Genomic DNA, 43,587 nt, shown 5'->3' with positions numbered 1-43,587 from the left:
GGGGATCGAGCACAGGCACGTAGCGGGAGAACGTATCGACGACCGTCAGCACGCGGATCTTCTTGCCCGTAGCGAGCTGATCGTGGACGAAGTCCATCGCCCAGACGTCGTTCGGGCGGACGGCTTCCTGGCGGTCGTCCCGGAGCTTCGCCTTCACCCGTCGCTTCGGCGTCTTGTTTCTCAGCTGAAGGCCCAAATCCCTGTAAATCCGGTAGGTTCGCTTCATGTTGATGTCCCAGCCTTCGCGCGTGAGCATCACGTGCACGCGCCGATATCCATAGCGGACCCGCGTCGCGCAGATGTCCCTGATCCGAGCTTCGATGCCGGCCTGATCGCGGCGGCGGGACTTGTAGTGATAGGTCGAGGTGTCGAACTCCAGAACCCGGCATGCCCGCCGGATCGACACGTTCCAATCAGCGCACGTCTCCGCCACCAGCTCGCGTTTGCGACCAGGCCTCACAGTTTTCGGCGGATGACGTCCTGCAGCATCTCCTTGTCCAGGGAGAGATCAGCGACCAGCTTCCTGAGCTTGCCGTTCTCATCCTCAAGCTGCTTCAGCCGCTTCATCTCCGTCGGCAGCAGCCCGTCATATTTCTTCTTCCAGTTGAACTAGGTCGCCTGGCTGATCCCCGCCCGACGGCAGATCTCCGCGACCGGAATCCCGTCCGCGCCCTGCTTCAGAATGAACTGCGCGTCCGAAAACTTCGATGCCTTCATCGTCTTCCGCTCCTCCCAGCCAAGGGATGTTACCGCGGAAAACTCCAGTTCCGAACGGCCCAGTTTTCGGGGTTCAGGTCACGGCAGGTCAAGCCGGTTCCAGGTGCCCGACGCCACCGATGGGGAAACCCCGCCGTGGTGAGAACTTGAAGCTTGAATAGTCAATAGTCGCATTGTGGGCGGGGAGCGGCAACTCTCCCCGTTTGCAATAGGTTTACAGAACGCATTTAGTGGGCTGATCACGCCCCCAGCTTTCAGTGCTTTGGGTTAGGTTTACAGATCAAACCCCCCTGATCAGGCGTTGAGCATATACGCTAGGGGTACCCCCGGCATGGCTCCCGCCCCATCCGTGCCTTGGGTTTACAAATTCTCCGGTAGGGAATGGGGGAGCTTTCGCCCACACCCAGTGCTAACTATTCTGATCTGGTACCGATGAGGCAAACGACGGCTGCCACCAAGATGACAACCCAAACAGTCGCGGACCACGCCATCACGCCGCCATCGAGCATTTCTGGAACACTCTTTCACCGTCTGCCGGCAAGCGCCCCATGCTGATCTCACAGAGGAATCGTCGCCGGGCCATTCTACCGCGTAGCTTGTCTTTGCTGTACCCTTGCACGACATGCAGGACTTAGCTCGGTCAGCATTTTTCGAAGATTGCAGTCACCGCGTGAGCCTCCTGCGCACAACCGCTTCCTATCAGCAGCGCAAGCGCCGCTTCCCGTGGATGCTTCCTGCCGGGGCGACTTGCCCTTCCTTTTCATCTCAGGTTCTATCGTGGCGCGACACATCGTCGAAAGCTGACCAACGTATTTGCCCAGTTTGCATTCATGCCGGGACAATCCGGGACATAGTCGTGCCCGGTCGCTCTTGCAGCTGTCGAGCTTTTTTTCAGCGTTGGCACCGTTGGGAATAACCAGAAGCATCAGTGCAAAAAGGGACATGGATAGCCAAATTCGCGCGTACGTCATGCCATTCCTCCTGCCCACCCACTGGATGAGCCTATCGTGCGCCCCTACCGCCTGCCAGCAAGCCAATGAGCAGGCAATTGCTGAGGCCGAGCCATTTTCATGCCAGCTTCAACGGCGTCTTCCAGGCTTTCAGTATAGCAAGCCGTGCCTTCGGAGCCGCCCAGGTGGTTCACTCGGATCGTCGATCCCCGCTTGCTGATCATTACACCAACAAGCCGAAGCTGCTCCTGCACTTCCCGATACGTCAAGCTCATTGCCCCAGCTCCGCCATGTGACGTAGCGTCATCAAACGGTATTTTGGTAACTAGATGATGTCTCGCGGTGATCATAGATGGAGGATGAAGGGATCGCGCTTCATGCTGGGTTTACAACATCGCCAATGCATGAGGGGCCAGCCAGGGGTGCACACCTACAACAAAGGCAACCAGATGATCTTCCCTCGCGCATGAGTGAATTGGTTATTGGGTATCTTCAGGTAATCTTTCTATGCAAGCGTAGACCTCTCTTAGCTAAAGGCTTACAACATTCCAATCGATAGTAAGGTTCGCCATCTGTGGACATGTTATGATAGTATCTCGGATTTAAAGTAAAACTCTAGCATAGAAGTTTACTATGTCGCCAGGAAACACAAATGATCTTCTAAACAAAAATATTTCTGAAGTTGAATTCACTTTCAAATTTATAGATAGCTTCAAGTTAAGTCAGCGCTATAATTACAAAAGATTTATGAATGACCGCTTTATATAAATTGGAATTGATGCCATCAGCTGCTCATTTTGGGAGCGTGACACCGGGATTGATTACCTTAGCGGTCGTGATTTTGATTTCTCTTTACTGTACAATGTTGTTGATGAGAATATCGATGAAATTCATCTTACAACGTTTGACGTTGGCAAATACGCAAATAAAGCGATACCATTGGTAAATATAACGAGCGCCGTGAGAACCGGTATTTTCGATGGGTTGCGTGTAGCCAAGAAAGGTCGTTGACTGCGTCAAGCAGTTGAATTCATTCAGCCTTTCACCGGAGCGACAGCGCCGATAATCGGGAGAGCACTGCATTGACATTGCAGGGGTCACAGGTTCAATCCCTGTCACGCCCACCATCCGAACTCCCTGATATCGCAAAAGAAAATCCATCGACGCTCGGTCAGCACACCCAGGCACGCAACGGTCCTTTCGCCGTTCGGCTCACGCCGCGCGATAGTCCGGTGCGCTGTTGAGGTAGCCCGCATAGGCATCGGCGTTCGGCGGCGCAAAATTCTCGGCTAAGGGATTGCGTCGCCGTTTCGTTGCGCCGATGTCGGCAAGCAACTCGTCGAAATGCTTGAAATGATAAGGCGCGACGCACAGGCCGCCATAGACGCTGGCGGCGGGGCGTTCGTCGCGCTTCCAGCGCAACATCATCTCGATGTTGTCGGTCATCTCGTGGTGCGTCGGTTGACGCCCGAGCTTGCCGTCGGCATAGCGCACCAGCCAGTTGGCGGCGAGTTCGGCGCTCAGCACCGTACAAAATGACGAGTTGAAGCCGACAAAACCCATGTCGGGCAAATCAGGGTTGGCGATGACGCGATAGAGCCGGTACTGCCCGTCCGGCTCGACCAGCTTGCGCTGGTATTCTTCCGGCAGGAACGGCACGCCGGATTTCCAGCCGACCGCCAGAATGGCCATGTCGGCGTCCACCCGCTCGCCACCCGACAGAATGACCGAGCCCTGCTCGTAGGCAGCGATGGTGCCCTGGATCGCCTTGATGCGCCCGTCGGCAACCATGTCGAAGAAGCCGGGCGTAACAATCGGCACCGAGCAGTTGATGCTGGTTTCGATTGGCACCTTTGGCCTGAGGCCGGTCTTCTTGAGCTTGAGCTGGAGCGAGAGCAGGCTTTCAAGCGCCCGCCAGTTGGCCCAGACGAACGGCTTGGCCAGCGCATGGCCAAGCCGCGCCAGCAAGGGCTGATCCCAGTTCGGGAACATCACCTCCTGGGCGCGGACATAGAGGATGCGCTTGAAGTTGATCAGGCCGCCGATGAAGTAGGGAATGCGCCATACCGGCTCGAGATAGACGATGGTGACGGCGGTCGCGCCCGATTTGACGGCGTTGACCGCAATGTCGGTCGCCGACTTGGAGAAGCCGAGCACCACGACGCGCTTGCCGCGCACTGTTGCCGGATCGGTGTATTCGGACGAATGCAGCACCTCGCCACCAGCGGCGACAAACTCGTCCTGGCCCGGATGCACCAGTTCGCGTTTCGCGCTGAAGTTTCCGGTGCAGACGGCAACGAAGTCAAAATCCTGGCTGGCCGTCTTGCCGCCGCTGGCGAGTTCCACCCGCCAGCCCTTGGCCCCGTCGCGCCGCTGCATTGAGACGACCTTGGTGCCGTAGCGGATGAGTGATGCGAGCCCGTTCCGCTCGGCATAGCCTTTGAGATAGGCATGGACCTGCGTGCCTTTCGGCCATTCCGGATAGTCGTCCGGCATCGGCATCGAGGTGTAGCGATAAAGATCCTTCGGGCTTTGCGTCTGCACGTCGGGATAGGACCGCGCCGGCTCCCAGACCCCGCCCAGATCGTTGCTGCGCTCGACGATTTCCACCTCGTGGCCACGCTGCTTGAAGGCATGTGCTGCCGCAAGCCCGCTCACGCCGGCGCCAATGACGCAGACTTTCTTCTTGTCGACCATCTTGCTGTTCCTTGTTGGCCAGGATGCAGGCTTTGCCGGGACGCGGGCCAGCCTTCGCACGCGACCGATGTCGCGCGCGTCAGGCAGATTCCCCGGTGGAAGCTGGCAGCCTAGGCGTTGGCTTCCGGCGGCAGGAAGTTGACCTCGTGCTGGGCCGAGACCTTCACCACCTCGGCCGGGTCGGCGAGGTTGTCGAGCTTGTTGAACAGCTCTTCGAGCATGCCTGCCGGCGACACCCAGAACAGCGCCTTGGTCGGCTTGTCCGACTTGTTGAAATAGCCATGCGGAATGCCTCGGGGCATGCGCACCAGGTCGCCGGCCTTCGCCTTGACCCATTCGCCGTCGAGCTTGAGATCGAGCTCGCCTTCCTGCACCAGGATGAATTCTTCCTGGTTGGGGTGGATGTGCACGGGCACGAACTGCCCCGGCTCGCTGTTGGTCTCGAAGGCAAAGGTGGCGTCGCACACCGCCTTGGGGAAATAGACCTGGCCAAGGATGTTCCAGGTCTTGCCGGCATAGCCGGTGCCCTGGCGTGTGATGCCCTTGGCGAGTTCATTGCTCATGTGATGCTCCCTTTGTTCGAAGGGCCTGCCCGAGGCGACCCTTTCATTTGTTCCACAGCAAACATTGCTGCAGACATTGTCAATGCACTAGCCGGAATGCGCGATGACTATCCAGAAAGCGCAAAAATGCTGCCGACAAGACATAGCGTCGCTCATTTTCGTTGGCTGCAGGTAGAACGGTGCTAGTCTGCGAAAATGCTGATGGAAGAGGCGTCCGTTCGAAGGGTACCGCTTTCAGACCATGTCTTGTTTCAGTCGAACGATCTCGACTGCGCCAGGGAGCGGGTCGCCCAGAAATTTTGCAATCACCGACTGGACATCATCGGTGACCGGAAAGCTTTTCGCGTCACGCATAATCATGCGCCGGGCGAGATGATCTCGCTGAACTACATCAGCTACGGCGCCGACGTGATGATCGATCCGGGCGAACTCGGCGACTTCTACCTGATCCAGATGCCGGTCTCGGGCGCGGCCACCATCCGCAACGGCACGCGCGAATTCCTGACTAACCGCAGCATCGCCTCCGTCCTCAATGCCGACCTGGCGACGAAGATGAAATGGTGGCAGGGCTGCGCCCAGTTGCTGGTCCAGGTCCGCAAGGCACCGCTGCATGCCTTCGCCATGCGTCTGCTCGACCGTGACATTTCGGGGCCGCTGATCTTCGACCCGCTGATCGATTTTTCCAGACCCGAGATGCTGGCGTGGCGGCGTCTCGCCAACTCGCTGTTCCGGGCCGCCGAAATCAGCACGCCCATGCCCGGTTCGGGCCTCCACAACGTGCTGCACGAGCAGCATTTGCTGGAACTGTTCCTGCGCTGCCAACCCAACAATATGAGCCTGTTCTTCAACGAGCAGCGGCCGGGCGCGGCCCCCCGCCATCTGAAGCGCGCCGAGGAGTTCATCCGCGCCAATGTCGCAGCCCCCATCGGGCTGCATGAGATCGCCGAAGCTGCCGGCGTCGCTCCAAGGACGCTGCAATTGGCCTACAGGAACGCCTTTGGCATATCGCCCATCCGTGCACTGACCCGCGAGCGCATGCGGCGGGCCCGCTTCGATCTCGTGGCCGGCGAAGCCAGCGTCACCGATGTCGCGCTGAAATGGGGCTTCACCCATTTCGGCCGCTTCGCCGCCGAGTACAGGCACGAGTTTGGCGAGCTTCCGCGCGAGACGAAGAGAAGCGGCACGCTACGACAGTAGAGTGGCCGGCAATAGATTGGGCGCCAGCAGCTTGAAGGCGCCTGCCGGGCATGCTCTGAATCACGCGTGTCCGCTGTTCGACAGCTCTCAGCGGCCCGGCCGGCCTCCACCACCCGTGACACCCCAGGAGCGCAACGATGCCTGAATTGCCCAGGATGGCGCCGCCATTGCAGGCGATCCTGATGTCGGAGCTATCACGGGGAAACAGCATTCTCTCGGTCGGCGACTGGCCGCCGGACTGCCGCCTGTTCATCATGCTGGCGCGCCCGTTCAGGAAGAAATACGCCACGGTGGCCGAGGTCGAATACGCCGCGGTCAACGACCCGCACTACTGGAAAGCCGAATATCGCTACAGGAACGGCCTCGAATGCCTGGCCTGCGGTTTCTGAGCTATTCTCGGCAGGAGCTAGGAAATCCAGACATGTATACAATTATCGCGACTTCTTGATGCGCTAGCAGCGCCGAAAAGCCCTGCATTGCTTGGCTTTGAGCCATAGGCCACTGCGACGAGGCAAATCCCAAATCCTTCAAATGCTTGTCCCGGCAATCGCGGCAATCCGTCGAGCGGCGCGAAAACTGCAGCCATCCGTTCTGCCAACAGCCGGCGTTCGATATCGCCTGTCCCGCAAAATCGCTTGGCGCCGTGTTGACAACAGCAAATTACATCCAATACGAATACATGATAGTATACAATTTAAGGCTGGGGATTGCCCACGCCACGGTGGGCCACCGGCTTCAGAGGATCGCATGAGAATCAAGCTCATCAATCCCAACACCACGCAGTCGATGACCGACATCATCGGCGACGCGGCGCGGACGGTTGCTGCACCTGGAACCGAAATCCTGGCCGTCACCTCGCGCTCGGGCGCGGCCTCGATCGAAGGCCACTACGACGAGGCGATGAGCATCATTGGCCTTGTCGACGAGATCATGGATGGTCCGGCAGCCGACGCCTACATCATCGCCTGCTTCGGCGATCCCGGCCTGCTTGCGGCACGTGAGATATCAGGCGCGCCGGTGTTCGGCATCGCCGAAGCGGCGATGCACGCAGCAACCTTTGTCGCCACCGGCTTTTCGGTGGTGACGACGCTCGAACGCACCCGCATCATCGCCGAGCAACTCGTGCGCAACTACGGCATGCAAAACCACTGCCGCCGCGTGCGCGCCACCGACGTTCCGGTGCTGGAGCTTGAGAAGCCGGAATCGAACGCGCGCGCGATCATCCTTGCCGAGTGCGAAAGGGCGCTGTCCGAAGATCGTTCGGAGGCCATCGTCCTTGGCTGCGCCGGCATGGCCGATCTCGCGCACTACCTGGAAGACCGGCTGCAGGTACCTGTCATCGACGGCGTCGTTGCCGGCGTCAAATTCGCCGAGGCGATCGTCGGCATGGGCTTGAAGACGTCCAAGCGCGGCGACCTCGCCTATCCGCTGCCCAAGACCTATCGCGGCAAGCTCGCCGGCTATGCACCCGATACGCGCCTCGCAAGCACCGAAGTGACGAGAAAGGTCAGTTAGCCCAGGGGTTTGAACAGCGTCTTGAAGTCGACGCGCACGGGGTGGTCGGACAGGTCGATCTGAGCCTCGATATGACGGAGATGGTGGTCCATGTACTGCGCAGCTTTCTTGCCGTCCCGCCGCTTCAAGGCGTCCACGATCTCCTTGTGCTCGCTGTACGAACACGGCACCGCACCTGGCGACTCATACAGCGCAATGATCAGCGACGTCCGCGACACCAGTTCGTGGACGAAATCGCGCAGCACCTCGTTTCCGGCAAGCGAGGCGAGTTCACGATGAAAATCCCCGGAGAGCTGCAGCCGCCTTTGTTTGCTGTCTTGCTCGACTGCCTCCGCCTCGGCGCTCACCATGGCCGTCAGCCGATCGACGTCTTCTTTGGTGATCGTCGAGGCGAGCTTTTCCGCAAGGATGCACTCGACGCCGCGCCGCGCCTCGAACACCTGCCGCGCCTCCTCGATCGAGGGTTTGGCGACGAAGGCGCCCTTGTTGGGGATCAGGTCGACAAGCTTCTCATGCGACAGCCGCTGCAGTACCTTGCGGATGATCGTGCGGCTGACGCCAAAGGCGGTCGCCAGCGCGTCTTCCTGCAAGGGTGTCGCCGGCCGGATCTGGTGATTGATGATCGCCGAATAGATTTCGCCGTGAATATGCTCGTCGGTCGGGCCGCCGCGCTTCTTGGTCTTGCCGTCCTGGCTCGGCGAAACGGCGGTCTTCGAAGCGCGGGGCTCGCGTAGCATGTCACGATCCTGGTGAATTGGGCATAAGGAGGACTTGGTATGTATTCTATCCTCTACCGTTCCCGCTTGGAACATGCCTTTTCCCTTGGCACAACCCTTGTACGAACGGCGGTGTTGCAATGACTGGACTGGCTCTTGAACCCAGGCCGACGGCGCTATCAGGAGCCGTTCTGGATGTACACAATCTGCGCATCGAGTTTCCGCTGCGCCAACATTCGCTTGTCGCTGTCGACGACGTCTCCTTCAGCATCGGCCAGGGCGAAATTCTTGGCGTCGTCGGCGAATCCGGCGCCGGCAAGTCGCTCACCGGCAGCGCTCTGATCGGGCTGTTGCAGCCGCCCGGCCGGATATCGGGCGGCACTGTCCATCTGTCGGGCCAGCGCATCGATGACCTGCCGCAGGCCGAACAGCGCAAGCTGCGCGGCCGCCATATCGGCGCGATCTTCCAGGACCCGCTGACCAGCCTCGACCCGCTGTTCACTGTCGGGCGCCAGCTCACCGAAACCATCCGCGCGCATCATCCCGGCAATGCCGAGACCGCACGCGCCAGGGCCCTGCAGCTGCTGCGCGAAGTCGGCATCGCCGACCCTGAGAACCGTTTCAGCCAGTATCCGCACCAGTTCTCCGGCGGCATGCGCCAGCGCATCGTCATCGCACTGGCGCTCGCAGGCGAGCCCGAGCTGATCATCGCCGACGAGCCGACGACAGCACTGGACGTCTCGGTCCAGGCTCAGATCATCGGCCTGTTGAAACGGCTTGCGGCGACACGCGGCACCGCCATCATGCTCGTCACCCATGACATGGGTGTCATCGCCGAGACCGCCGACCGGGTGGCGGTGATGTATGCCGGACGCGTCGTCGAGATCGGACCGGTCGACGAAGTCATCCACCGGCCGCGCCATCCCTATACAGCAGGGCTGATGGCCTCGATCCCCTCGCTCAACCGCAAGGCCGATCGTCTTGCCCAGATCGATGGCTCGATGCCGCGCCTCGGCAGCTGGCCCGCTGGCTGCGCCTTCAATCCGCGCTGCCCCAAGGCCGGCGACCGCTGCCGCAGCGAATTGCCGAGGCTTGCCGATGCCGGCGGCACCTCCGCCGCCTGCTTTATCCACCAGGGCGGCACGGCGATTTAGCCGCCACGATGGCCTGGTTGCCGTCGTTACGCAGCAAGGCCATCGTGGCGGCTAGATCGCCTTGCTGGAGAACCCCTTGGACCGGTTTCGCCGTTGCGAATGCCGTTCGTCCTGTCTCGTCCGCGCTCCCGACCAACTGCCCATTTTGCAGGCACTATTTGTATACAATTGATGCCATTTTACGCATACAACACTGTAGACGAAGCGTATTCGATGTGAAATCATCCCTCCTGTCGGCTCTCAACAGGCTGGGTTCCAGTGACAAGCGCTCGAGATCAGAACGGATCGAAATGGGCATTCCCCGAGGCTCAGGGGATGAGAGGATCGCGGTCTCGAAACCGTCACGCAAGCCACGCAAGCCTGTTGAACCAGCTCACGACCCCGATGGGAGCGGCGCCTTTCGGCACGCTTGACGCCCTCGCCATCGGCCGGCCGACGCCCGACCGAGACAACGAACGTCCAACAATCAAGAACTGTGTGGGAACAGCCGATGAACCGTTATCTGAAACTACTTCTCCTCGCTTCCTGCGCTGGCTTCGCCGCCGGCGCGGCTGACGCCAAGACGCTGCGGTTCGCTGAATCGCAGGAAATCAGTTCGATGGATCCTCATGCGGCGCGTGAGGATTTCACCCTCAGCCTGATCGGCAATGTCTATGAAGGCCTTGTCCGCTGGAACAAGGAACTCAAGATCGAGCCGGCGCTGGCCGAAAGCTGGGAAACGCTGTCCGACACCAAATGGCGCTTCCACCTGCGCAAGGGCGTCGAGTTCCACAACGGCAACCCGTTCACCGCCGACGACGTGATCTTTTCCTTCGAACGCGCCGGCTCGCCGGGCTCGCCCTTTGCCGGCCTGCTCGAGCCCATCGCCGAGGTGGTCAAGGTCGACGACCACACCATCGACATGACGCTGAAGCGCAAATACGCGCTCCTGCTCAACGATTTCGCCGGCTGGTACATCCTCGACAAGGAGTTCCAGGAATCGATCGGCGCCCAGAAGCCGCTCGACCTGTCGACCAACACCGGCGGCGCCATGATCACGCAAGGGATCGGCACCGGACCGTTCAAGGTCGCCAGCCGCGAGCCCGACGTGAAGACCGTTTTTGTCGCCAACGACAAATGGTGGGACAAGCGCGAGCACAACATCGACGAGATCGTCTATACGCCGATCGCCAACAACGCGACGCGCGTCGCGGCCCTGCTCTCAGGCGAGGTCGACTTCATCCGCAACGCGCCGCCGCAGGACGTCGCGCGCATCGAGGCGACATCGGGCATGCAGATCATGCGCGCGCCTCACCTGCGCAACATCTTCTACGGCATGGACCAGCAGTCGAAGACCTTGCCCGGCCTCGATTCCAACCCGCTCGCCGACGTCCGCGTCCGCAAGGCGATCTACCAGGCCATCGACATCGAAGGCATCAAGCGCTCGATCATGCGCGACAACAGCCGCCCGTCGGCGATCATGATGGCGCCGCAACTGCCGTTCTACGACGCCAGCCTCGACGTGCGTTTCCCCTATGATGTCGAGGCATCGAAGGCGCTGCTGAAGGAGGCTGGTTACGCCGACGGCTTCACCTTGCCGATGGACTGCCCGGCCGGTTCGTTCATCAATGACGAGCAGATCTGCCAGGCAACGGTCGGCATGCTTGCCAAGGTCGGCATCAAGGCGCAGCTGACGATGCACCCACCCGTGCAGTTCGACACCGAACTGCCGGCCGGCAAATACTCCTTCTACATGCTCGGCTGGGCCGGCCTGCCGACGCTCGATGCCTACAACATCATCTCGGCGACCTTCCATACGCCAACCGGCGACCTCGGCGCCTGGAACCCGAAGGGTTACTCCAACGCCCGGGTCGACGAGCTGACCCCGCAGATCGGCACCGAATACGATGCGGAAAAGCGCCAGGAGATGATCTCGGAGGTCATGAAGCTGCACCGCGACGAGGTCGGCAAGATCATGCTGCACCAGCAGTTCCTGACCTGGGGCATGAGCGACAAGGTCCACGCCATCGTGCCGGCCGACGAATATACGCGGTTCTGGTACTACACGATGGACTGACGATTGATCGGAGGCTGGGCGCTTGCTGCGCCCGGCCTCCCTCCGTTTCAGAGGCTGAGATGATTTCCTTGCTCGCCACGCGACTGACCAGCGTCATCCTCGTGATGCTGGTGGTGTCGGCCCTTTCGTTTTCGATCTTCAATTTCCTCGGCGACCCGGTGAACAACATTCTCGGCGTCAACGCCACGCTTGCCCAGCGTGACGAGCTACGGGTCGCGCTTGGTCTCGACCAGTCGACATTCGTCCAGTTCTGGCGCTTCGTCGAACGCGCGGTGGTCGGCGATTTCGGCGTCTCCTACCGCAACCGTCAGCCCGTCGTCGACCTGATCCTGGCCCGCCTGCCGGCGACGCTGGAGCTGGTCTTTTGCGCCACCGTCATCGCCCTTGCCGTCGGCATCCCGATGGGCGTCTACACTGCGCTCAAGCCGCGCGGTCTCGTCAGCCGCAGCCTGCAGTTCGGCTCGCTGCTCGGCATTTCGATGCCGCAGTTCCTGATCGGCATGCTTTTGATCCTGGTCTTCTCCGTCGAACTGCGCTGGCTCTCGGCCTTCGGCCGTGGCGAGGTCGTCAAGCTCGGATGGTGGACGACGGGCATGCTCACCACATCGGGACTCAAGGCGCTGATTATGCCGACCATCACGCTTGCCGTGTTCCAGGTGTCGATGATCATGCGACTGGTGCGCGGCGAGATGCTTGAGGTGGTGCGCACCGATTTCGTCAAGTTCGCCCGCGCCCGCGGCCTCTCCGACCGCGCCGTCTACCTGACGCATGCCCTGCGCAACTCCCTGCTGCCTGTCATCACCATCACCGGGCTGCAGATCGGCTCGCTGATCGCCTTCGCCATCGTCGTCGAGGCGGTGTTCCAGTGGCCCGGCATGGGCATGCTGATCCTGCAGGCCATCGAATTCGCCGACTTCCCCGTCATGGCGGCCTATCTCGCCTTCGTCGGTTTCAGCTTCGTCACGATCAACCTGATCGTCGACCTGATCTATCTCGCCGTTGATCCAAGGTTGCGCGCAAAATGAGCCAGCTCGTCCTCAGACTCAAAGCCTTCGGCAACAGCGAACTGGCCTGGCGCTTCAGGAACTCGCCGCCGGTCATCTTCGCCGCTGTCGTGCTCATCGTGCTGGTGTTTTGCGCCGCCGCCGCAAACCTGATCGCCCCGCACAATCCGTTCGACCCGGCGACGCTGAACATCATGGACGCACGCCTGCCACCGGCATGGATCGACGGTGGCTCCTCGACCTATCTGCTGGGTACCGACGAGCAGGGTCGCGACATCCTCTCCACCATATTCTACGGCATGCGCGTGTCGATCCTTGTCGGCATCGCCGCCGTCGCCTTCTCGATGACCATCGGCGTGGCGCTCGGCCTGATCGCCGGTTATCTCGGCGGCTGGGTCGACACCGTCATCATGCGGCTCGGCGATATCCAGCTCAGCTTCCCCACCATCATGATCGCCTTCTTCATCGATGGCGTCGCCAAGATCGTCATGCCGATCGGCATGCGCGAGGAGATGCGCTTCTATGTCGTCATCCTGGCGATCGGCGTCGCCGACTGGGTGCAGTTCGCCCGCACCGTGCGCGCCGCCACCATGATCGAGCGCCGCAAGGACTATGTCGCGGCTGCCCGCATCAGCGAGGTCAGCGGTGTCCGCATCCTGCTCGCCCACATCCTGCCCAACACCATTGGCCCGGTGCTGGTGCTGGCCACACTGGGTCTCGGCGTCGCAATCCTCACCGAGGCGATCCTGTCGTTCCTCGGCCTCGGCATGCCGCCGTCGCAGCCCTCGCTCGGAACCTTGATCCGCGCCGGCAACGACCTGCTGCTGTCGGGCGAATGGTGGATCTCGCTGTTCCCCGGCGCCGCACTCGTGTTGCTGGTGCTGGCCGTCAACATCGTCGGCGACTGGCTTCGCGACGTCCTCAACCCTCGCCTCCGCTAAGACCACGGAACCGCATCATGACCGACCTTCTGCTCACCAATGTCCGCCCCGATGCCGGGAGCGCGGGCAACATCCTGATCGAGAACGGCCGCATCGCGGCGATTGGCAGCAATGTGACGGGCCCTGACGGCATCACGGTCGTCGACGGCAAGGGCGCGATCGCCATCGCCCCTTTCGTCGAGGCTCATGTCCATCTCGACAAGATTCTCTGGGGCCTGCCCTGGCACGGCATCGACGTGCCGGACTCGCTCCGCGCCATGATCGACAACGAGGTCGAGATCCGCCGCAGCCTGCCCTGGTCGGTCGCTGAGCGTGCCGGCAATCTGATGCGCCAATGCGTCGCCAACGGCTCGACCCATATCCGCAGCCATGTCGACATCTCGCCCGAATACAAGCTCGACAATCTGCATGGCGTACTCGCCGCCTGGGAAAAGACCAAGCACGCCGTCGACCTCGAAATCGTCGCCTTCCCGCAGCTCGGCATGCTTATCGAGCCGGGCACGGCAGAGCTTATGGAAGCAGCCCTTGACGAAGGCGCCTCTGTTATCGGCGGTATCGACCCGGCCAGCGTCGATGGCGACGCCAAGGGCCATCTCGACACCATTTTCGGCATCGCCCACCGCAAGCAGGCCAAGATCGACATTCACCTGCACGAGCGCGGCGAGCTCGGCCTCTACGAGCTCGGCCTGATCGCCGAACGCGCCAAGGCGCTGGGCATGCAGGACAAGGTCATCGTCAGCCATGCCTTCTGCCTCGGCACCGCATCGCGCGACGAGCTTGCCCGCATGATGGACCTGCTCGCCGAAGCCGGCATCGGCATCATCTCTGCGGTTCCGGGCGACATCCCGTTCCCGCCAATGTTCGAGCTCGCCGAGTATGGCGTCCGCTGTGCGGTCGCCTCCGACTCCTTGCGCGACACCTGGAACCCGCACGGCAATGGCGACATGCTCGAACGCTGCTGGCTATTGTCTTGGCGCAGCAACTGTCGCACCGACGCCGAGCTGATCGCCGCCCTCGACATGGGCACCAGGCGCGGCGCCGACCTGCTCGATCTCAACGGCCACGGGCTGGACGTCGGCTGCGATGGCAGTTTGGTTCTGATCGAAGGCGAGAACCTGGCCCAGATCGTCGTCGACCGGCCCAAGCGCGCGCTGGTCGTCAAGCGCGGCCGTATCGTTGCCCGGGACGGCACCTGGATCGACGGTGGCGGCGCATGAACGCAATCGTCACCGAACTGCCCCTGCTCAAGGTCGCCAATCTTGGCCGCACCTTCGACGTCTCGGCACCATTCTTGCAGCGGCTGGTGACCCGAGTCCCGCGCCGCACTGTCAAGGCAGTCGACGACGTCAGTTTCACGATCCGCCCTGGGACCACCTTCTCGCTGGTCGGCGAATCCGGCTGCGGCAAGTCGACGGTGGCGCGCCTGATCGCCGGGCTGGAAAAGCCGACAAACGGTTCGGTCGAGATCTGCAAGCCAGGCGGCGAGCGCGTCCGGCTGCAGATGGTGTTCCAGGATCCCGTCGGCAGCCTCAACCCGCGCTGGCGCATCGGCCAGAGCATCGCCGAGCCGATGGCGCAGAAGCTTGGCCGTGCTGAACGCCGCAAGCGCATCGGCGAGCTGCTTGTAACAGTCGGCCTGGCGCCCAGCGACGCCGACAAGTACCCGCACGAATTCTCCGGCGGCCAGCGCCAGCGCATCTCGATTGCCCGCGCGCTCGCCGCCGAAGCCGAACTGCTCTTGCTCGACGAGCCGACCTCAGCACTCGACGTATCGGTGCAGGCGCAGGTGCTCAACCTGCTCAAGGATTTGCAACAGAAGCTGGGCCTGACCTATTTGTTCATCAGCCACAATCTGTCGGTGGTGCGCTTCCTGACCGACCGCATCGGCGTGATGTATCTCGGCCGCCTCGTCGAGGAAGGACCGGGCGAAGTCATCCTCGAAAACCCGCAGCACCCCTACACCAGGCTGCTGCTCGAAACCGTGCCCGACCTCGAGGCGCCCAAGCGCGACCGCGCGCCGCTGGGCGGTGACATCCCGAGCCCGCTCAACCCGCCGAGCGGCTGCACCTTCCACCCACGCTGCCCGCTGGCGATGGACATCTGCAAGAAAGAACGGCCGGAACTGAAGCGCACCGCCATCGGCGCCAACGTCGCCTGCCACGCCGTTCAGGGATAGGCAACCACGAACGCCGGCCAATTGCCTTTCGAAGCTTTGCTAACGCGCTCGGTCGGAGGCTAGCTCACTTCGGCGCGCGCCCGTGGCCTGATATCGTTGCGCTCGTGCGCGAAGATCGCCGGCGGCAGGGGCTCGCGGTTGCGGATGATGTCGGCGCCCTTTTCGCCCATCATGATCGTCGGGCCATTGGTGTTGCAGGAGGGCACGCGCGGCATCACCGAGCTGTCGCAGACGCGCAGGCCTTCGATGCCGTGCACCTTGAGGTCGAGTCCAACCACCGCCATCTCGTCGCTGCCCATCTTGCAGGTGCCGACAGGGTGATGATCGGTCTTGGCATTGGTGCAGCCATAGTCGAACAGGTCCTCGTCCGAGACCTTGCCCGGCCCGGGCAGACGCTCGGCCAGCACGAAGGGCTTGAGGGCTGCCTGCTGCATGATCTCGCGGGCAAGCCGTAAGCCCTCGATCGACATCTTGCGGTCGTGCGGATCGGCCCAGTAGTTGGGGTCGATCAGCGGAGCCGCGGCAGGATCGCTGGAGGCAAGCCGCACCGTGCCGCGCGAGCGCGGATGCAGGTAGGCCGAGTTCAGGGTCACGCCGGCATTCTTCAGCCTGGCGACGCCGGCCTCGATACCCGACCCCAAGCCGAGATGAAACTGGATGTCGGGCGAGCGCGCATCGGGGTCGGCATACCAGAAGCCGCCGGTCTCAAACAGGCTCGACGTCACCGGCCCGGTGCGAAACAGCACATATTGCAGACCGGCCCACAATGTCCGGTGCAGCTTGGCGACATTGTCGTAGGTGTGATCGCCAATGCATTCGGAAATCACGAACAGGTCGAGATGATCCTGCATGTTCTCGCCGACGCCCTTGAGGTCGTGGACGACCGATACACCGACGCTCTTCAGGTGATCGGCCGGCCCGATGCCCGACTGGAGCAAAAGCTTGGGCGAGCCTATGGCGCCTGAGGATACAACAACCTCACGCTCGGCGCGGATGATCTCGGTGCCATTGCCCCCAGCGATCTCCACGCCGACCGCCCTGCCCTTTTCGACCACGATACGGGTCACCCGCGCGCCCATGCGGACGGTCAGGTTGCGCCGGTCCTTGATCGGCGCGAGATAGGCCATCGAAGCCGACGAACGACGCTTGTTGCGCTGGGTCAGCTGGTAGAAACCGACACCGGCCTGCTGCTTGCCGTTGAAGTCGTGGTTGTAGGGAATGCCAAGCTCCTGGCCGGCACGGATATAGGCGTCGCAGATCGGCAGCGCTGCCGACGGCATCGACACGCCCAGCGGTCCGCCATAGCCATGGTAGTCGTCGGCGAAGCGCTGGTTGTCTTCCGAGCGCTTGAAATAGGGCAGCACCGAACGGAAGTCCCAGCCGGTGCAGCCGTCTTCGCTCGCCCACAGATCGTAGTCGGCGGCGTTGCCGCGCGTGTAGAGCTGGGCGTTGATGCTCGAGCCGCCGCCGATGACCTTGGCCTGGGTGTAGCGCAGCACGCGGTTTTTCATGTGCTTCTGCGGCACGGTCTCCCAGCCCCAGCTCGCCACGCCCTTGGTCATCTTGGCAAAGCCGGCCGGCATGTGGAACAGCGGGTTCCAGTCGCTGCCGCCCGCTTCGAGCAAAAGCACGCGCACGTCGGGATCTTCGCTCAGCCGGTTGGCAAGCACGCAACCGGCGGGACCCGCACCTGTGATGATGTAGTCGTAGGTCATCTCTGATCTCAAAGTCGCGCGACCGACAGCGCACCGTCGGCCCTGATGATGGAACCGGTGGCGAAGCCGAAGCCGCCGCCGGCAAGTGCTGCCGCGATGCGGCCGATGTCGTCGGGCTCGCCCCAGCGTTTGATCGGAACGAGCCCATCGGCGATCAGCCGGTCGTATTTTTCCGAAACCTTGGCCGTCATGTCGGAGCGGATGATGCCGGGCCTGATCTCGAACACGTCGATGCCGGTGCCGGCGAGCCGCAGCGTCAACCCTTGCGTGAAGGCGGCGAGCCCGGCTTTCGACATGCAATAGTCGAGCCGATCGGGCGAGCTCATCTCGGCCGAGATCGAGGTGATGTTGATCACCGAGCGCGGATGCAATGTAGGTGGGGCGACGAGCATGGCCCGCAGCACCGCCTGGGTGAAGAACACCGTGCCGCGCAGATTAACCGCCATGATGGCATTGAAATTCTCGGGCGTGAGCTCGAGGAAGTCGCCGCGCACCTTGGCCGCGACGCCGGCGTTGTTGACCAGGCAATCGATCCGCCCGTAGTGCCCGACGATCGTCTCGACAGTTCCGGCATGGCCGTCGAGATCGGCGAGGTCGGAGGCGACGAACAGCACGCGCGCGCCATGTTTTTCCAGGGCCGAGACCGCCTCGTCCGAGGACGCATCTGCTTCTCGGTCAGTAATCGCAAGGTCGAAGCCGGCCCTGGCCAGCGCCTCGGCGACCGCAAGGCCGATGCCGCGGCGCGCGCCCGTTACCAGCGCCACAGGTTTTGCCTGCCCTTTCATGCCGCCAGATCCTTTTCAGCGATGTGGTCGGCGACCCGCAACGCCTGGGCGGCGATGGTCAGTGCCGGATTGACCGCCGCCGAGGTCGGCAGGAAGCTCGCGTCGACGACGAACAGGTTGGGATGATCGAAGGCGCGACAGAAGACGTCGAGCGGCGCGTCCTTGGGGTCAGTGCCCATCCGCACCGTGCCGCACTGATGCGAGGGCGTGCGCTTGTCGAAGGCACGCGACACCACGAGCGGAAAGCCCGCGCTGCGCAGCACCTGCTTGAGCTTGGCCACCAGCCGCTCATGCGCCTGCCAGTTGCTGCGCACCCATTTCAGCACGATGCGCTCGCCGTCGACCGTGACCCGGCTTTCCGGCGACGGCAGGTCCTCGCTCATGGCGTAGAAGTCGATCGAATGCGCCGTCGTCAGGTTGAGCAGCCATTCCGGCACCGAAGGCATGGCCCCCTTCAAGATCGTGCCCGAGATGCGACCGAGCAGTTGCACATTGCCGAGCGGCGGGCCGCCCTCGCCGTCGGAGAGATAGAAATCGTTGAAGCCGAAGCTCTTCTGATAGACCGAGTCGTTGCGGAACCACGGGCTCATGGCGATGACAGCCGTCGAGTTGTGGTTCATGAAGTTGCGGCCGAGTTGGTCGGACCTGTTGGCGAGCCCGTTGGGATTGCTGTCATTGGCCGAGCGCAGCAGAAGCACCGCCGACTGCACAGCCCCCGCCGACAGGATCACCAGCTTGGGCTTCAGCACCGCGGCCTCGCCGTTGCGCACATAGTGAACCGCAACGATACGCCCGTCCGGTCCGGTCTCCAGCCGCGTCACCCGCGAGCCGGTCTGCAGCTTGACGTTGTCGTGCTTCAGCGCCGACGCCAGGGCTGCCGTCTCGGCGTCCATCTTGCCATCGAAGCTGTTGGGATGCGCATCCCACGGCGTCTTGCCCTTGGCCAGCCAGCGCTCGATGTCGACCCCCAGCGGCAGCGAAAAGGGATGTACCCCCTTGGCCTTGAGACGCGCCCGCACTTTGGCAACAGCCGGTTCGTCGGCAACCGGCTTCAGGCCGTAAGGCTTCGAGTGCGTCGGCTCGGTCGGGTCTTCACCCAATGCGCCGCGCACCTGGTACAGGTCCTCGGCAAGCCCATACCAAGGTTCCAGTTCCTCATAGGCGATCGGCCATGCCGGCGACACGCCGTCGAGATGCTGCATCTCGGCAAAATCCTCGCGGCGATAGCGCGTCAGCACGGCACCGTAGAACTTCGAGTTGCCGCCGACATTGTAGTAGTTGCCGGGGTTGAAGCCGGTGCCGTCGGCCTCGTACCAGGTCTCGTCAGGCCGGAAGTGGCCGCGCTGGAAGATGGCGCGCTGGTCGCGGTTCTCCGGCCGGTCCTCGATGTGGCCGCCGGTCTCCAGGATCAGGATTTCGGCACCGGTTGCGGCGAGGCCGGCAGCGACAGTCGCGCCGCCGACACCCGAACCGATGATGACGATGTCAGGCTGTCCGGACATGTCAGGCGATGCGCAGCTGGCTCTTGGGGTCGAAGAACACCGCCTTGTCGAGATTGAAGGCGAGCTTCGTCTTCTGGCCGGCATGGATGGCGGCATCGGCGCGCAGCCGCGCCACCACCTCCTTGCCGCCGAGCTTGGTCACCGCGAAGGTGTCGGAACCCGCCGGCTCGACCACCTCGATCAGGCATTCGCCTTCCGCGATCGACTTTGCGTTGCGGTCGGCACCGTCAGGGTCAGTCAGTGCTTCCGGACGGACACCGAAGATAATCTCCTTGCCCGAATAAACACCGAGCGCACCATTGGCATTCTTGATCGGCAGCGCCAGCGGCTGCTCGCCCGGCCTTTCGAGCACGACGTTGAGTCCGCCTTCGCCGCCTTCGAGACGCGCGGTCAACAGGTTCATCGCCGGCGAGCCCATGAAGTCGGCCACGAACATGTTGGCCGGGCTGTTGTAGATCTCGGCCGGCGTACCGAACTGCTGCAGCATGCCGTCCTTGAGCACGGCGATCTTGGAGGCTAGCGTCATCGCCTCGATCTGGTCGTGGGTGACATAGACGATGGTCGTCTTCATGCGCTGGTGCAGGCGCTTGATCTCGGTACGCATGTCGACGCGCAGCTTGGCGTCCAAGTTGGACAGCGGCTCGTCGAACAGGAAGACCTGCGGATTGCGCACCAGCGCCCGCCCCATGGCAACACGCTGGCGCTGGCCGCCGGATAGCTGGCTCGGCTTGCGGTCGAGCAGATGGCCGATCTGCAGGATGTCGGACACCTGCTTGATCGCCTTTTCGCGCTCGTCCTTGGGCACACCGCGGATTTCCATGCCAAACGCTATGTTTCCGGCCACCGTCATGTTCGGGTAGAGCGCGTAGGACTGGAACACCATGGCGATGTCGCGCTTTGACGGATGCAGCCCGGCCACCGAGTTGCCGTTGATGGAGATCTCGCCCGAGGTGATCGGCTCAAGCCCGGCAATGGTGTTGAGCAGCGTGGACTTGCCGCAGCCGGAAGGCCCGACGAGCACCAGGAAACCGCCCTTGTCGATCTCGATGTTGATGTCCTTGAGGATCTCAACCTGACCGTAGTTCTTGTAGAGATTGCTGATCTTGAGAAACGACATGGGCTTACCCCTTGACCGCGCCGGCCATCAGGCCGCGCACGAAATAGCGTCCGGAGACGATGTAGACGATGAGGGTGGGCAGCGCGGCGAGGATCGCGCCGGCGAAATGCACGTTGTATTCCTTCACGCCGGTCGATGAATTGACGAGGTTGTTCAGCGCCACCGTCAGCGGGATCGAATTGAAGCCCGAAAACGACGAGCCGAACAGGAAGTCGTTCCAGATGTTGGTGAACTGCCAGATGACGGTGACGACGATGATCGGCCCCGACGACGGCAACAGGATGCGGCGGAATATCTGGAAGAAGCTGGCGCCGTCGATCTGCGCTGCCCGGATCAGTTCGGTCGGGAACGCCTCGTAATAATTGCGGAAAAACAGCGTGGTGAAGCCGAGGCCGTAGATGGCATGGATCAGCACCAGCCCGGTAATGGTGCCGGCAAGCCCGGTCATGCCGAGGATGCGCGCCGACGGGATCAACACGATCTGGAACGGGATGAAGCAGGCGAGCAGCATCAGGCCGAAGACGATGTTGTCGCCCTTGAAGCGCCACTTGGTCAGAACATAGCCGTTGAGCGCGCCGAGCATGGTCGAAATGGCGACCGCGGGCACCACCATCATCATCGAATTGATGAAATAGGGCTTCAATCCGACCGGCTGCACGCCGATCTGCGCCGTCGACCAGGCCGACAGCCACGGTGCTATCGTCCATTGCTGCGGCAGCGCCAGCATGTTGCCTTGCCGGATCTCGTCGAGCGGCTTCAGCGAATTCACCACCATGACGTAGAGCGGCAGGAGGTAGTAGATCGCAAACAGGATCAGCACGACATAGATGATGGCGCGGGTGAAGATGCTGTTGCGGGTGGCGACGTCCTGGGAAACGGCACTCATTTCTTCTTCCCCCCGAGCTCGGAGTAGAGATAGGGCACGATGATGGTGAAGATCATCATCATCATGATGATCGCCGAGGCGGCACCCATGCCCATTTCGTTGCGGCCGAAAGTGAATTTCTGCATGAACAGCGCCGGCGTCCAGGTCGCAGTGCCGGGCCCGCCGTCGGTCATCGCCACGACAAGGTCGTAGGACTTGATGGCAAGGTGGGCGAGCACGACGAAGGCCGACAGGAACACCGGCCGCATCAGTGGGATGATGATCCGGCGGTAGATCGTCAGCGTCGAGGCGCCGTCGATCTGGGCCGCCTTGATGATCTCGTTGTCGACGCCGCGCAAGCCGGCCAGGAACATTGCCATGACGAAGCCCGACGACTGCCAGACCGCGGCAATGACGATGGTGTAGATCGCCATCTGGCCTTCCTTGATCCAGCGGAACGAGAAGCTCTCCCAGCCCCAGGTCTGCATCACATGCTCAAGGCCGATGCCGGGATCGAGGAACCATTTCCAGGCGACGCCGGTGACGATGAAGGACAGCGCCATCGGGTAGAGATAGATCGGCCGTAGCACGCCCTCGCCGCGGATCTTCTGGTCGAGGAAGATGGCAAGCGCCAGGCCGATGAAACTGCAGATGACGATGTAGAGCACCGAGAAGATCGCGAGGTTCTTCAGCGCGGTGATCCAGTTCGGATGATTGAACAGCCTGACATAATTGCCGAAGCCGACCCAGGTCGAAAAATCGGGCAGCAGCTTCGAGCCGGAAAACGACAGGAAGGCCGTGAAGATGATGAAGCCGTAAACGAAGATGAGGATCAACGCGAAGCTCGGCGCCAACACGAGCTTTGGCAGAAGGTCCTGCAGCGTCGCGCGCGGGTTCGTTACCGCGCGGGGTGCGGTCGTCGTGAGATCGGCCATGTGTCCAGCCTCTGGGGTTGTCAGGTCAGGGGGTGCCCCGGCCGGAGCCGGGGCATGAAGTTCAGTGAAGGGCTTGCCGTGACCCCGCTGCTATGCAGCTCCCCGGCGTTCGCCGCCTTCCATCGTGCCACCGGCACGATGGATTTGCAGCGCAAACCGGCGTCTCACCCCTTAGCGGCAGCGACGGCCTCGACCAGCGCCTTGGCGGCGGCCTTGGAGTCGATCTCGCCGTTGAAGTGGCGTGTCACCACGTCATAGAGCGCGTTCTTCACAGCAGCCGGCGCGGCATAGCCATGGGCCATCGAGCCGAACAGCTTGCCGCCGGTGCTGGCTTCCGCCAGATCCTTGATGCCCTTCTTGCCGCAATCGTCAAACGCGGTATCCGGCACGTCGGTACGAGCAGGAACCGAGCCCTTGACTACGTTGAACGAGGACTGGAACGCCGGATCCTCGATATCGGCCGCCATCTGCATCTGGGCCTTCTTCTTGTCATCGCCGACCTTGAACATCATGAACATGTCGGAGTTGAAGGTCACTGCACCCTGCGTGCCGGGGAAGCGGATGCAGACGAAGTCGGTGCCCGGCTTCTGGCCAGCTTTGAGGAACTCGCCCTTGGCCCAGTCACCCATCATCTGCATGCCGGCCTTGCCTTCGATGACCATCGCCGAGGCAAGGTTCCAGTCGCGGCCGGAGAAGTCCTTGTCGACATAGCTCTTGAGCTTGGCCATGCGGTCGAAGGCTTCGACCATCTTGTCGCCGCCCAGAGCCGCCGGATCGAGATCGATCATCGACGACTTGTAGAAGTCGGTGCCGAGCGAAAGCACGACTGAGTCGAAGATGGTCGCATCCTGCCAGGCCTGGCCGCCATGGCCGAGCGGGGTGATGCCGTTGGCCTGCATCTTGTCGAGAACCGCGACCAGTTCGTCCCAGGTCTCCGGTGCCTTGCCGCCGGCAGCATCGAGCGCCTTCTTGGAGATCCAGACCCAGTTGGTCGAGTGCACGTTGACAGGTGCGGCGATCCACTTGCCGTCATGCTTGGCAAAGCCCTGCAGTGCCGCCGGAATGACCTTGTCCCAGCCTTCCTTGTCGGCGACTTCGCCGAGATCGCCAACGACGCCCTGGTTGGCCCAGTCGGTGATGTCGAAGCCAAGCGCCTGCACGGCGGTGGGCGGATCGCCTGCGGTGACGCGGGCGCGCAGCGCGGTCATCGCCGCTTCGCCGCCGCCGCCGGCAACCGGCATGTCTTTCCAGGTCACGCCCTGGCCTTCCAGGTTCTTCTTCAGCACGTCGAGTGCGGCTGCCTCACCTCCCGACGTCCACCAGTGCAGCACTTCCACGCTGTCTTCGGCATGTGCCATCGGCATCGGCGCGGCAAACAGTGCCGCCACAGCTGCCGTACTCATCAAAAACTTACGCATTCCAGTTCCTCCCGGGTTGCAAGTTCCTCACGCATCATTGCGTGACATAAGTTCCCCTTGGCCCCGCCTCGGGGAATTCCTCCTACCGCCTCAGGCCCGTGCCTCCTTCGGCATCCAGTGGCCCGTGCGCGGTCCGATATGCATGTTGAGCGTCTTGGTCTCGGTGTAGTCCTCCACCGCATGGCGGCCGAGTTCGCGGCCGATGCCCGACTGGCGGTAGCCGCCGAACGGCAGTTCGGAAGCGCCGTCCATGAAGGTGTTCATCCAGATGGTACCGGCGCGGACGCGACGGCCGACAGTCAGGCAAGTGTCGAAGTCGCGGCTCCACACACCGGCCGACAGGCCATAGTCGATCGAATTGGCGATGCGGATCGCCTCGTCAGTGGTCTCGAAGGCAAGCACCGAAAGCACCGGTCCGAACACCTCCTCGCGCGCCACCGCCATGTCGGGGGCGACCGACGACAGGATCGTCGGTTCCATGAACTGGCCAAGGCCGAGATCGGCGGCAGACCCGCCGATGGCGACGTCAGCGCCACTCTCGCTCGCACCTTTCACGTAACTGACGATCTTCGCAAGATGCTGCGGCGTGATGATAGCACCAACCTGCGTTGCGGGGTCGAGCGGATCGCCAAGCTTGACCTTGGCCGCAAGGGCTGCGACACGCGCCGTCACGTCGTCAACGATGTCGCGATGGACGATCAGCCGCGAGCCGGCGTTGCAGCATTCACCGGCGTTGAAATAGGCCCCGAACACCGCCGCATCGACAAAATCGTCGAGATTGGCGTCGGGGAAGACGATCTGCGGGTTCTTGCCGCCGAGTTCCAGCGACACCTTCTTCAGTGTCTGCGCGGCATTCGCCATGGTCAGACGGCCGATGCCGGTCGAGCCGGTGAACGACACCATGTCGATGTCGGGGTGGCTGGTCAGCGGCGCGCCGGCTTCAGGGCCGGTGCCGACGATGATGTTGACCACACCAGCGGGAACGCCTGCGGCCTCAAGGATTTCGCCCAGCACCAGCGTCGAGCCTGAGGTCAGCTCCGACGGCTTGACCACGGCCGTGCAGCCGGCGGCGAGCGCGAAGGGCAGCTTCTGGCTGACGATCAGGAACGGGAAATTCCACGGCGTGATGATCGAAACGACCCCCACTGCCTCACGCAGCACCACGCCCAGCGTGCCGTCGCCCAGCGTGTTGTAGCTCTCGCCATGCAGGTCACGCGCAAGTGCTGCCGCATAGCGCCAGATGTCGGCGGCACCACCCAATTCACCCTTGGCCTGCGAGATCGGCTTGCCCGACTCGATGCAGTCGAGGAGGGCCAGTTCGTCTGCCCTGGCTGCGATCATGTCAGCGGCACGCAACAGGATCAGCGAACGCTCGGCACCGGTCATGCGTGGCCAATGGCCCTCGTCGAAGGCCTTGCGGGCCGACGAAATGGCACGCTCGGCATCGACAGACGTCGCGGCCTGATAGCGGCTGACCACAGCACCATGTCCGGGGCTTGAGCGCTCGATCGTCTTGCCTTCGGCACCGGCTGTCCATTTGCCGTCGATCAGCATCTTGAACTCGCGGACCTTGAAGCCGTCGAGCGGCTTGGGGCGCATCAGGACCGTCATCACCATTCTCCTGCAAATTTGGCGGCACGCTTCTCGCTGAAGGCGGCAAGCCCCTCCTTGAGGTCCCCGGTCTTGGCGACGAGAATCGAGCCCAGCGCCTCGACGGCAGTGCCATTGTCTTCACCGCTCGCCGTCGCGATCATCAGTTTTGCGACCTCGACTGCCGCCGGCCCCCTAGCGGCGATCCGGGCGGCGTAGTCGCGCGCGGCTGCGACCGCCTCGCCTGTCTCGACAACCTTGTCGACCAGCCCGAGCACAGCTGCTTCGTCGGCGGAAAAGATCTCGCCGCCCAGCGCCATGCGCCGTACCACCTGTGCTCCGGCACGACGCACCAGCCGCTGCGTGCCCGACCAGCCCGGCACCATGCCGAGCCCGGTCTCGGGCAGGCCGATCTTTACATGGCGTTCGGCGATGCGGATGTCGGCGGCAATGGCCAGTTCCAACCCGCCGCCCAGCGCATGGCCATTGATGGCAGCAACCAGCGGCACGCGCAAAGTCGCCAGCCGCTCGAACACGCGGTGGCCGAAGCGTACCCAGGCGTGGCCAAACTCGTTCGGCGTCATGCCGCCCCAGGCCTTGATGTCGCCGCCGGCTGAAAACGCCTTGCCTTCGCCGGTCAGGATTGCAACGCGAACCTCCGCATTGGCCTCGACCTCGTCGCAGGCCCCCGACAGCGCCTTCAGCATCTCGATGTCGAAGGCGTTGAGCTTGTCGGGCCGGGCCGCCGTGATGACGGCGATGTGGCCTTCGAATTCGACCTTGATGCGCTGGTCAGCCATGAGCGCCCTCCAGCTTTCGCACCGGCTTGCGCGGCAGCATGAGGCCGATCGGAGCGTCGGCAAACAGGGCCGCATCCATCTGCTTGAGCTTGTCGGAAACGATCAGCGGGAACTCCGACTGGTCGAGGATATGCGCCTGCAGTTCGACGCCAGGCGCGATCTCGGTCAGCACGATGCCTTGAGGCGTAAGCTTCATCACGCAACGCTCGGTGACGTAAGTGATGTCCTGGCCCTGCTCGACGCCGCGCCGGCCCGAGAAGGTGACATGCTCAACCTCGTTGACCAGCTTCTTGAGCTTGCCTTCCTTGTCGATGACCAGCTTGCCATTGGCGATTTCGAGCTTGGCGCCCGCATTGAACATGCCGGAAAAGACGATCTTTTTCGCCCGCGCCGTAATGTCGACGAAACCGCCCGCACCCGCCGTGACATGCGGCCGGAAGCTGAGCTTGGAAACGTTGACCGAGCCGCTGCGGTCGATCTCGAGGAACGACAAAAGCGAAGCGTCGAAACCCGCGCCCTGGAAATAGGTGAACTGGTAGGGCGAAGGCATGAAGGCGTCGGCGTTCGACGCGCAGCCGAAGGCGAAGTCGAGCAGCGGCACGCCGCCGACGGCACCTTGTTCGATCACCCAGGTGACCTCGCCATGCAGGCCTTCCTCCAGCAGGATGCGCGGCACGTTGGCCGAGATGCCGAAGCCGAGATTGACCGCACTGCCGGCTTCGAGTTCCTGCGCCACGCGGCGCGCGATCACCTTCTGGATGTTGAATTCGGGTACGCGGAAGCTGTCGAGCGGGCGCATGATCTCGCCCGAGATTGCCGGGTCGTAGGCCGTCTGCGTCGTTTGCTTCTGTTCGGGGTCGACGACGATGTAGTCGACCAGCATACCCGGTACACGCACGTCATGCGGCCGGAGCGAACCGTCTTTGGTGATGCGCTTGACCTGGGCGATGACGATGCCGCCATTGTTGCGCGCTGCCAGCGCCTGTTCGAGCCCGCCGAGATAGGCACCTTCGTGCTCGTAAGTCAGGTTGCCACGCTCGTCAGCGGTCGTCGCCCGGATGATCGCCACCTCAGGCTTGATCGCGGGGAAAAACAGCCAGTCTTCGCCTTCGAAGCTGACCTTCTTGACCAGCGGTTCGGCCGCTGCGCGCGCATTCATCGCGCAGCCCTGGCGTTCCGGATCGACGAAGGTGTCGAGCCCGACCTTGGTCAGCACGCCCGGCCGCTTGGCCGCCGCCTCGCGATGCAGGTCGAACATGATGCCCGATGGCACGTTGTAGGCAGCCACCTCCTCATTGCCGATCATCTGCCAGATCAGCGGCGGTTCGGCGCTCGACGGCCCCGACGGATAAGAGCCGCCGATGATCTTCTTGAGCAGGCCCTTCTTGGCGATGTGGTCGACGCCCTTGATGCCGCTCATGTCGCCTGCGGCGATCGGATGCAACGTCGTCAGCTCGCGCGGATGGCCAGTTGCGTCGAAGCGCTCGCCGATCGCCTTCAGCATCAGATCGGGGCAGCCGAGCCCGCTCGACGACGACACCGACACGATTGCTCCGTCGGGAATAAGTGCTGCGGCTTGATCAGGGGTGATGTGCTTGCCCATGGTCACAACCCAGCCTCGATGGCGACCGCCTTGCCGGTCGCAGCCGACTTGACCACCGCGAGCCCTGTCGCCAGCGACCACACACCATCCTCACCCGTCGCCGAAGGCTGGCCTTTGCCTGCGACAGCGTCATGGAACGCCTGGAGCCCGGTCTCGTAGAGATTGCGCTGGTCGAGCTTGAGCTCGTGCTCGCCCTCGGCGTTGCGCAGCACGACCGAGCCGACCGGCTTCTGCGTCATGACATTGCGCGCGATCAATGAACCCTCGGTGCCGTGCACCTCCAGACCCGTCTCGGCAAATTTCGCGGTAAATGCATCATGGAACTGGGCAACCAGGCCCGACTTGAAGCGCAGCACCCCCATCACGGCGTCTTCCAGTCCCGCCTGCCCCATGCCGCCCGCCTGACTGAGGGCGATGGCTTCGACCGGATCGTCATTAAGCACGAAGCGCAACGTGTCGGCGTCATGCACCGTGATGTCGAGGATCACCCCGCCGCCGGCTTCCGGCTTGTCGAGGCGCCAGCCCTGCAGATGCGGCGGCAGATAGACGGCATGAAACACGCGTGCCGCCAGCGGCTTGCCGATGCGGCCTGCGGCAATCGCGTCGCGCATCGCCCGGTGGCTCGCCGCATTGCGCAGATGGTGGTTCGTCGCCAGGACGACCCCGGCATCCTTCGCCGCATGCACCATTGCCCGGGCGTCCGAAACGGTTAGCGCCAGCGGCTTCTCGCACAGCACATGCTTGCCGGCCTTGGCTGCGGCAATCGCCTGTTCCACATGTAATTCGTTGGTGGTCGAGATGTAGACGGCGTCGATACCGGCATCGCCGACGATTTCCTCGAGCGACGTGACAGATTTCGCGATGCCGTTCGCATCGGCATAGTCTCGTCCGCGCTCGGCATTGGTGCTCATGACCGACACCACTTCGCCGCCGGTCGCCTTGATGGCGCCGATGACCCACTCCCTGGCGATGGTGCTCGCCCCGATCAGACCCCAGCGCGTCATGCTGTAAGCTCCCTAACCCGTTGCGGCGCACCGCAGCTTTCGCGCACCACCAGCCGCACCGCAGCCACCATCGCCTCGGCGTCGAAATCACCGGCATTGATCTGCTTGAGCAGCAACTGGGCAGCGCGGCGGCCCATGCCTTGCGGATCGACCGAAACGGTGGTCAGCGCCGGCACCGCGGTCTTGGCCTCGATCACGTCGTCGAAGCCGATGACGCCAAAGTCGACGCCCGGCTCGATGCGGGCGCTGCGCAAGCCATCGCAGGCGCCGAACGCCACCGCGTCATTGAAGCAAAGGGCGGCTGTCGGGCGATCGCGCATGGCGAGCATGCGCTCGACCGCCGCCACACCGCCCGCACGCGACGGTGCCGAACTGATGACCAATTCATCCGAAGCGTCGAGACCGGCTTCCAGCAGCGCGTCACGGAAGCCGCGCATGCGCTCGTCGAACACAGCCGTATCGTTAAAGCCGCCGAGAAAGGCGATGCGGCGATGACCCAGCTCGATCAGGTGCCGCACGGCAGCCGCAGCCCCCGCATGCCCGTCGGATACGACGGAGGAAACCTTGAGCCCGGGCACGTTGCGCGCCACCAGCACCACCGGAATGCCGCTGTCGACCAGCGGCCTGAGGTCGGCGGCAGTGGTGCCGCGCGCCGGCGACAGGATCAGCCCGGCCATGCCGTGCTCGCGCATCGAGGCGATCACCTCGCCCTGGCGGTCGGCATTCTCCGAGGTGTTGGCCATGAACTGGATGTAGCCGGCCGACTGCACCACCATGTCCATACCGACGGCAAGTTCGGCGAAGAAGCTGTTGGTCAGGTCGTTGACGACGATGCCGACGATCTTCGATTTCGACTGCCGGAGGTTGGCGGCGCCCCGGTTGTAGACATAGCCGAGTTCGCGAATGACCGCGCCCACCCTGGCCCGTGTCGCCTCGTTCACCAGCGAACTGCCCTGGAGCACCAGCGACACAGTCGACTTCGACACGCCGGCGGCATGCGCAACATCGACAACTGTCACCTTCGGCTGCTTCAAAACGATCCTCCCGGGGAAGCGTCTTTGGCTCCCTTTTCCGAGTCAAATAATTGGAACGTTCCAAACTGTCAAGCATGGAAGCAGGCGGACGCGATCGATTTCGCAACGGCTGCACTCCGCGATGCAGGTCTTCTGGGTGCTTATTTTGTACACAATGTGACATTTCAAACGATTTACTACACTTCTCAACGTCTGAGTTCTCCGACACGACGCGCCACCGGCAAATCCAGCACCACCGTCCATGACGTCATGAAATTCCATCTTGAAATTTGGAACGATCTAAATTACGAGATGCAGCCGATCAAGGGAGGAACCCATGGCCAAGGTAGTGAAGCTTCCGCGGGTTGACCGCAGCGTCGAGACCTACGCCCTTGTCGGCACGCCGACCGAACGGCCTGAAGCCGCCCCGGTTTTCAACCGCATTGCCTATGCCGCGGCCCATGTCGTCGCCGATCCGTGGGCCGACGCGAACCCATGGAACAGCCCGGCCATCGACTGGGATGCGACGATGGCCTTCCGCCACCACCTTTGGTCGCTCGGCTTCAAGATCGCCGAGGCGATGGACACTTCGCAGCGCGGCATGGGGCTCGACTGGGCCGGCGCGCAGGAGCTGATCCGCCGTTCGCTGGCTGAAGCGCGCACGATTGCGGGCGCCGACCTCGCCTGCGGTGCCGGCACTGATCAGTTGTCCAGACAAGATGCCAGATCACTCGACGACGTGATCGCAGCTTATGAGGAGCAGTTCGGCTTCATCGAAAAGCACGGTGGCCGCACCATCATGATGGCGAGCCGCGCGCTTGCCCATGTCGCCAGATCCCCGGACGACTATCGCAAGGTTTATGGCCGCATCCTCGGCCAGGCCAGGAACAAGGTCGTGCTGCATTGGCTCGGCGACATGTTCGACCCCGAACTCACAGGCTATTGGGGCAGCGAGCGCTTCGAGGACACGCTGGAAACGGTGCTTTCGATCATCGCCGAGCACAAAGACAAGGTCGAAGGCATCAAGATCTCGTTGCTCGACCAAGCTTGTGAAATCGAGCTGCGCCGCCGCCTACCCGAGGGCGTGATCTGCTTCACCGGCGACGACTTCAACTATGCCGCCCTGATCGAAGGCGACGGCACCCACCACAGCCACGCTTTGCTCGGCATCTTCGACGCCGTCGCGCCACAGGCATCAAAGGCATTGGCGGCATTGGCCAAAGGCGACCTCGCCACCTTCCGTGGCACCATCGAACCGACGGTGCCGCTGTCGCGCAAGATCTTCGAAGCACCGACGCAATACTACAAGGCCGGCGTCGTCTTCCTCGCCTGGCTCAACGGCCACCAAAGCCATTTCACGATGCCTGCGGGCATGCAGTCGGCGCGAGGTGCGGTCCACTACGCTGACGTCTTCCGCCTCGCCGACCAGGCCAATGTGCTCGACAGGCCGGAGTTGGCCGCAGCGCGCATGGCAGCGCTGATGACGCAATACGGGGTGGGCTGACCGGCGACCTCTTCCTTCTCCCCGTTCACGGGGAGAAGGTGGCCCAGAGGGCCGGATGAGGGGCAGCTCGAACTTTCGACCAGTTGCGCTGCCCCTCATCTGCCTGCCTGTCCAGCCGGGTCCCCGCTGCCTGCGGCAGCGTCCCGCCGTTCGCTGGCCTGCCATGATGCCACCGGCATCATGGCTTTCGCGCTGCGCGCGAAACCGGCCGCTCACCCATGTGCGATCATGACGTGGCGCACCGCGGTGTAATCCTCCAGCGCATAGACCGACATGTCCTTGCCATAGCCGGATTGCTTGAGGCCGCCATGCGGCATCTCGTTGGTCAGCATGAAATGCGTGTTGATCCAGGTGCAGCCATATTGCAGCCGGGCCGCCGTCGACATGCCGCGCGAAATGTCCTTGGTCCACACCGACGACGCCAGGCCGTAGTCGCTGTCATTGGCCCAGTTGACGGCCTCGTCGACGTCGGAGAAGCGCGTCACCGACACCACCGGACCGAACACCTCGCGGCGCACGATCTCGTCTTCTTGCAGCGCACCGGCAACGACGGTCGGTTGATAGTAGAAGCCACCGCCCTCGCCCGGCTTGCCGCCGGTGGTGATCTCGATGTGCTTGAGCTCGGAGGCACGCTCGACGAAGGAAGCGACACGGTCGCGCTGGCGCCGCGAGATCAACGGCCCGATCTCGTTTTCGGTGTCGTCGGACTGGCCGAAACGAATGGTCGAAACCGCCGACGACAGGTCGGCGACAAGCTTGTCGTAAACCTTCTTGCCGGCATAGATGCGGCAGGCCGCCGTGCAATCCTGGCCGGCATTGTAGTAGCCGAAGGCGCGCAAACCACTGACCACGGCATCGATGTCGGCATCGTCGAAGACGATGACCGGCGCCTTGCCGCCAAGCTCCAGATGCGTGCGCTTGACCGACTTGGCCGCCGCCTGCAGCACCTTCTTGCCGGTGGCGACGTCGCCGGTAATCGAGATCATGCTGACTGCCGCATGGTTGATCAGCGTGTTGCCGACGCTTTCGCCGCGGCCAAGCACGACATTGACCACGCCTTCCGGCAGCACGTCGGCGAGGATTCTTGCCAGCTTCAGCGCCGTCAGCGGCGTCTGCTCGGACGGCTTGAAGACAACCGTGTTGCCGCCGGCGATTGCCGGCGCCAGTTTCCACGCCATCATCATCAGCGGATAGTTCCACGGCGCGATCGAGGCAACGATGCCGACCGGGTCGCGGCGGATCATCGAGGTGTGGCCGGGCAGATATTCGCCGGCCACCAGCCCGGGCATCGAACGGACCGCACCGGCAAAGAAGCGGTAGCAGTCGACGATCGCCGGGATCTCGTCGTTGAGCACGGCGTTGATCGGCTTGCCGCAATTGAGCGCCTCGAGCCTGGCAAAGCCTTCCGCCTCGGCCTCGATGCGGTCGGCGATCTTGAGCAGATAACCCGAGCGCTGCGCCGGCGTGGTCTTCGACCAGGTCACGAAGGCCTTCTGTGCTGCCGCGACAGCCGCTTCGATCTGCGCCGGCGAGGCCTCCGGCAGGCTGAGGATCGTCTCGCCGGTGCGCGGGTTGAGGATCGCCTCCTCCGTCTCGGTTCCTTTTTCGAACTTCGAGCCGATCAGCATCTGGGTGTCCATGACTTCTCCCTTTCGAGTCTTATTTGCCGGCGCCGGCGATCTGGTCGCCTTCGCGGGTCAGGTAATAGGCGGCGAGGATGGGCAGCAGGGTCGCCAGAACCACGACCATGGCGACGACATTGGTGACCGGGCGCTGGCGCGGCCGTACCAGTTCCTCGAGCATCCAGATCGGCAGCGTCTGCTGCTGTCCGGCGGTGAAGGTGGTGACGATGACCTCGTCGAACGACAGCGCGAACGCCAGCATGCCGCCGGCCAGGAGTGCCGTGCCGATATTGGGCAGGATCACATGCCGGAACGTCTGGAAGCCATCGGCGCCGAGATCCATCGAGGCTTCGATCAGCGAGCCCGAGGTGCGGCGAAACCGCGCCACCGCGTTGTTGTAGACGACCACGACGCAGAAGGTCGCGTGGCCGAGCACGATCGTCCAGAACGAAAACGGGATTTCGGCCAGGCTGAAGGCCGAGCGCAGGGCGATACCGGTGATAATGCCGGGCAGCGCGATCGGCAGGATGACCAGCAGCGAAATCGCCTCGCGGCCGAAGAACCTGGTCTGGCTGACTGCGGCGGCACAGAGCGTGCCAAGCACAAGTGCGATAGCCGTCGAGATCGCCGCGACCTGCACCGACAGACCGAGCGCCTGCCAGACGTCTGGCCGTGCCCAGGTGGCTGCGAACCACTGCGTCGTCAGGCCGGGCGGCGGCCACTGGTAGCTCTTTTCTTCCGTCGTGAAGGCGTAGACGAAGATCAGCAGGATCGGCAGGTGCAGGAAGGCGAGGCCCACGGCGGCTGCGATCTTGATGCCGAGGGGCGCTGATTGCGAGCGGTCAGAGCGCATGGGCTGCCTCCAACGGGAGATGGTCGACCTCATGAGCATGAGCGATAGGGTCGCCCCCCACTCCGGTTTGCTGCGCAAACCACCTCTCCCCCGACCGACGGGGGAGAGGAAGAGGCTGTGGCACGCTCGGCCCCTTCACCTGGAAGTCGAAGCGCGAGCCGTGCCCGCGCGCCCTTCCTCTCCCCCGGGCAGGGGGAGAGGTGTCGAGCGAGGCTCGACGGAGTGGGGGTGCTTCCGCCAAGAGACTGGACTCACAGCGCATTGAAGGCCCCCATGCGTTTGGCGCCCCAGAGGTAGAAGCCCATGATGACGATCGGCACGACGGTGAAGGCGGCGGCGAGCGGGATGTTGCCGGCAGTGCCTTGCTGTGCATAGACGGCCTGGCCGATGAACAGCCTGGACGTACCGATGATCTGCGGGATGATGTAGTCGCCGAGTGTCAGCGAGAAGGTGAAGATCGAGCCAGCGACGATGCCTGGCAGTGCCAGTGGAAACAGCACGTTGCGGAACGTCTGGCCCGGTGACGCGCCGAGGTCGGAGGAGGCTTCGACCAGATTGCCGGGGACGCGCTCGAGTGCCGCCTGGATCGGCAGGATCATGAACGGCAGCCAGACATAGACGAAGACGATGAAGGTGCCGGTGAACGAGACCGACAGCGAGTTGCCGCCGACGACGGGCAATGACAGCCAACCGTCGAGCAGCCACGACAGATGCAGCTTGGCAAACACCCAGGTCAGGATGCCTTCCTTGGCGAGGATCAGCTTCCAGGCATAGACCTTGACGAGGTAGCTCGACCACAAGGGCAGCATGACGCCGAGATAAAACAGCGCCTTCCATTTGCCGCGGGCATAACGCGCCGCGTAGTAGGCGATGGGAAACGCAACGACCGCCGAGGCGAGTGTCACCAGTGCGGCCATCGTCACCGTGCGCACGATGATGTCGAGATTGGCCGGCTGGAACAGGTCGCCATAGGTCTTGAGCGTCAGCTCGCGGCTGATCAGGCCGGAGAATTCGTCGATCGAAAAGAAGCTCTGCGCCAAAAGCGCAATCAGCGAGCCGATGTAGACGACGCCAAGCCAGAGCAGCGGCGGTGCCAGCATCAAGAACAACAGCAGCCCCGGCTTGCGCCACAACAGGTCCGACAGCGCACCGGCGAAGCCGCCACGCCTGGGCAGGATCGCGGCAGCCACGTCGGACGCGCCTGACACAGCCTGGACGCTCATGCCTGCTCCTCCATCAAATGGAGCTGGTCGCGGTTGAAGGTCAGCATGACATGGGCGCCATCTTCGGGGATGGCGGCGCCCGACGGCACAGTGGCATGCAGCCTGAGGCCATCGGCGTCGAGCGACAGCTTGGTCGCAGCACCCAGATAGTGGCGCGAGACGACGCGCGCGGCGACGCCATCGCCTGAGGTGTCGCGGCGAATGCGGATCTGCTCGGGCCGGAGACTGCCCCAGCGCCGCTCGCCGGCGTAGCGCTGGACGAAGTCGGGCGGCAGCACGTTGGACGAGCCGACGAAATCGGCAACGAAGCGCGATGCCGGACGCTGGTAGATATCCTCCGGCGCGCCGACCTGCATGATGCGACCGTCGTTGAACACCGCGACCCGGTCGGCCATCGACAGCGCCTCGCCTTGGTCATGGGTGACGAAGACGAAGGTGATGCCGAGCGCCTTTTGCAATTGCTTGAGCTCTTCCTGCATGCTTTCGCGCAACTTGAGGTCGAGCGCCCCGAGCGGCTCGTCGAGCAGCAGCACCTTGGGCTTGTTGACCAGAGCGCGCGCCAGCGCCACGCGCTGCCGCTGGCCGCCGGACAGTTGGCCCGGCTTGCGGCCGCCATAGCCCGGCAGTTGCACCAGCTTGAGCGCATCCTCGGCGGCGCGGTGGCGTTCGTCCCGGCTGACGCCCTTGACCATCAGCCCGTAAGCGACGTTGTCGAGCACGTTGAGATGCGGGAACAGCGCGTAGTCCTGAAACACCGTATTGACGTTGCGCCGATAGGGCGGCACGCCCTCGGCGCGTTCGCCGAAGATCGAGATGCTGCCCGCGGTCGGCTGCTCGAAGCCGGCGATCAGCCTGAGGCAGGTGGTCTTGCCCGAGCCCGACGGACCCAGCATGGCGAAGAATTCGCCCGGCTTGATCTCGAGGTCGACGGCATCGACCGCGCGCACCGCACCGAAGTGGCGAGAGGTCTTTTGAAAGGCGACTGCTGGGGTCATCGTCTTTAGCTTCCGATGTCTGGGGCCATATGCGTCCGGGGCGAAATGCCCGGGCATGGCTGCGCATTCGGCCTCAGCGGCCGCCGATGCCTTCATGCCGCGCTGTCAGGCGGTCGTCTCAAAGGGTCGGTTGAAGCCCTCCGCCCCCTCTCCCCTGAGGGAGAGGGCGGCCGCAATGCGGCCTGGCGAGGGGGGCATCGTTTGTTGCCGGCCTCAGCGGCCGCCGATCACGCCGATATAATCCGACACCCAGCGATAATAGGGCACGCACTGATCGTTCTGGCTGGCGCACTTCGACACCGGCGTCTTCCAGAACTTGATCCTGGCGAACTCCTCGAAGCCGTTGGTCTTGCAGCCTTCGTCGGTGAGCAGAGCGTTGCCCTTGCAGGCCGCCGGCACTGCGGGGTTGGAGCCGAACCAGGCGGCGAGGTCGCCCTGCAGCTTGGGGTTCAGCGAATGCTCGAGCCACATATAGGCGCAGTTCGGATTGGCGGCGTCGACATGCATCATCGTCGTGTCGGCCCAGCCCGTGGCGCCCTCTTCCGGGATGGTCGAAGCGACAGGCTGCTTTTCGGAGCCGAGCAGGTTGACCTGGAACGGCCACGAACCCGAGGCGACGACGCCTTCGTTCTTGAAGTCGTCGATCTGGATCATGGCGTCGTGCCAGTAGCGACCGACAAGCGTGCGCTGGACGCGCAGCAGATCGAGCGCTGCCTTGTACTGATCCTCATTGAGCTCGTAGGGGTCCTTGATGCCGAGTTCGGGCTTGTGCGCCATCAGGTAGTTGGCGGCGTCGGCGACATGGATCGGGCCGTCATAGGCCTGGACGCGGCCCTTGTTGGGCTTGCCGTCTGGCAGGTCCATCGCCTCGAAGACAACGTTCCAGCTCTTCGGCGCTTCCTTGAACACGCTGGTGTTGTACATCAGCACGTTCGGGCCCCACTGATAGGGCACGCCATAATGCTGGCCATCGACGGTGAACCACGGCGCATCCTTGAGGCGCTCGTCGACGGTCGACCAGCTCTTGACGAGATCCGTATTGATCGGCTGCACGCGCTTGCCGGCAACGAGGCGCAGCGAGGCATCGCCCGAGGCGGTGACGAGGTCGAAGCCGCCCTCGTTCATCAGCGCCACCATTTCGTCGGAGGTGGCAGCCGTCTTGACATTGACCTTGCAGCCCGACGCCTTTTCGAAATCCGTCACCCAGTCGTAGTTCTTGTCGGTCTCGCCGCGCTCGATGTAGCCCGGCCAGGCGATGATGTTGACCTGGCCTTCGCCAGCGCCGATTTCCTTGACCTGCGCCACCGCCTGGCCGGAAAAGCTGCAAGCCAAGGCGATTGCCGTGCAGGATTTCAGAAATGCCTTCATCTCGATCCTCCCATGTGCAGGAACCGCTCTCTTATTGGCGGTGTTGCCCTGACACGAAAGGTGCTGTGAAAGCGCAGGTTTCGCAAATTCATTCGAAAGAAGGGTGATATCGGTTTTTCCGATACCGAGAGCGCCGCGCGTCGGTTCGGACGCGCAAAGGACGCTCTGGCATCTTGAAGCATTGTGCTTTCCGACACCGATTTTCAGGGCGGCCGCGTCAAAGCTTCTGGCGGACGGTCCGCTGCGCCTGGGCGATGCCGATGAAATCGCGCGCCGCCGCCAACAGCGACGAGCCGCGGCGCCACACCATGCCGACCTGCACCACCGGCAGCGAACCGGAGACGTCGCGCGACTCGATCCTGTCTCCTTCCAGCGACCAGGGCCGGTAGACAAGGTCAGGCAGCAGCGCCACCCCTGCCCCGGTAGCGACCAGCGAACGCACGGCTTCCACCGAACGCGTGCGGAAGGCGACATGCGGCTTGGCGCCGATGGCCGCAAGCAGCTTGCCGGTGTTCTCCTCGATCTCGTCGACCGACAGCATGATCAGCGGTTCGGACGCGATGTCGCCGACACTGATGATCTCGGCCGAGGCGAGCGGGTGGCCAAGCGGCAGCCACAGCCTGTAGGCCGAGACCTCGAGGATCTCCGACTGCAGCGCCATGCGGTCACGCAGATTGGAGGTGACCATGACGGCGAGGTCGAGCTTGCCGCCGACCAGAAGGTGCTCGAGATAATCGCCATTGTCCTCGATCGCCGAGATCTCGACCGCCGGATGGGCGCGGCGGTAACGCGCCAGAAGATCGGAGAGCACGTAGCCGGCGACCAGCGAGGTGACGCCGAGCTTGAGCTGGCCGGTGGCGGTGGCCTGGCCGCCAAAGAAGGTGCGCCGCGCGTCTGACACATCGGCGAGGATCTTGGTGGCGTGACGCAGGAACTGGTGGCCCTTGTGGGTGATGTTGAGGCCGCGCGGATGGCGCTCGAACAGCTCGACGCCAAGATCGCCCTCCAGTTCCTTAATCGCCTCGGTCACCGACGACTGCGAGATCGACAGGTTCTGCGCCGCACGCGAAATCGTGCCCTGTTCGGCGACGGCAACGAAGAACTGGAGCTGGCGAAGCGTGAAGGCCATGTCGGGACTAAACAGGGCGGTGGGGGATTTGGGAAGGCCCTCCCCTTCGCCAAACCACGCTTGTTGCAGCACTGGACAAAAGGTGCGCCACTCTATGTAGCAAATTGCGCAGGTAGCGATCCTTCGCACCCCCCTCTGGCCTGCCGGCCATCTCCCCCACAAGGAGGGAGATCACGCCGTCATCGACCTCTCGGCCAATCGCCAACATCGCTAGGCTAATCCCTGCGATGTTCCAGGGTGAGCGCCGCCGGCGACGAGACTAATCTCCCTCCTTGTGGGGGAGATGGCCGGCAGGCCAGAGGGGGGTGCGAAGGAATGAGGCGCATGGCGATCTGCGCCGAAACTGCCGGCTGCGGCGAAAGCCCAAGGCAGCGGCTGCCAAAAAAGCAAAGCGGGGAAAGCCTTCCCCGCTTTGCTTAGGATTTGTTCGATACAAAGCCCCCTAGTGCAGCACCAGCACGTCGCCGGAGGAGAAGCTGATTTCGGTCTTTTGGCCAACGACCGGTGGCGGGCTGCTTGGGCTGTTGAAGGTGTCGAGCGACACCACGTTCTGGCCGACGCCGACGCGGACGCGGATGACCGAGCCCAGGAAATGCACGTCGGCGATCTGGCCGGTCAGGTTGGAGTCGTTGCCGGCCTTGCGGCCAAGCGAGATCGCCTCGGGCCGGAGCGCCAGCGACAGCGTGTCGCCTGCCTTCGAGCCGTTGAGCTTGCCCTTGAGGCCGATCTCCTCGGCGTTGATCTTGACGGTGCCGGAAGCCGCGTCGCTGATCGTGCCTTCGAGCACGTTGAGCGTGCCGACGAAATTGGCGACGAACTTGGTCGACGGCCGGTTGTAAATCTCAAACGGCGTGCCGGTCTGGTCGGCACGACCTTCGTTCATCACCACGATGCGGTCGGACATCGACAGCGCCTCTTCCTGGTCGTGGGTGACGAAGATGGTGGTGATGCCGAGCTTCTTCTGGATCGAGCGGATTTCCTCGCGCAGCGAAATGCGCACCTTGGCGTCGAGCGCCGACAGCGGCTCGTCGAGCAACAACAGCTTGGGCTTGGGCGCGAGCGCGCGCGCCAGTGCTATGCGCTGCTGCTGGCCGCCGGAGAGCTGGTAAGGATAGCGGTCGCCGAAGTCGGGCAGCTTGATGATGGCGAGCATCTCGTCGATACGCGCTTGGGCCTCCGCCTTGGGCATACCGGCGACCTTGAGGCCAAAGCCGATGTTTTGGGCGACGGTCAGGTTGGGAAACAGCGCATAGGCCTGGAACACCATGCCGATGTTGCGCTGGTTCGGCTTGAGGCCGGTGACATCCTTGCCGCCGATCAGCACCTTGCCGGCCGAGGGCTCCTCGAAGCCGGCGACGATGCGCAGCATGGTGGTCTTGCCGCAGCCCGACGGCCCGAGGAAGGAGACGAACTCGCCGGCACCGACGTCGAGGTTGAAGTCCTTGACCACGGCGACGTTGCCGAAGGACTTCTTGACGCTCTGGATGGAAAGGAAGGGATCGGCCATTGGCTTGTGCTCTTCTTGTTCAGTTCGGGCGGTTTGCCGACTTCGGCGCGAAACGGGCGAGAATCTGGATCACCGACATGCAGCCCCAGGTGATGGCGAAGGCGATGACCGCAAGTGCTGCCGGCTCATAGGCGCGATTGGCGCCGATGTTCTGCAGGTAAGGACCGAAGGCCGGACGGTTGAGCAGGCTCGCCAGCGTGAACTCGCCAATGACGATGGCGAAGGTCAGGAAGGCACCCGACAGCACGGCAATCAGCACATTGGGCAGGATGACGCGGGCGATGATCGTGGTCCAGCCGGCGCCGAGAATCTGTGCCGCCTCGGTCAGCGTGCGCACGTCGATGGTGCGCAGGCCGGTGTCGACGGCGCGGTACATGTAGGGCAGCGCCAGCGTGGCATAGCCGATGACCAGTAGCGCGTCGGTACCGCGCGCCGAGCCGAGGAAGGGCAGTGGCGAGTTCGAGCCATACATCCTGATGTAGCCGAAAACGATGACGATCGCCGGAATGACCAGCGGCAAAAGCGTGATGAACTCGACGATTGGCCTCAGCTGCGGCATGCGCAGCCTGATCCAGTAGGCGGTCGGCACGACGAGAAACACGCCGAGCAGGATGGTGAAGACAGCGACCGTCACCGAATAGGCGAAGGTCTCCTGGAAACGTGCATCGCCGAGCACGACGCGGTAAGCGTCGAAGGAGTATTCGCCGCGCCGCATGCGCAGCGAGAATTCGAAGGTGGCGATCAGCGGGATGAAGAAATAGGCGGCGCCGACGATAAAGACGAGCCAGGCCCAGAAGCGACTGGTCTTCATTTCAGCCACCTCTCGCTGCGGGTGCGGAACCAGATATAGAAGATGTTGGCGAGGCCGGTGACGACGATCATACCGAAGGCCAACGCATAGCCGAGATGCGGATTGTGCAGCACATCGCCACGGATCTGGGCATAAAGCTTGATCGGCACGATGTTGAGCGACGATCCGGTGAAGGCATAGGCCGTAGCGATGGCGCCGAAGGAATTGGCAAACAGCAGGATCACCGTGCCGAGGAAGCTTGGCCACAGCACCGGGATGACCACCATGCGCCAGTACTGCCAGGTGGTGGCGCCAAGCGTGGCTGCCGCCTCGCCCCACTCGCGCTTGAGCCCGTCGATCGCCGGCGTGATGATGACGATCATCAGCGGGATCTGGAAGAACAGGTAGACGATGATCAGGCCCCACGACGTCAGCACGTTGAAGCCCATCGCGTAGATGTCGATGCCGATGCCACGCAGCAGAACGGTCACCAGGCCCAGACGGCCGAGCGTGGCGAGGAAGGCAAAGGCCAGCGGCACGCCGGCGAAATTGGAGGCGACGCCCGAAAACGTCATCGTCGACGACCTCACCCAGGCCGGCAGGCCGCCGCGCACGATGGCGATCGCCATGGCGAGGCCGATGAAGGCGCCGACGGTGGCCGACCAGAAGCTGATCTTGATCGACACCCAGTAGGCGTCGCGGATCGACTTGTCGATGAAGAGCTGGCGGATGTTGTCGAGCGTGTACTGGCCCTGGTCGTTCTGGAACGCGCCGATGACGAGATAGAGCGTCGGCAAGATCAAGAACATCATGGCGAAGATGAAGAAGGGCGCGACGCCGAGCCAATGGGTTGGCAAGCGGAAACCGCTGCGCGCGTCCGGCGGAGCGGAGTGTGTAGCGATGGCCGTGTCGGATATGCTGGCTTGGGTCATCGGGGCGCCGTCTTGAGAGAAGATGCGGGCGGCCGCGAAGCCGCCCGCGATGATCATGCTCAGTTACTGAACGTTGGCGCCGACAACGGCATCCCACTGCTTGGTGATCGCTTCCTTGCCCTTGGCCTGATCGTCAAGCGTCGGGAACACGGCCTTTTCATAGGCGGCGGCCGGCGGCAGCTTGTCGAGCATGTCCTGCGGGATCTTGCCGTTCTTGGCGAGATCGTTGAAGCGGATCGGGTGGCAGTAGCCCTTCAGCCAGCCGAGCTGACCTTCGTCGGAATAGAGATACTCCATCCACAGCTTGGCAGCGTTCGGATGCGGTGCGTAAGCGCTGATCGCCTGGACATAGACGCCCGCAACGACGCCCGTGGCGGGGACGACGACGTCGACCGGCGGGTTGCCGTTCAGCGTGTCGCGACCCGCAAGGGCGTTGTAGTCCCAGGTGATCAGGATCGGGGTCTGGCCTTGGGCAAGGGTGGCCGACTTGCCGATGACCGGCACGAAGTTGCCCTTGGCGTTCAGTTCCTTGAAGAAGGCGAGGCCCTTTTCGGCAGCCGAAGCAGCGTCGGTGGCACCCGAGCCGAGACCGGCGGCATATACGCCCTGGATCGCCTGGTTGGACGCGCGCGGATCGCCGGCGAGCGCAACCGAGTTCTTGTATTCGTCCTTGAGCAGGTCGGCCCAGTCGGCCGGCACGTTCTTGACGAGGTCCTTGTTCACTTCGAAGGACAGCACGCCGTAATAGTCGCCGTACCAGAAGCCGTCAGCATCCTTGGCGGTGTCGGGGATCGAGTCCCAGGTCGCGACCTTGTAGGGCTGGATCAGGCCGTCGGCCTTGGCCTGCGGACCATAGGAGAGACCAACGTCGATGACGTCAGGCGCCTGTGGGCCCTTGTTGTCCTTGTTCGCCTTGATCGCTTCGATCTCGTCGCTGGAGCCCGCATCGGGGTTCAGCTCGTTGACAGTGATCTCGGGGTACTTCTTCTTGAAACCTTCGATGACGGCGCCATAGCCGCACCAGTCATGCGGCAGCGCGATCGTGGTCAGCTGGCCCTCCGCCTTCGCGGCGGCTTCGAGTGCGGCCATATCCTGGGCCGACACAAAAGCCGTCGTCACCATCAGCGACGCCGCGCTTAGGGAAAGCACTTTCCCTGCAAACTTGAACATGTTGTTCTCTCCGTTGAACTGACGCCATGAGACGCCTGCGATGCGGTAATGGCTTCATGTGACAGTCACATGAAAGTTCCATGAAGCCAGCGCCCGCAGTGGAAAAAAGTTAACTACTTTTAATCGGTTGTCGCAATCGTCGCCGTTGTTTACCGGCTAATTAAATTCCGGATGCCTCCCAAGCCCCTCCCCTTTGTTTTGCCGACTATACAAGTCGGCTTTTCCTCTTGGCACTGGTCTCAAACCGTCCCTTCGATGGCGTTTTCAAGCAAGCCGAGTGCAGCCTTCTTGGTGAGCTTGATCGGGTTGCCGCCAGCGGTCGGATCGACGACCGCCATGTCGGCGATCAGCGACTTGCGCTTCTTGTCCATGTCGAGGCCCTTGATCAGGCCGGGCAGCGCATGCGGCACCTTGAGCTCCTTGCGCAGCTTGATGACCGCCTTGGCAAAACCGTCGAAGCC

At 63.0% G+C, this 43,587-nt stretch carries 38 protein-coding genes and 1 pseudogene (1 of these 39 cut by a window edge); 11 read left to right on the top strand and 28 right to left on the bottom strand.

The features are described 5' to 3' along the window. The 4 genes and pseudogenes from IHE39_RS23745 to IHE39_RS23730 form a co-directional block, all read right to left on the bottom strand. Positions 1-717, bottom strand: a pseudogene (locus IHE39_RS23745) (IS3 family transposase); the annotation flags it as partial. Positions 718-2,519: 1,802 nt separating this feature from the next. Beyond that, positions 2,520-2,828 (bottom strand): hypothetical protein, encoded by a 309-nt coding sequence (locus tag IHE39_RS23740; RefSeq protein ID WP_192568168.1) that lies wholly within the window; start codon positions 2,826-2,828, stop codon positions 2,520-2,522. 51 nt (positions 2,829-2,879) lie between these two features. Continuing rightward, on the bottom strand, positions 2,880-4,364 hold the full coding sequence (locus IHE39_RS23735; protein WP_192568167.1) for a flavin-containing monooxygenase: 1,485 nt from the start codon (positions 4,362-4,364) through the stop codon (positions 2,880-2,882). A gap of 110 nt (positions 4,365-4,474) precedes the next feature. Continuing rightward, complete coding sequence (locus IHE39_RS23730; protein ID WP_184769606.1) at positions 4,475-4,927, bottom strand: cupin domain-containing protein; 453 nt, start codon at positions 4,925-4,927, stop codon at positions 4,475-4,477. Positions 4,928-5,128: 201 nt separating this feature from the next. Between IHE39_RS23730 and IHE39_RS23725 the strand changes: the two genes are divergently transcribed. The 3 genes from IHE39_RS23725 to IHE39_RS23715 all read left to right on the top strand — a co-directional run bounded on the left by IHE39_RS23725 (position 5,129) and on the right by IHE39_RS23715 (position 7,639). Beyond that, on the top strand, positions 5,129-6,124 hold the full coding sequence (locus tag IHE39_RS23725; RefSeq protein WP_192568166.1) for an AraC family transcriptional regulator: 996 nt from the start codon (positions 5,129-5,131) through the stop codon (positions 6,122-6,124). A 137-nt stretch (positions 6,125-6,261) separates the two neighbouring features. Beyond that, on the top strand, positions 6,262-6,513 hold the full coding sequence (locus IHE39_RS23720; RefSeq protein WP_192568165.1) for a hypothetical protein: 252 nt from the start codon (positions 6,262-6,264) through the stop codon (positions 6,511-6,513). 358 nt (positions 6,514-6,871) lie between these two features. Beyond that, positions 6,872-7,639 (top strand): aspartate/glutamate racemase family protein, encoded by a 768-nt coding sequence (locus IHE39_RS23715; RefSeq protein WP_192568164.1) that lies wholly within the window; start codon positions 6,872-6,874, stop codon positions 7,637-7,639. On the opposite strand, the gene IHE39_RS23710 is transcribed toward IHE39_RS23715, so the two are convergent. After that, positions 7,636-8,376: a GntR family transcriptional regulator gene (locus IHE39_RS23710; RefSeq protein ID WP_184769602.1), complete on the bottom strand. Its 741-nt coding sequence runs from the start codon at positions 8,374-8,376 to the stop codon at positions 7,636-7,638. The two genes, IHE39_RS23715 and IHE39_RS23710, sit on opposite strands and share 4 nt — an antisense overlap. A gap of 119 nt (positions 8,377-8,495) precedes the next feature. Between IHE39_RS23710 and IHE39_RS23705 the strand changes: the two genes are divergently transcribed. The 6 genes from IHE39_RS23705 to IHE39_RS23680 all read left to right on the top strand — a co-directional run bounded on the left by IHE39_RS23705 (position 8,496) and on the right by IHE39_RS23680 (position 15,686). Beyond that, positions 8,496-9,509 carry an ABC transporter ATP-binding protein gene (locus tag IHE39_RS23705; RefSeq protein ID WP_192568163.1) on the top strand — a complete coding sequence of 338 codons (1,014 nt, stop codon included), beginning with the start codon at positions 8,496-8,498 and terminating at the stop codon, positions 9,507-9,509. A gap of 490 nt (positions 9,510-9,999) precedes the next feature. Then, complete coding sequence (locus IHE39_RS23700; RefSeq protein WP_192568162.1) at positions 10,000-11,565, top strand: ABC transporter substrate-binding protein; 1,566 nt, start codon at positions 10,000-10,002, stop codon at positions 11,563-11,565. A 59-nt stretch (positions 11,566-11,624) separates the two neighbouring features. Next, entirely contained in the window at positions 11,625-12,590 is a 966-nt protein-coding gene (locus IHE39_RS23695; RefSeq protein ID WP_184769599.1) for an ABC transporter permease, read from the top strand. Continuing rightward, positions 12,587-13,510: an ABC transporter permease gene (locus IHE39_RS23690; RefSeq protein WP_192568161.1), complete on the top strand. Its 924-nt coding sequence runs from the start codon at positions 12,587-12,589 to the stop codon at positions 13,508-13,510. Before IHE39_RS23695 ends, IHE39_RS23690 begins: the two co-directional genes overlap by 4 nt. 17 nt (positions 13,511-13,527) lie before the next feature. Beyond that, positions 13,528-14,727 carry an amidohydrolase family protein gene (locus tag IHE39_RS23685; protein ID WP_192568160.1) on the top strand — a complete coding sequence of 400 codons (1,200 nt, stop codon included), beginning with the start codon at positions 13,528-13,530 and terminating at the stop codon, positions 14,725-14,727. Beyond that, the gene (locus tag IHE39_RS23680) at positions 14,724-15,686 is read left to right on the top strand and encodes an ABC transporter ATP-binding protein (RefSeq protein ID WP_192568159.1); all 963 of its coding nucleotides are present in this window, start codon (positions 14,724-14,726) and stop codon (positions 15,684-15,686) included. The genes IHE39_RS23685 and IHE39_RS23680 overlap by 4 nt, the downstream gene beginning before the upstream one ends. Positions 15,687-15,745: 59 nt before the next feature. Here IHE39_RS23680 and IHE39_RS23675 read toward each other — a convergent pair whose 3' ends face one another. The 12 genes from IHE39_RS23675 to IHE39_RS23620 all read right to left on the bottom strand — a co-directional run bounded on the left by IHE39_RS23675 (position 15,746) and on the right by IHE39_RS23620 (position 30,060). After that, complete coding sequence (locus tag IHE39_RS23675) at positions 15,746-17,401, bottom strand: GMC family oxidoreductase (protein ID WP_192568158.1); 1,656 nt, start codon at positions 17,399-17,401, stop codon at positions 15,746-15,748. Between the two features lie 8 nt (positions 17,402-17,409). Next, a complete protein-coding gene (locus tag IHE39_RS23670) occupies positions 17,410-18,186 on the bottom strand; it encodes a 3-ketoacyl-ACP reductase (protein ID WP_192568157.1) in 777 nt (258 codons plus the stop codon). Beyond that, entirely contained in the window at positions 18,183-19,688 is a 1,506-nt protein-coding gene (locus IHE39_RS23665) for a GMC oxidoreductase (protein ID WP_192568156.1), read from the bottom strand. The genes IHE39_RS23670 and IHE39_RS23665 overlap by 4 nt, the downstream gene beginning before the upstream one ends. A 1-nt stretch (position 19,689) precedes the next feature. Then, complete coding sequence (locus tag IHE39_RS23660; RefSeq protein ID WP_184769592.1) at positions 19,690-20,805, bottom strand: ABC transporter ATP-binding protein; 1,116 nt, start codon at positions 20,803-20,805, stop codon at positions 19,690-19,692. Positions 20,806-20,809: 4 nt separating this feature from the next. Next, positions 20,810-21,691 carry a carbohydrate ABC transporter permease gene (locus tag IHE39_RS23655; protein ID WP_115730881.1) on the bottom strand — a complete coding sequence of 294 codons (882 nt, stop codon included), beginning with the start codon at positions 21,689-21,691 and terminating at the stop codon, positions 20,810-20,812. Further along, positions 21,688-22,605 carry a carbohydrate ABC transporter permease gene (locus IHE39_RS23650; RefSeq protein WP_184769591.1) on the bottom strand — a complete coding sequence of 306 codons (918 nt, stop codon included), beginning with the start codon at positions 22,603-22,605 and terminating at the stop codon, positions 21,688-21,690. The genes IHE39_RS23655 and IHE39_RS23650 overlap by 4 nt, the downstream gene beginning before the upstream one ends. Positions 22,606-22,769: 164 nt before the next feature. Then, the gene (locus IHE39_RS23645) at positions 22,770-24,023 is read right to left on the bottom strand and encodes an ABC transporter substrate-binding protein (protein WP_184769590.1); all 1,254 of its coding nucleotides are present in this window, start codon (positions 24,021-24,023) and stop codon (positions 22,770-22,772) included. A 90-nt stretch (positions 24,024-24,113) separates the two neighbouring features. Continuing rightward, complete coding sequence (locus tag IHE39_RS23640) at positions 24,114-25,634, bottom strand: aldehyde dehydrogenase family protein (protein ID WP_192568155.1); 1,521 nt, start codon at positions 25,632-25,634, stop codon at positions 24,114-24,116. After that, positions 25,634-26,413 carry an enoyl-CoA hydratase/isomerase family protein gene (locus IHE39_RS23635; protein WP_192568154.1) on the bottom strand — a complete coding sequence of 260 codons (780 nt, stop codon included), beginning with the start codon at positions 26,411-26,413 and terminating at the stop codon, positions 25,634-25,636. Before IHE39_RS23635 ends, IHE39_RS23640 begins: the two co-directional genes overlap by 1 nt. Continuing rightward, entirely contained in the window at positions 26,406-28,016 is a 1,611-nt protein-coding gene (locus IHE39_RS23630) for an acyl CoA:acetate/3-ketoacid CoA transferase (protein WP_192568153.1), read from the bottom strand. Before IHE39_RS23630 ends, IHE39_RS23635 begins: the two co-directional genes overlap by 8 nt. Before the next feature lie 2 nt (positions 28,017-28,018). Continuing rightward, positions 28,019-29,020 carry a Gfo/Idh/MocA family protein gene (locus tag IHE39_RS23625; RefSeq protein WP_192568152.1) on the bottom strand — a complete coding sequence of 334 codons (1,002 nt, stop codon included), beginning with the start codon at positions 29,018-29,020 and terminating at the stop codon, positions 28,019-28,021. After that, entirely contained in the window at positions 29,017-30,060 is a 1,044-nt protein-coding gene (locus IHE39_RS23620) for a LacI family DNA-binding transcriptional regulator (protein ID WP_434781337.1), read from the bottom strand. The genes IHE39_RS23625 and IHE39_RS23620 overlap by 4 nt, the downstream gene beginning before the upstream one ends. On the opposite strand from IHE39_RS23620, the gene IHE39_RS23615 reads away from it, so the two are divergent. Together IHE39_RS23615 and IHE39_RS23610 are read left to right on the top strand one after the other, a co-directional pair. Continuing rightward, complete coding sequence (locus IHE39_RS23615) at positions 30,016-30,402, top strand: hypothetical protein (protein ID WP_192568177.1); 387 nt, start codon at positions 30,016-30,018, stop codon at positions 30,400-30,402. The genes IHE39_RS23620 and IHE39_RS23615 overlap by 45 nt on opposite strands. Continuing rightward, entirely contained in the window at positions 30,371-31,537 is a 1,167-nt protein-coding gene (locus IHE39_RS23610) for a dihydrodipicolinate synthase family protein (RefSeq protein ID WP_192568150.1), read from the top strand. Before IHE39_RS23615 ends, IHE39_RS23610 begins: the two co-directional genes overlap by 32 nt. 212 nt (positions 31,538-31,749) lie before the next feature. On the opposite strand, the gene IHE39_RS23605 is transcribed toward IHE39_RS23610, so the two are convergent. The 11 genes from IHE39_RS23605 to IHE39_RS23555 all read right to left on the bottom strand — a co-directional run. Beyond that, positions 31,750-33,177, bottom strand: coding sequence for a gamma-aminobutyraldehyde dehydrogenase (locus IHE39_RS23605; protein ID WP_184769584.1), 1,428 nt, complete (start codon positions 33,175-33,177; stop codon positions 31,750-31,752). Between the two features lie 19 nt (positions 33,178-33,196). Next, the gene (locus IHE39_RS23600; protein ID WP_184769583.1) at positions 33,197-34,012 is read right to left on the bottom strand and encodes an ABC transporter permease; all 816 of its coding nucleotides are present in this window, start codon (positions 34,010-34,012) and stop codon (positions 33,197-33,199) included. Positions 34,013-34,263: 251 nt separating this feature from the next. Beyond that, the gene (locus IHE39_RS23595; RefSeq protein WP_192568149.1) at positions 34,264-35,235 is read right to left on the bottom strand and encodes an ABC transporter permease; all 972 of its coding nucleotides are present in this window, start codon (positions 35,233-35,235) and stop codon (positions 34,264-34,266) included. Next, positions 35,232-36,230 carry an ABC transporter ATP-binding protein gene (locus IHE39_RS23590; RefSeq protein WP_184769581.1) on the bottom strand — a complete coding sequence of 333 codons (999 nt, stop codon included), beginning with the start codon at positions 36,228-36,230 and terminating at the stop codon, positions 35,232-35,234. The genes IHE39_RS23595 and IHE39_RS23590 overlap by 4 nt, the downstream gene beginning before the upstream one ends. A gap of 213 nt (positions 36,231-36,443) precedes the next feature. Next, on the bottom strand, positions 36,444-37,598 hold the full coding sequence (locus IHE39_RS23585) for an ABC transporter substrate-binding protein (RefSeq protein WP_115730869.1): 1,155 nt from the start codon (positions 37,596-37,598) through the stop codon (positions 36,444-36,446). A gap of 217 nt (positions 37,599-37,815) precedes the next feature. After that, positions 37,816-38,727 carry a LysR family transcriptional regulator gene (locus IHE39_RS23580; RefSeq protein WP_184769822.1) on the bottom strand — a complete coding sequence of 304 codons (912 nt, stop codon included), beginning with the start codon at positions 38,725-38,727 and terminating at the stop codon, positions 37,816-37,818. 442 nt (positions 38,728-39,169) lie between these two features. Continuing rightward, positions 39,170-40,234: an ABC transporter ATP-binding protein gene (locus IHE39_RS23575; RefSeq protein WP_192568148.1), complete on the bottom strand. Its 1,065-nt coding sequence runs from the start codon at positions 40,232-40,234 to the stop codon at positions 39,170-39,172. A gap of 19 nt (positions 40,235-40,253) precedes the next feature. Next, positions 40,254-41,045 carry an ABC transporter permease gene (locus IHE39_RS23570; RefSeq protein WP_184769578.1) on the bottom strand — a complete coding sequence of 264 codons (792 nt, stop codon included), beginning with the start codon at positions 41,043-41,045 and terminating at the stop codon, positions 40,254-40,256. Then, positions 41,042-41,956: an ABC transporter permease gene (locus tag IHE39_RS23565; protein WP_434781336.1), complete on the bottom strand. Its 915-nt coding sequence runs from the start codon at positions 41,954-41,956 to the stop codon at positions 41,042-41,044. Before IHE39_RS23565 ends, IHE39_RS23570 begins: the two co-directional genes overlap by 4 nt. A 63-nt stretch (positions 41,957-42,019) precedes the next feature. Beyond that, positions 42,020-43,126 (bottom strand): ABC transporter substrate-binding protein, encoded by a 1,107-nt coding sequence (locus IHE39_RS23560; RefSeq protein ID WP_184769577.1) that lies wholly within the window; start codon positions 43,124-43,126, stop codon positions 42,020-42,022. A gap of 239 nt (positions 43,127-43,365) precedes the next feature. Beyond that, on the bottom strand, positions 43,366-43,587 hold the 3' end of the coding sequence (locus IHE39_RS23555; protein ID WP_192568147.1) for an iron-containing alcohol dehydrogenase. 951 nt of this gene lie beyond the right edge of the window; only the last 222 of its 1,173 coding nucleotides appear in the window; the start codon falls outside the window, past its right edge; the stop codon is at positions 43,366-43,368.

It is taken from the genome of Aminobacter carboxidus, from assembly GCF_014863355.1.
GTDB lineage: Bacteria > Pseudomonadota > Alphaproteobacteria > Rhizobiales > Rhizobiaceae > Aminobacter > Aminobacter carboxidus.
This window is presented reverse-complemented; position numbering and strand designations above follow the sequence as displayed.

Coding starts and splice junctions, on each gene's coding strand:
- IHE39_RS23690 (WP_192568161.1), top strand. CDS start 12,587: ATGAGCCAGCTCGTCCTCAGACTCAAAGCCTTCGGCAACAGCGAACTG.
- IHE39_RS23590 (WP_184769581.1), bottom strand. CDS start 36,230: ATGACCCCAGCAGTCGCCTTTCAAAAGACCTCTCGCCACTTCGGTGCG.
- IHE39_RS23610 (WP_192568150.1), top strand. CDS start 30,371: ATGGCCAAGGTAGTGAAGCTTCCGCGGGTTGACCGCAGCGTCGAGACC.
- IHE39_RS23665 (WP_192568156.1), bottom strand. CDS start 19,688: ATGTCCGGACAGCCTGACATCGTCATCATCGGTTCGGGTGTCGGCGGC.
- IHE39_RS23660 (WP_184769592.1), bottom strand. CDS start 20,805: ATGTCGTTTCTCAAGATCAGCAATCTCTACAAGAACTACGGTCAGGTT.
- IHE39_RS23695 (WP_184769599.1), top strand. CDS start 11,625: ATGATTTCCTTGCTCGCCACGCGACTGACCAGCGTCATCCTCGTGATG.
- IHE39_RS23600 (WP_184769583.1), bottom strand. CDS start 34,012: ATGCGCTCTGACCGCTCGCAATCAGCGCCCCTCGGCATCAAGATCGCA.
- IHE39_RS23595 (WP_192568149.1), bottom strand. CDS start 35,235: ATGAGCGTCCAGGCTGTGTCAGGCGCGTCCGACGTGGCTGCCGCGATC.
- IHE39_RS23670 (WP_192568157.1), bottom strand. CDS start 18,186: ATGAAAGGGCAGGCAAAACCTGTGGCGCTGGTAACGGGCGCGCGCCGC.
- IHE39_RS23680 (WP_192568159.1), top strand. CDS start 14,724: ATGAACGCAATCGTCACCGAACTGCCCCTGCTCAAGGTCGCCAATCTT.
- IHE39_RS23625 (WP_192568152.1), bottom strand. CDS start 29,020: ATGACGCGCTGGGGTCTGATCGGGGCGAGCACCATCGCCAGGGAGTGG.
- IHE39_RS23605 (WP_184769584.1), bottom strand. CDS start 33,177: ATGGACACCCAGATGCTGATCGGCTCGAAGTTCGAAAAAGGAACCGAG.
- IHE39_RS23640 (WP_192568155.1), bottom strand. CDS start 25,634: ATGACGGTCCTGATGCGCCCCAAGCCGCTCGACGGCTTCAAGGTCCGC.
- IHE39_RS23570 (WP_184769578.1), bottom strand. CDS start 41,045: ATGAAGACCAGTCGCTTCTGGGCCTGGCTCGTCTTTATCGTCGGCGCC.
- IHE39_RS23715 (WP_192568164.1), top strand. CDS start 6,872: ATGAGAATCAAGCTCATCAATCCCAACACCACGCAGTCGATGACCGAC.
- IHE39_RS23565 (WP_434781336.1), bottom strand. CDS start 41,956: ATGACCCAAGCCAGCATATCCGACACGGCCATCGCTACACACTCCGCT.
- IHE39_RS23685 (WP_192568160.1), top strand. CDS start 13,528: ATGACCGACCTTCTGCTCACCAATGTCCGCCCCGATGCCGGGAGCGCG.
- IHE39_RS23615 (WP_192568177.1), top strand. CDS start 30,016: ATGCGCAACATCGACAACTGTCACCTTCGGCTGCTTCAAAACGATCCT.
- IHE39_RS23725 (WP_192568166.1), top strand. CDS start 5,129: ATGGAAGAGGCGTCCGTTCGAAGGGTACCGCTTTCAGACCATGTCTTG.
- IHE39_RS23645 (WP_184769590.1), bottom strand. CDS start 24,023: ATGCGTAAGTTTTTGATGAGTACGGCAGCTGTGGCGGCACTGTTTGCC.
- IHE39_RS23580 (WP_184769822.1), bottom strand. CDS start 38,727: ATGGCCTTCACGCTTCGCCAGCTCCAGTTCTTCGTTGCCGTCGCCGAA.
- IHE39_RS23575 (WP_192568148.1), bottom strand. CDS start 40,234: ATGGCCGATCCCTTCCTTTCCATCCAGAGCGTCAAGAAGTCCTTCGGC.
- IHE39_RS23585 (WP_115730869.1), bottom strand. CDS start 37,598: ATGAAGGCATTTCTGAAATCCTGCACGGCAATCGCCTTGGCTTGCAGC.
- IHE39_RS23705 (WP_192568163.1), top strand. CDS start 8,496: ATGACTGGACTGGCTCTTGAACCCAGGCCGACGGCGCTATCAGGAGCC.
- IHE39_RS23720 (WP_192568165.1), top strand. CDS start 6,262: ATGCCTGAATTGCCCAGGATGGCGCCGCCATTGCAGGCGATCCTGATG.
- IHE39_RS23700 (WP_192568162.1), top strand. CDS start 10,000: ATGAACCGTTATCTGAAACTACTTCTCCTCGCTTCCTGCGCTGGCTTC.
- IHE39_RS23735 (WP_192568167.1), bottom strand. CDS start 4,364: ATGGTCGACAAGAAGAAAGTCTGCGTCATTGGCGCCGGCGTGAGCGGG.
- IHE39_RS23675 (WP_192568158.1), bottom strand. CDS start 17,401: ATGACCTACGACTACATCATCACAGGTGCGGGTCCCGCCGGTTGCGTG.
- IHE39_RS23635 (WP_192568154.1), bottom strand. CDS start 26,413: ATGGCTGACCAGCGCATCAAGGTCGAATTCGAAGGCCACATCGCCGTC.
- IHE39_RS23655 (WP_115730881.1), bottom strand. CDS start 21,691: ATGAGTGCCGTTTCCCAGGACGTCGCCACCCGCAACAGCATCTTCACC.
- IHE39_RS23740 (WP_192568168.1), bottom strand. CDS start 2,828: ATGGATTTTCTTTTGCGATATCAGGGAGTTCGGATGGTGGGCGTGACA.
- IHE39_RS23710 (WP_184769602.1), bottom strand. CDS start 8,376: ATGCTACGCGAGCCCCGCGCTTCGAAGACCGCCGTTTCGCCGAGCCAG.
- IHE39_RS23650 (WP_184769591.1), bottom strand. CDS start 22,605: ATGGCCGATCTCACGACGACCGCACCCCGCGCGGTAACGAACCCGCGC.
- IHE39_RS23730 (WP_184769606.1), bottom strand. CDS start 4,927: ATGAGCAATGAACTCGCCAAGGGCATCACACGCCAGGGCACCGGCTAT.
- IHE39_RS23630 (WP_192568153.1), bottom strand. CDS start 28,016: ATGGGCAAGCACATCACCCCTGATCAAGCCGCAGCACTTATTCCCGAC.
- IHE39_RS23560 (WP_184769577.1), bottom strand. CDS start 43,126: ATGTTCAAGTTTGCAGGGAAAGTGCTTTCCCTAAGCGCGGCGTCGCTG.